Here is a 49,121-nt window from a genome sequence, read left to right on the forward strand (position 1 = left end):
GAGCAGGGTCAGTTCCTCGATGAGGTCGTCGAGGCCGGCGTCCACCCAGCCGGCGTCCCAGTCGTGCAGGAGGCCGGTGATGCTGCCGGTGAAGGCGGCGGCGGCGATGCGGTAGTCGCGGTCGGCGATCTCGCCGCGTGCGGCGGCGGCGGCCGCCTCGGCGCAGATGAAGTCGAGCCAGCGGGCGCGGCGGGCGAGGCGCTGCCGCTCGATCCGGGGGCCGGCGCCGACGACCTCGACGAACGCGATGCGGATGCGGGCGCGGTCGGCGGTGATGCTGGCGGCGTAGGCGCGGAAGAGGTGGGCGGTGCGCTCGGCGAGGGGGCGGCCCTCCACCTCCGGCAGGGCGGCGAGGACGGCGCGCTCGGCGGTGTCGTTGACCTCCAGGTGGAGTTCGGCGAGGAGGTCTTCGAGGCCGGCGAACTCCTCGTAGAACTGGCGGGTGGACAGCCCGGCCGCCTCGCTGAGGGCCGCGACGGTGGTGCCGCGGTAGCCGGGGCCGCGGCCGAAAAGCTCCAGGCCCGCGTCGAGAAGTCTGCGGCGGCGCTCGGCGCGCCGCTCGGCGGCCGATCTGCCGCCGTACCTGCCGGTCGGCGTCGCGCGCCTGCCTGCCACTGCCACTCCCTCCGCGTCCCCGTCCGCATTTTGCCGTGAATGGGTCTTGTGGTGGGCGGGGTGTTGGCTTACCGTCCAGTAGCCAAGTCGGAATACGGCCGTTTTCAGACTGGAGACAACCCCCCACCCAGGAGTCACCCATGCCCTCCCTCAGTCTCCGGAGACCGACCGCGCTGCTCGTGTGCGCCCTGCTGGCGGTGGTGACGGCGCTCGCCGGCGCCGGGCCCCGGGCGGAGGCGGTGCAGCTGCGGGACGTGATGGCCGTCGGCAACGGCCAGGGCGGCACCGTCAGCTTCATCGACACCGCCACCTACGAGAACCTCGGCTCCCTCAACCTCGTTCCCGACCTGCAGGAACGCATCAACGCGATGAACCCGGTCGAGCGCGTCGGGTACGAGGTCGTCAACAACATCCAGGGCTACCGCAAGCTGGTGGACGACATCGCGGTGTCCCCGGACGGCACCACCATCTACGTGTCGCGGGGCGCGCTGTCGGACGCCGTCGCGTTCGACATCGCGAGCAAGCGGATGCTGTGGCGGCGCAAGACCGAGGGCTTCAAGGCCGACCACGCCGCGCTCTCCCCGGACGGGACGCGGTTCGTCGTCAGCGCCACCACGGCGAGCAAGTCCGAGGTCATCGACACCGCGACCGGGCGGCTGGTGACGACGTTCGCCACCGGCACCTACCCGCACGCCAACGACTACTCGCCCGACGGGACGATCCTCTACAACTCCAGCATCGGCATCACCTCGCTGCCGAAGCTCCTCAACGGGCTGAAGGGGTCGCGGTCGGTCACCGCCGTGGACGCGAACACGTACCGGCACCTGCGCACGTACGAGTTCGAGTACGGCATCCGCCCCGCGGTCTTCACGCGCGACAACAAGACGATGTACGCGCAGCTGTCCTACCTGAACGGGTTCGTCGAGTACGACCTGGCCGCCGGGAAGATCACCCGGACGGTGGAGATGCCGTTCAGCGAGCGGGGCGCGGCGATGAAGCCCGACGACTACCCGCAGAACTCCGCGCACCACGGCATGGCCATGAACGCGGACGAGAGCAAGCTGTGCATGGCGGGGACGATCGACGACTACGTCTCCATCGTGTCGCGGCCGGGCCTGACCACGGACGGGACCGTCCACTACGAGCCGGGTGCGCTGCCGTACTGGACGCAGACCTCCCCGAACGGGCACGACTGCTACGTGTCGCTGTCGGAGAAGAACCAGATCTCGGTGATCGACTACCGGACGGCCCGCGAGGTCGCCCGGATCGACGTCGGCCACTACCCGCAGCGGGAGCGGGGCGCGAAGCTCACCGCGGAGGCCGTCGCCTCGCTGGACCCGTCCAACGGCTGACCCTCCTCCGGCCACCGCGAGCCCCGGCCACCGCGAGCCCCCCGGTCCGGCGGGCTCGCGGTGGCCTTCGCGTGCCCGGGGATTCGGCGCGCGGTTCGCGGGAACCGTCCTGCGGTGCGATTCGGGGATCTTCGACGTCATCTGATGCCCTTCGCCGGCCGGCGGTACTGGGAGGAGCACACCAAGCTGACGGTGAAGGCCGTCGTCGCGGCCGTCGTGGCGTGGCTGACCGCCAAGCACCTGGTGGGTCATCCCGACCCGTACTTCGCGCCGCTGGCCGCGCTGCTGGGCGTCTATCCGACGGTCGTGCGGTCGGTCCAGGAGAGCCTCCGGTACGGCGCGAAGTTCGTGCTCGGCGCGGCGCTCGCGATTCCGGTCGGGCTGCTGATCGGGCCGACGACGCTCGGGATCGCCGTGGTCCTCCTCGTCTCGATGATGGTCGCGGGCTGGCGCAGGCTCGGCGACCAGTCGTCCCAGGCCGCGTTCACCGCCCTGTTCGCGCTGCTGTTCGGCGGCCACCAGGTCGTCGCCTACGTCCTGCCGCGCCTCGGCGACGTCGCGCTCGGCCTCCTGGTCGGCCTGGTGGTGAACGCCACGGTCTTCCCCCCGCTGTACCTGCGGCGGGGCGAGGACGCCGTCGGGGAGATGCGCGACGCGCTCGCCGACGCGATCGACGCGCTCGCCGAGGACGTCGTCGACCCCCTCGAATGGGACCCGGTGTGGGAGCAGCGCGAGTCGCGGCTGGTGAACGTCCACGGGCAGGCGCGGTACGCGGTCGAGCAGGGCGAGTCCAGCATGCTCGCCAACCCGCGGGCGCGGTGGTGGGGCTACCCGGTGCGGCGGCGGGACGTCCCGGACAAGTGGGCGGCGGCCCGCCGGCTCAACTCGCTTGAGAACGTCATGTCGTACACGCGCTCGATCGCCGCGACGCTGCGTCTGACCATGGGCGGGGACGAGGGCGGCGAGGGGGACGGCCTGCCCGCCGACACGGCGTTCCGGCACGGCTACTCGGCCCTCCTGCAGAAGCTCGCCGATCTCGTGCGGAACCTGTCCGACCCGCTGGACGAGGACAGGTTCGCCGAGGCCGAGCGGATGCAGGAGGAGCTGGAGCGGCCCCACCTCGCCCCGGGGACGGACGTCGCGGGCCTGCTGGACCCGGTGAAGGAGATGCTGCGGCTCAGCCGCCTCCTGCTCGACCAGGTCGGCGCCGCCCGGCGCTAGTGTCTCCAGGATTGTTGACAATTTGGGTTACAAGGATCAGAGTGTGATGCCATGACCGATACCGCCACGTCCAGCCCCCTGCTCGTGATCAGTGCGCACGCCGGTGACTTCGTGTGGCGCGCCGCGGGCGCCATCGCCCTGGCAGCCGAGCGCGGCGACCGCGCGAAGGTGGTCTGCCTGAGCTACGGCGAGCGCGGCGAGTCCGCGAAGGCGTGGCGCGCCGGGAAGGGCCTGGCGGAGATCAAGGAGATCCGCCGGGGCGAGGCGGAGGCCGCGGCGGCGGAGCTCGGCGCGGAGATCGAGTTCCTCGACGCCGGGGACTACCCGCTGATCGAGTCGCCGGAGCTGGTGGACCGGCTCGTCCGCGTGTACCGCGAGGTCGAGCCCGCGGTGGTGCTCACCCACCCCCTCGCCGACCCCTACAACGGTGACCACCCGGCGGCGGCGCGGATGGCGCTGCAGGCGCGGGTGCTCGCGCAGGCCATCGGGTACGACGCGCCCGGTGAGCCGCTCGGCGCGCCCCCGGTGTTCTTCTTCGAGCCGCACCAGCCGGAGCAGTGCGACTTCAAGCCGAACGTGCTGCTCGACATCACCCCCGTCTTCGAGCGCAAGCGGCGGGCCATGGAGTGCCTGCCCGCGCAGCAGCACATGTGGGACTACTACACCGACCTCGCCAAGCGCCGGGGCGTGCAGCTCAAGCGGAACGCGGGCCCGAACCTGGGGCTGCCGCACGACACGATGGCCGAGGCGTACGTCCGTCTGTACCCGCAGACCACGGGGGTCCTGGCGTGAGGACGGTCGTCGTCACGAACCCGCCGCGCGCCGACGCCGCGGCGGTGGACGCGCTCGCCGGGTTCGGGGTAGCGACCGTCCACGAGGCGATGGGGCGGACCGGGTACCTCGGGCCGTCGATCCGCCCCGTGCACCTCGGGTCCCGCATCGGCGGGACGGCGGTGACCGTGCTGTCGTGGCCGGGCGACAACCTGATGATCCACGTCGCGGTCGAGCAGTGCCGGCCCGGCGACGTGCTGGTGGTGACGACCACGTCGCCGTCCACCGACGGGATGTTCGGCGAGCTGTTCGCGACCGCGCTCATGCACAGGGGCGTGCGCGGTCTCGTCATCGACGCCGGTGTCCGGGACGTGGCGGAGCTGCACGCGATGGGCTTCCCGGTGTGGTCGGCGGCGGTGAGCGCGCAGGGCACGGTGAAGGCGACGCCCGGCGCGGTGAACGTGCCGGTGACGATCGGCGGGCAGGTCGTCCGGCCCGGCGACGCGGTCCTCGCCGACGACGACGGGGTGCTGTGCGTCCCGCGCCGCGAGGCCGCGGACGCGGTCGCCGCCGCACGGGCCCGGGAGGAGAAGGAGCAGGCGACGCGCGAGGCGTTCCGGCGCGGCGAACTGGGCCTCGACCGGTACGGGCTGCGCGACCGGCTGCCCGGGATGGGCATCGAGTACGTCGAGTACGCCCAGTACGCCGAGTACGCCGAAACCGAGGAGCGGTGAGCGCCGGGGTCCGCTGCATGCTGATGCGCGGCGGGACGTCCAAGGGCGCCTACTTCCTGGCGGCGGACCTGCCGGCCGGCCCGGCGGAGCGCGACGACCTGCTGCTGCGCGCCATGGGCACCCCCGACCCCCGGCAGATCGACGGGATCGGCGGCGCCCACCCGCTCACCAGCAAGGTCGCGGTGGTGTCCCGCGCGGCCGGCCCGGACGCCGACGTCGACTACCTGTTCCTGCAGCTCGGCGTGGCGGAGCCGACGGTGTCCGACCGGCAGAACTGCGGGAACCTGCTCGCCGGGGTCGGGCCGTTCGCCGTCGAGCGCGGGCTGGTCGCGGCGGGCGCCGAGCGGACGAGCGTGCGCATCCGGATGGTGAACTCCGGCAGCATCGCGACCGCGACGTTCCCGACCCCCGGCGGTGCCGTCGACTACGACGGGGACACCGCGATCTCCGGGGTGCCCGGCACCGCCGCCCCGGTCGTCCTGGACTTCGCGGAGACGGAAGGGTCGTCCTGCGGCGCGCTGCTTCCCACCGGCCGTCTCCGCGATCTGATCGACGGCGTGGAGGTGACCTGCGTCGACAACGGGATGCCGGTGGTCGTCGCCGCCGCGGCCGACCTCGGCGCCACCGGCTACGAGAGCCCCGACGAGCTGGCCGCGCTGGGCGACCGCGTCCAGGAGCTGCGGCTCCGGGCCGGGGAGCTGATGGGGCTCGGCGACGTCACCGCGGCGTCGGTGCCGAAGACCACCCTCGTCGCGCCGCCCCGCGCCGGCGGGACGGTCTGCACCCGCACGTTCATCCCGGTGCGGGTGCACACCTCGATCGGGGTGCTCGGCGCCGTCAGCGTCGCCACCGCCGTGCTGCTCGACGGCGCGGTCGGCCACGACCTCGCCGACCTCCCGCCGCCGGGCGCGCCCCTGAGCATCGAGCACCCCACCGGGCGCCTGGACGTCGAGGTGGAGCTGGACGGCACGGCCGTCCGGCGCGCCGGCGTCGTCCGGACGGCCCGCAGGCTTTTCGACGGAACAGTCTTCCCCCGGAGCAGACCATGACCATCAAGCACGAGATCGCGCACGTCGGCCACGTCGAGCTGCTGACGCCCGAGCCGGAGAAGAGCCTGTGGTTCTTCACCCGCGTCATGGGCCTGACCGAGAACGGCACCGACGGCGACTCGGTGTACCTGCGCACGTGGGACGACTACGAGCACCACACGCTGAAGCTCACCGCGCACAGCACGTCCGGCATCCGGCGGACCGGGCTGCGCACGTCGTCGCGGGAGGCGCTCGACCGGCGCGTCAAGGCGATCGAGGACGCGGGCCTCGGCATCGGCTGGCGCGACGGCGACCCCGGCATCGGCCCGACGTACGTGTTCCGCGACCCGGACGGCCACGAGCTGGAGATCTACTGGGAGTCGGAGTGGTACGAGGCGCCGCCGGAGCTGGCGCCGTCGCTGAAGAACCAGGCGCAGGCGTACCCGGCGATGGGCGTGTGCGTCCGCCGCCTCGACCACGTCAACTTCCTGGCCGCCGAGGTCGAGCCGAGCACCGAGTTCCTGCGGGACGTGCTGGGCGGCCACCCCACCGAGCAGATCCGACTGAATGACGGCACGATCGCCGGACGCTGGGTCACGTTCACCAACAAGTCCTACGACCTCGTCTACACGCGCGACAGGACCGGCAGCCACGGCCGCCTGCACCACATCGCGTTCGCGACCGACACCCGCGAGGACATCCTCCGCGCCGCCGACATCTTCCTCGACAACGGCGTCTTCATCGAGACGGGCCCGCACAAGCACGCCATCCAGCAGACGTTCTTCCTCTACGTCTACGAGCCGGGCGGCAACCGCGTGGAGCTGTGCAACCCGGGTGCCCGCCTGGTGCTGGCCCCCGACTGGAAGACCATCACCTGGACGGAGGCGGAACGCGCGAAGGGCCAGGCGTGGGGCCTGCAGACCATCGAGTCCTTCCACACCCACGGCACACCCCCCGTCCCCTGACCGTTGACTTGCGGCGTGTTGTTGTTATGAAGCGCTCCATAACAACAACACGCCGCAAGTCAACGGGAGAGGCGCCGCAGGAGGTCGTGGGCGGCGGTGGCCATTGTGGGCGGGATGTCCAGATCGTCCAGCATGGCCGCGGCGGCCTCCATCTCGGCGGCCCGGCGGACGGCGTGCCGGTGGGTGCCGGTGACGAGGCGCTCCACGGTGGTGTGGTCGGCGGCCGTCAGCTCGGCCACGATGTTCTCCCGGAGCCAGTCCTCGCAGCCCGCCGCGCGGGCCGCCTCCAGCGCCTCGACGACCGACGCGGCGAGGCCCTTGAAGAAGACGCTGCGGAGCAGCTTGCGGCCCGCCGCCGTCCCGGCCTCGGCGTCCATCACCTCGACGGACGCGCCGAGCGGCCCGAGCAGGCGGCGGACGTCGGCGGCCCCGGCACCGCAGGCCAGCATCGGGGTGCGCAGGCCGCGCCTCGGGACCGGCGCCATGATCGCGACATCGGCGAACCGGACCTCGGCCGCCGTCGCGGCGGCATCGAGTTCGCGCTTCAAACCCGGCGACGCGGTGTTCAGGTCGGCCCAGACGGCCCCGGGACCGGCCGCGCCGATGCCCGCCTTCAGCGCCGCGACGGCGTCGTGCGCGCTGTTGACGCTCAGCACCAGCTCGGCCCCGGCGACGGCCTCGGCCTCGCTCCCGGCAGGCACCATCCCCTCCGGCGCCGGCACCGCCGGGTCGTAGCCCCGCACCACCGCCCCGGCCGCGACGAGATCGCCGCCGATCGCCTCGCCCGCCTCGCCGAGACCCAGCACCGCGATGGTCGGCATCGTCCGCCCCCCTCGAAATCACCCGTGCTGGGATACCTTAGATCAGCGACAAAATTGGCGACAATCTCGGAGCGGCTGTGGGCGATGTGGCGGCGGGGATCCGCGAGGCGATCCTCAGCGGCGAGTTCGTGCCGAACCAGCGGCTGATCGAGGCCGACCTGTCCGAGCAGTTCGGCGCCGGCCGCGCCGCCGTCCGCGCGGCGCTGCTCGCGCTGGCCAACGAGGGGCTGATCGAGCGCGTCCAGAACCGCGGCGCCCGCGTCCGCGCGGTCTCCCTCGCCGAGGCCGTGGAGATCACCGAGGTCCGCATGGTCGTCGAGGGCCTGTGCGCCGCGAAGGCCGCCGAGCGGGCCACCGACGCCGACATCACCGCCCTCCGCGCCATCGGCGCCGACATGCGCGCCGCCGTCGCGGCCGGCGACGTGCTCGGCTACTCGCGGCTGAACGAGCGGCTGCACGGCCGCATCCGCGAGATCAGCGGCCAGCGGACGGCCGCCGGGGTCCTGGAGCGGCTGCGCGCCCAGAACGTCCGCCACCAGTTCCGCCTCGCCATGCACCCGGGCCGCCCGCAAGAGTCCCTGCCCCAGCACCTAGACATCATCGAAGCGATCGTCGCCCGCGACGCCCACGCCGCCGAACAGGCCGCCCGAGCACACCTGCGCAGCGTCATCGACACCCTCACCCAGATCGACCGCCACCGCACCGAAACTCGTTGACTTGCGGCGTGTCGCCCTTATGGAGCGCTCCATAAGGGCGACACGCCGCAAGTCGACGCGCCCGGTCAGCTCCAGATGGTCACGTAGACCGGGGGGCGGAAGCGGGACGGGGGGACGCCCGAGCCGGGGGCCCGCATGATGTGCAGGGCGTCGGCGGTGGCGAGGAAGCGGCGGAACGCGCCCGCCAGGGGCGGGCGGCGGTCCGGAGCCAGGGTCGTGGCGTGCCAGCGGATCTCCACGGGGGTCGCGGGGGTCGCGATGACGCGCAGTTCGCCGCGCTGGACGCGGGGCGCGACCAGGTGCGCGAGCGCGACGGCGAGGCCGTCGCCGTCGGCGGCGGCCGCCCACGCGGCCGTCTGGTTCGGGTAGACGCGGATCCGGTCCTCGGGCACCTTCAGGCGGCGCAGCAGCCGGGACGTCTCGCTGCCCGGGTCGGTGCCGGACGGGTCCACCAGCCAGCGCGGCCGCGGCGCGGCGCGGACGCCGACGGCGACGAGGCTCGCGCGGAACACCGGCTCGCTGACGAGGCCCGGGTCGTCGGCGAGGTGCGGGCCGAGCGCCACGTCCGCGAGGCGGTTGTGCAGCAGGACCGGCATCTCCTTCCCGGCCACCACGCCCGCGCTGCCCTCGACCTCGTGGGGGGAGCGGGCGGTGAACGCGTCCAGGAGAGGTGTCGCGACGAACTCGGCGAGCGCGGGGACGGCGGCGACCCGCAGCGCCTCCGGGGCGCCGCGGGCGGCCCGGACGGCGCCCTCGGCCTCCGCGCCGAGCACCACCATCTGCGACGCGATCGGCAGCAGGCGGGCGCCGCCCTCGGTCAGCGCCATGCCTCCGCGGCCGTGCACGAGGAGCGGGTCGTCCAGGTGCCGGCGCAGCGCGGCGAGGGCCTGCGACACCGCGGGCTCGCTCACGTTCAGCGCCCGCGCCGCCTCCTTCACCGAGCCGAGCCGGGCGACGAGGACGAAGGCGCCGAGCTGCGTGAGGGTCATACCGCCCAGTCTCGCCCGCGGGGCGCCGCCCGTTAACCCTTCGCTTATCCGGGTGTTGGCGCAGCGTACGGCGGGAGTGAGAATTCGGTCACATCCCACTCCGAGGGGGCGTCGTGCAAGTACCGGCCAACTTCGAGTACGCGAAGGCGACCACCGTCGAGGAGACCCTCGCGCTGCTCGCGCGCCACGGCGACGAGGCGCGGGTGGTGGCGGGCGGCCACAGCCTGCTGCCCATGATGAAGCTGCGGCTGGCGCAGCCCGAGGCGCTCATCGACATCAACGGCGTGACCGAGCTGTCCCGCATCCGGATCGAGGGCGGCATGCTGTGCGTGGGCGCGCTCGTCCGGCACGCGGAGCTGCTCGACTCGCCGGTCGCGGGCGAGCACTTCCCGATCCTGCACGACGCCGAGCGGGTGATCGCCGACCCGGTGGTCCGCAACCGCGGCACGGTCGGCGGCTCGCTGTGCCAGGCCGACCCGTCGGAGGACCTGTCGGCGGCGTTCGGCGCGCTGAAGGCGTCCGCGGTGATCCGCGGGCCGGACGGCGAGCGGACCGTCTCCCTCCGCGAGTTCCACACCGGCCCCTACGAGACGGTCGTGGAGCCGGGCGAGCTGCTCATCGAGCTGCGCGTGCCGATCAGGCCGGGCGGGTCGAGCGCCTACGAGAAGGTCGAGCGGCGGGTGGGGGACTGGCCGCTCGCCGCCGCCGGCGCCGCCCTCTGGCTGGACGGCGGCCGGATCACCGACGCCGGCATCGGCCTCACCGCCGTACGGGCCGAGCACTTCGTCGCCCCCGAGGCGGAGGACGTGCTGCGCGGGGCCGTCCCGTCCGAGGAGCTGTTCGCCGAGGCCGGGCGGGTCGCCGCCGAGCACTGCGACCCCGGCTCCGACCAGCGGGGACCGGCCGACTACAAGCGGCACCTGGCCGGAGAGCTGACCACACGCGCGCTGCGCCGCGCCTACGGAAGGTCGCAGGCATGAACATCACCGTGACGGTCAACGGGCAGCCCTACACGCGCGACGTGGAGCCGCGCCTGCTGCTCGTCCACTTCCTCCGCGACGACCTGGACCTCACCGGGACGCACTGGGGGTGCGACACGTCCAACTGCGGGGCCTGCGTCGTCTCGCTGGACGACGTGCCGGTGAAGTCGTGCACGGTCCTGGCGGTGATGGCGTCCGGCAGGGAGGTCCGCACCGTGGAGGGCCTGGAGCGGGACGGCGAGCTCGACCCGGTCCAGAAGGGCTTCACCGAGTGCCACGGCCTCCAGTGCGGGTTCTGCACCCCCGGGATGATGATGACGTCGCGGTGGCTGCTCGACCGCGACCCCGACCCGAGCGAGGCGGACATCCGCGAGGCGCTGTCGGGGCAGATCTGCCGGTGCACCGGCTACGAGAACATCGTCCGGTCCGTCCGCTGGGCCGCCGAGCACCCCGCCGAGAAGCCCGAGGAAGTGACCCCATGAGCGGCAACGGTCAGCACCAGAACGGGCAGCACCAACACGGGCAGCACCACAGCGGGCACAACGGGCAGAACGGGCACCACGGGTTCGGGCGGGTGCCGCGCAAGGAGGACGCGCGCTTCATCCGCGGCCAGGGCAACTACGTGGACGACATCAAGCTGCCGGGGATGCTGTACGGGGCGATCCTGCGCAGCCCCCACGCCCACGCGAGGCTCCTGTCGGTCGACACCACGGCCGCAGAGGCGCACCCGCAGGTCAGGGCGGTCATCACCGGGGAGACCCTCGCGGGCCTGAACCTCGCGTGGATGCCGACGCTCTCCAACGACGTCCAGGCCGTCCTCGCAACCGACAAGGTGCGGTACCAGGGGCAGGAGGTCGCGTTCGTCGTCGCGGAGACCCACTACGCCGCACGGGACGCGCTGGAGCTCATCGACGTCGACTACGAGGCGCTGCCCCCGGTCATCGACGCCCGCACCGCGCTGGACGACGGCGCCCCCCTCATCCGCGACGACGTGGAGGGACGCACCGACAACCGCATCTTCGACTGGGAGGCCGGGGACGCCGCGCAGACCGACCGGGTCTTCGACGACGCCGAGGTCGTCATCGCGCAGGACATGCTCTACCCGCGGGTGCATCCCGCCCCGCTGGAGACCTGCGGGATCGTCGCCGACATGGACAAGGTGACCGGCAAGCTCACCGTCCACACCACCACCCAGGCGCCGCACGCGCACCGCACCGTGTACGCGCTGGTCGCGGGCCTGCCCGAGCACAGGATCCGGGTGATCTCGCCCGACATCGGCGGCGGCTTCGGCAACAAGGTCGGCATCTACCCCGGCTACGTCTGCGCGATCGTCGGCTCGATCGTCACCGGCCGCCCGGTCAAGTGGATGGAGGACCGGTCGGAGAACCTGATGACCACGTCCTTCGCCCGCGACTACCACATGCGGGGGGAGATCGCCGCGACCCGCGACGGCCGCATCCGCGGGCTGCGGGTGACGGTCCTCGCCGACCACGGCGCGTTCAACGGCACCGCGCAGCCGACGAAGTTCCCCGCCGGGTTCTTCCACGTGTTCACCGGCTCGTACGACATCGAGGCCGCGCACTGCGCCGTCACCGGCGTCTACACCAACAAGGCGCCCGGCGGCGTCGCCTACGCCTGCTCGTTCCGCATCACCGAGGCCGCCTACCTGGTCGAGCGCATGATCGACCTGCTGGCCGCCGAGCTGGGCACCGACCCCGCCGAGCTGCGGCTGCGCAACCTGCTGCGCGCCGAGCAGTTCCCGTACTCGACGCCGACCGGCTGGGAGTACGACTCCGGCGACTACCACCGCACCCTGCGCACCGCCCTGGACATGGCCGGGTACGACCGGCTCCGCGCCGAGCAGGCCGACCGCCGGGAGAGGGGGGACGGCCCCCTCATGGGCATCGGCATCAGCTTCTTCACCGAGGCCGTCGGCGCCGGGCCGCGCAAGCACATGGACATCCTCGGGCTCGGCATGGCGGACGGCGCCGAACTCCGCGTCCACCCGACCGGCAAGGCGGTGCTGCGCATCTCGGTCCAGACGCAGGGGCAGGGCCACGAGACGACGTTCGCGCAGATCGTCGCGCACGAGCTCGGCATCCCGGTGGACGACGTGGACGTCGTCCACGGCGACACCGACCAGACGCCGTTCGGGCTCGGCACCTACGGATCGCGGTCCACGCCGGTGTCGGGCGCGGCCACGGCGGTCGTCGCGCGGAAGGTGCGCGAACGCGCCCGGATCGTCGCGGGCGCCATGCTGGAGGCCGACCCCGAGGACCTCGAATGGACGCCGGGACGCTGGATCGTCCGCGGCGACCCGTCGTCCGGCGCGACGCTGCAGGAGATCGCGATGGCCGCGCACGGCAGCCTCGAACTGCCGGACGGCGTCGAAGGCCACCTCGACGCGACCACCGTCTACAACCCGCCCAACCTCACCTATCCGTTCGGCGCCTACATCGCGGTCGTGGACGTCGACCCCGGCACCGGCAAGGTCACCGTCCGGCGGTTCATCGCGGTGGACGACTGCGGCGTCCGGATCAACCCGATGATCGTCGAAGGCCAGGTGCACGGCGGCCTCGCCGACGGGGTCGGGATGGCGCTCATGCAGGTCATGGCGTTCGACGAGGACGGCAACCACCTCGGCGCGTCGTTCATGGACTACCTGCTCCCGACGACGATGGAGTGCCCGTCGTGGGAGCTGGGGGAGACCGTCACCCCGTCGCCGCACCACCCGCTCGGCGCGAAGGGCGTCGGCGAATCCGCCACGGTCGGGTCGCCCGCCGCGATCGTCAACGCCGTCGTGGACGCGCTCCAGCCCTACGGCGTCCGGCACGCCGACATGCCGCTGACCCCGGCGAACGTCTGGCGCGTCATCCAGGGCCGCCCCTTCCGCACGGACCTGGCGATCCCGTGAACGACAGGACGGACTCGTGAACGACAGGACGCAGACGCTGCGCAGCCGCCGGACCCCCTACGTGCTGGCCACCGTCGTCCGCGCGGAGCGCCCGACGAGCGCGAAGACCGGCGACCGGGCGCTCGTGCTGCCCGACGGGACGATGGAGGGGTTCGTCGGCGGCGAGTGCGCCGAGTCGGCGGTGCGCGACCAGGCGCTCCGGCTGCTCGAATCCGGCGAGTCGACGCTGCTGCGCATCACCCCGGGCGCCGACGCGTCGCCGCTGGAGGGCCTCGTCACGGTGACCAACCCGTGCCTGTCCGGCGGGACGCTCGACGTGTTCCTCGAAACGGTCATCCCGCCCGCCCTCGTGACCGTGTACGGGGACGGGCCGGTCGCCCGCGCGCTGGTCGAGGTCGGGCGCGCCGCCGGGTTCGACGCGCGGCCGGCCGGGACCGCCGACCCGCCCGGCCCCGACGCCGCGGCCGTCGTCGTCGCCACGCACGGGCGGGACGAGGAGGCCCTCCTCACCGCGGCGCTGCGCGCGGGCGTCCCCTACATCGGGCTGATCGCCAGCCGCAAGCGCGGCGCGGCGGTCACCGCGTCCCTGGACGGCGGCGACCGGGTGAGCACCCCGGCGGGCCTGGACATCGGCGCCCGCACCGCCCCCGAGATCGCGCTGTCGGTGCTCGCGGAGATCATGTCTCGGCGCCCGGCTCCGGACCGGGCGCCGGCACGACCCGCGGCCGGACCGGCCGAAGGGGGCGGTCACTGCTGCGGCTGAGCGGGCGTCCCCGCTAGTCTTCGGGTGCGTCGGGGCGCCGGCCCCGCCGGTCCGCGAGGGGGGTGCGCAGGTGTTCGAGTCCGTGCTCGTCGCGAACCGCGGCGAGATCGCCGGCCGGATCATCCACACGGCGCGCGCGATGGGCGTCAAGGCGATCGCGGTGTACTCCGACGCCGACGCCGGCCTGCCGTTCGTGGCGGAGGCGGACGAGGCCGTCCTGATCGGTCCCGCCGACCCCGCCCGCAGCTACCTCAACGTCCCCGCGGTCCTGGAGGCCGCGCGCCGGACGAACGCGCAGGCCGTCCACCCGGGCTACGGGTTCCTCGCCGAGAGCGCCGCGTTCGCCCGCGCCGTCGGCGAGCACGGCCGCGTCTGGGTCGGGCCGCCGCCGCTCGTCATCGCCCGGATGAGCGACAAGATCAACGCGCGGAACCTGATGAAGGAGGCGGGCGTGCCGGTCGCGCCCGGCGTGTGGGAGCCCGTCCCGGACGCCGGCACGGCCGTCGAGGAGGCCGAGCGCATCGGCTACCCGGTGATGGTCAAGCCCGCCGCGGGCGCCGGCGGCGCCGGCATGGGCGCCGCCCGCGACGCGGCGGAGCTGCGCGCGGCGTTCGAGACGGCCCGCACCGCCGGGGCCCGCCTGTTCGGGCAGGACGACGTCCTCCTCGAACGCCTCGTGGACGGTGCCCGGCACGTCGAGGTGCAGATCGTCGGCTTCGGCGACGGCACCGTCGTGACGCTCGGCGACCGGGACTGCTCCGTCCAGCGCCGCTACCAGAAGGTCGTGGAGGAGGCCCCCTCGCCCGGCGTCGACCCGGCGCTGCGCGAGCGGATGCTGGCCGCGGCCGTCCGCGCCGGCGAGGCGGTCGGCTACCGCGGCGTGGGCACCGTCGAGTTCCTTCTGGACCCGGCGACGCAGGAGTTCTTCTTCCTGGAACTGAGCACCCGCCTCCAGGTGGAGCACGCCGTCACCGAGATGGTCACCGGCATCGACCTGGTCGAATGGCAGTTCCGCCTCGCCGCGGGCGACCCCGTCCCGGCGCCCGTCCCCGAGCCGCGCGGCCACGCCGTCGAGTTCCGCGTCTACGCCGAGGACCCGCAGAGCCTCCTCCCCGTGCCCGGCGAGATCAAGGTGTGGGAGGAGCCCGTCGGCGACGGCATCCGCATCGACGCCGGCTACGTCGAGGGCGACACGGTCACGCCCCACTACGCGATGCTGCTCGCCAAGCTGTGCGTCCACGGGGACGACCGCGCCCACGCGCTGGAGCGGGCCAGGGCCGCCCTGGACGCGTTCCGCATCGACGGGCTGCCGACCAACCTGCCCTTCCTGCGGGAACTGCTCGACCATCCTGAGTTCGCGGGCGGCGCCTACGACACCGGGCTCGTCGACCGGATGCGGGGCGCCCGCCGGTGAACGGCGTCCACTGCGACAGATGCGGCGAGCCGGCCGCCGGCGGCGACCACGCCGCGTGCCGCGAGGCCCGCCGGATGGAGCCGCCGCGCTACTGCCCGCAGTGCCGCCGCCGCCTGGTCGTCCAGGTCACCCCGCTGGGCTGGACGGCGCGCTGCTCCCGGCACGGCCCGCTGGAACCCGGTCCCTAGAACGCGAGAGCGTAGGTCAGCAGCGGCTTCATGCCGGGCACGGGGATCCAGTCGCGTCCGGGGGTGCGGACGAAGCCCAGCCGCTCGTACATGCGCTGCGCCGCGACCATGTTCGCCTGCGTCGACAGGACCAGCCCCGCCAGCCCGGACGCGCGGGCACGGTCGATGCACGCCCGCACCATCGCGGTGCCCGCGCCCTCGCCGCGCGCCTTCTCCCGGACGGCGAGCATGCGGAACTCGGCCTCGTCCGGCCCCGCGACCTCCGCGTACGGGCTGCCGGGGCCGCAGTAGGCGACCGCGCCGACGAGCTCGCCCGCGATCTCGGCCACGAGCAGATCGGACTTGGCGGCGCGGTCGGCGGCGTCCCGGAGCGTCACGACGTACGAGGACGTGGGCGACACCAGGCCGCCGTCCACGTAGACCTCCACGGTCAGGTCGCCGACCTGCCCGTACTCGTCGGGGCGGGCCAGGCGGACGACGACCGGCTCAGACACCGGTCGTCTTGCGGGGGTAGGAGATGCCAGGGTCGGTCGCGACGTTCACCAGGTACGGGACGCCCGAGTCGAACGCGCGGCGCAGTGCCGGCCCGATCTCGTCCGGGCGGGTGACGAGCTCCCCGGCGCCGCCGAGCGCCTTGACGACCTCGTCGTAGCGGCGGTGCGGCCCCAGCTCGGCGGCCACGTCGTAGCCGTACAGCATGCGCATCGGGTGCTTCTCCAGACCCCAGGAGCCGTTGTTGCCCACGACCATCACGACCGGCAGGCCGTGCCGCACCAGGGTATCGGCGTCCATCAGCGACAGCCCTGCGGCGCCGTCGCCGAGCAGCAGGACCACCTGCGCGGCGGGATGGGCGAGGCGCGCGGCGATCGCGTAGCCGAGCCCCGTGCCGAGGCACCCGTACGGGCCGGGGTCGAGCCACCGGCCGGGCCGCCGCGGCTCGACGTACTTGCCCGCGTAGGAGACGAAGTCGCCGCCGTCCCCGATCAGCACGGCGTCGTCGTCGAGGACCTTCGACAGCTCCCCGTAGATCCGCAGCGGATGGATCGGGTCGGCGCCGGACGCGAGCAGGTCGATGTCCCCGGCGATGGCCGCGTAGGTGGCGTCGCGCAGGGTCTCCCGCCAGTCCCCGTACGTCCCCGGCGCCACCCCCGCCTTCACGCAGGCGGCGGTGAGGTCGGTGAACAGCAGGGACAGGTCCCCGGCCGCGGAGCCCGCCGGGCGCAGGTGCGGCACGAGCTGCGAGGGCGCGTCCGCGAGGTGGACGACCTTCGCGGTCCCGTCGCCGAACGCGCCGTAGCCCAGCCGGAAGTCGAGCGGCGTGCCCGCGACGATGACGAGGTCGGCCTGCCCGAACGCGGCGCCCCTGGCGCGGGTGACGAGCAGCTCGTGCCCGGCGGGCAGGATGCCGCGCCCCTGCCCGTTGGCGACCACGGGCAGCCGCAGCTCCTCGGCGAACGCGCGGGCGGCCTCCTCGGCGCCGTCCATCCACACGTCCGAGCCGAGCACGAGGACGGGCCGCCGCGCCGCCTTCAGCAGCCCGGCGACGCGGGCGAGCCGCTCCGGGTCGGCGGGCCGCTCCGGCGGGTCGGGGAGCGCCCCGGTGCGGGCCGGCCCGGCGGGGCCGAACAGGTGGTCCATGTGGACGTCGAGGAACACCGGGCCGCGGTGCGGGGCGGCGGCGGTGGCGAAGGCGCGGGCGATGTCGGCGGCCAGCGTGTCCGGCCCGCCGGCGGTCATCGCCAGCTTGGTGACGGGTGCCAGCAGCGGCGGCTGGTCGAGCTCCTGGAGCGCGCCCGCGCCCCACCGGCCGAGCGGGGCGCGCCCGCCGAGCACGACGACCGGCGACCCGTTGAAATGCGCGGTCGTGACGCCGCTGATGCCGTTGGTGACGCCCGGACCGGCCGTCAGCACCGCCAGGCCCGTCCGGCGGGTGAGCCGCGCCGTGGCCTCCGCCGCGAACACGGCGGTCTGCTCGTGCCGGACGTCGAGGATGCGGGGGCACGCGTCCGTCCCGGGGACGGTGCCGGTCCGGCCGCCGGTCGCGCCGATCGCGCCGTCATAGAGCGGGAACACGTGTCCGCCGGACAGCGTGAACATCGTTTCGACGCCGTGCCTGCGGATCTCCGCGATCGCCGTGTCGCCACCGTGCCGAGCCGTCATGCACGCACCGTAACAAGCGCACGCTTGCTCGCCCAGTAGTAGTTAGGGGCTTGACGACGTACAAGCGGACGCTGTTGATTGGCGGGAACCGACCCCCGGAGGTGCCCGATGCCGGTCCCGCGCTCGATCCTCACCAGGCAGGACGTCACCGACCTGGACCTGGCCGTCGTCGCCGGACAGTGGCCGGACGACGTCCGCGGGCACTTCGTCGTCAGCACCTCCGACCAGCGCACCCGCCCGCTGCACGCGTTCTTCGGCGACGGGATCATGGCCCGGCTGGCGCTGCGGCCCGGCACCGACGGCGCGCCCGCCGGCCGGTTCGCCTGGCGCGCCCGCGTCCTCGACACCCCCTCGGTCCGGCTGCGCCGCAAGCGCCCCGACCTGTTCACCGCCGGGCCGGTCGGCACCGGCTCCCCGTGGGGCTTCGTCAACGCCGCCAACACCGCGCCGCTGCCGTGGGGCGACCGGCTCTTCGCGACCTGGGACGCCGGCCGCCCGGTCGAGGTCGACCCGGTGACCCTGCGGTTCATCGCCGAGGTCGGGCACCGCGACGACTGGAAACCCGCCATGGACCAGGCCGTCCTGCCGCTCGTGTCCACCACCGCCCACCCCGTCGTCGACCCGGAGCGCGGCTGCCTGTGGAGCATCAGCCGGGACGTGCTGACCGGTGCCGTCTCCGTCATCGCCTACGACGGGACGGGCGCGCACGTCCGGCGCTGGGACGTCGAGGACGCGGTGCTGCCGCAGGCCACGCACACCATCACCCAGACCCGCGACTGGCTCGTGCTCGCCGACACCGCCTACAAGATCGACCCCGCGGAGGTCTTCGGCGGGGAGCGGACCGTCCCGAACAACCCCGACGGTCCCGTGCTGCTCATCCGCAAGGACGACCTCACCCCGGAGCGTAAAAGCGTTCCCTGCAAGCAGTTCCGCATCGCCCCCGAGGTCAACCACTTCTACGCCCGCTACGACGACTCCGACGGCGTCCAGGTCGTGATGGAGCACAGCGAAGGCGTGGACATCGGGATGTACCTCCGCGAGGACGACATCGACGTCTACGGGCGCCCGGTCGACCCCGCCCTGCGCGGCATGTACTGCCACGGCATGACGCCCGCGCTCACGACCGTCCTGCAGTTCGACCCGGAGACGGGCCAGGTGCGCGAACGCGCGCGTGCCAGTGACCCGGAGCGGTGGTGGCAGGCCGAGCTGTCCGCCATCGACTGGAGCATCGAGGGCCAGACCGACCCGACCCGGCACCACCTCATCTACCTCGGCTTCCACCCCGAGGCCGTCAACCAGCGGGCCATGCGCAACTACGAGGGCCGCATCGACCCCTCGCTGTTCCCGGCGGAGGAGACCCCGGCCGTCCTCGTCACCCACGACCGCGGAGACCTCAAGGCCCTGTCCGAATGGACGTTCGCCCTGGACGACTACCCGACGTCACCGTCCTTCGTCCCGCGCGGCCAGGGCGGCAGCCGCTACGCGGGCACGAATCCCGGCGGGCACGAGGGATACCTGGTCGTGGCCGTCCACAACGACGACCGCTTCCGGATCGAGCTGTTCGACGCCTCCGACGTGGGACGCGGCCCCATCGCCGTCCTGGCCCCGCCCAACGGCACGACGATGCCGTTCCTGATCCACTCGGCGTGGATGCCCGAGGCCCGCCCGGCCCCGGACGTGGAACGCCACCACTTCGCCGACGACCTGGACGCCCGCCTGGACCAGCTCCCCCCCGACCTGGCCGCCACGGCCCACGAGGTAGCCGCCGAACTACCCCCTCGTTGACTTGCGGCGTGTTGTTGTTATCCGGCCTCCCATAACAACAACACGCCGCAAGTCAACGAAGTCGGTGGGCCTGGTGGTCGGTGGGCCTGGTGGTCATCGCGCTAGGCGAGGTCCTCGCAGGAGCGTTCGGCTGGGAGGAGTGGGCGCAGCCGTACCGAGTACGTCTCGCCCTCGCTGCTCCACTTGGTCGCCGGGCGGGTCTCGGGGAGCTTCGCGGAGGGGGCCAGCGTGCAGATGCCGCCCGCCGCGCGGACGCCGTCGCCGAGGGGGCCGAGCGGCCACGGCCGGGCGGTCCCGCCCTGGGTGAGCTCGCCCGCGAGGACCGCCGTCCGCTCCGGCGTGTACGGCCGCGGCGGGGCGGCCTGGTCGTCCGCGGGCCAGCCCTCCGGGTCGAGGCGCTTGAGGAACATCCCCTCACCGCTGCCCGGCCATCCCGGCTCGATGATCCTGGTCGTCGCGTCGCCCATCGTGACGACGGTGACGACGGCGTCCGCGATCTGGTCGGAGCCGACCGTGTGGGAGCGGTCGAAACCGGCCGCGCGGGCCCCGTCCAGGAGACGCCGCAGAGCCTGCGGCTTCAGGCGGTACTCCGTCAGCTCCTTGTCCGGGGGCGTGCCGCCCGGCTGCTCGGCGGCGAAGATCGCGCGTCCCGAGGAGTACAGCGAGAACTCCGGCACGCTTCCCGGGCCGCCGATGCCCGCGATGCCGCCCGTCTTGCGCCACCGCAGGGCGAGGCGCTCACCGGAGGGGTCTGTCGGCGCGGACCGGGACGCGGTCGGCGACGGAGAGGGCGGCGGGGGCCCGGACGTCTCCGAGTTGCCGCACGCGGTCAGGGCCGTGCAGGACACCACGGCCGCGCAGGCGAGCGAGAGGACCCGCCGGGTGTACGGACCGGCCATGGGACTTGGACGGGCCGCCGCCGCACGGGGTTCCCGGCGCCGGCGCTACAAAGAACAGGCGCCGAAGACTGTGGGATCCGGTTGCGTGCCGCGCCGCGGCGCCGCGCTAGTGTGCCGCCTTGTGAGTGTCCTCGTGGTCACCGGAACGTGTACGGGCGTGGGCAAGACCGTCGTCACCGCGGCGCTCGCCGCGGTCGCCGCCACGCGCGGCACGTCCGTCGCCGCGGTCAAACCCGGGCAGACCGGCGTCCGGGACGGCGAGCCCGGCGACCTCGACGAGGTCCGGCGCCTCGCGGGCCTCGACGACGTCCACGAGTTCGCCCGCTTCCCCGACCCGCTGTCGCCCGCCGCCGCGGCCCGCCGCGCCGGCGTCCCGCCCGTACGGCTGCCGGAGGTGGCCGAGCGCGTCCGGGAGCTGTCCGACGACCGCCGGCTGGTGCTGATCGAGGGCGCGGGGGGCCTGCTCGTCCGCTACGACGACGAGGGCAACACGATCGCGGACCTCGCCCGCTGGCTGGGCGCCGCCGCCGTCGTCGTGACCCGCCCCGACCTCGGCACCCTCAACCACACCGCCCTGACGCTGGAGGCGATGGCGCACCGCGGCGTCCAGCTCGCCGGCGTCGTCATCGGCGCGTGGCCGGCCGACCCGGACCTCCCGATGCGCAGCAACATCCGCGACCTGGAGACCATCGCGGCCCGGCCGCTGGCGGGCGCGCTGCCCGCCGGCGCCGGCGCGCTGGACCCGGCGGAGTTCCTCCTGGCCGCGCACCGCGGCCTGGCCCCCTCGTTCGGCGGCGGCTTCGACGCCGCCGCCTTCCGCGACACCTTCGGCCTCGACAAGGAGTAGTACGTGACGGACATCCTCGACGTAGCCCGCCGCCAGGTGCTGGACGAGGGCAGGGGCCTCGACGCCGGCCAGGTCCTCGACTGCCTGACCCTCCCCGACGACCGGCTGGCGGAGCTGCTCGCCCTCGCCCACGACGTCCGGATGCGCTGGTGCGGGCCGGAGGTCGAGGTCGAGGGGATCGTGTCGCTGAAGACCGGCGGCTGCCCCGAGGACTGCCACTTCTGCTCCCAGTCCGGCAAGTTCGAGTCGCCCGTCCGCGCGGTGTGGCTGAACATCCCCGAGCTGGTCGAGGCGGCGAAGGAGACCGCGAAGACCGGCGCGACCGAGTTCTGCATCGTCGCGGCCGTCCGCGGCCCCGACGAGCGCCTCATGGGACAGGTCCGCGACGGCATCAAGGCCATCAACGACGCCGTCGAGATCAACATCGCGTGCTCGCTCGGGATGCTCACCCAGGAGCAGGTGGACGAGCTGGCCGCGATGGGCGTCCACCGCTACAACCACAACCTGGAGACGGCCCGCTCCCACTTCCCGAACGTCGTCACCACCCACTCGTGGGAGGAGCGTTGGGAGACCCTCCGCATGGTCAAGGAGGCCGGGATGGAGGTGTGCTGCGGCGGCATCGTCGGCATGGGCGAGACCATCGAGCAGCGCGCCGAGTTCGCCGGCCAGCTCGCCGAACTGGAACCCGACGAGGTCCCGCTGAACTTCCTGGCGCCCCGCCCCGGCACCCCGTTCGCCGACCTCCCGCTGGTCGAGGGCCCCGAGGCGCTGAAGACGATCGCCGCGTTCCGCCTCGCCCTGCCCCGCACCATCCTCCGCTACGCCGGCGGCCGCGAACTCACCCTCGGCGACCTCGGCACCCGCGAGGGAATGCTCGGCGGCATCAACGCCATCATCGTCGGCAACTACCTGACCACCCTCGGCCGCCCCGCCGAAAAGGACCTGGAACTCCTCACCGACCTACGAATGCCCATCAAGGCCCTAAGCCAGACCCTGTGAGGACGGCTATTCGTTTTCCTCCGCCTCCAGTGTGACTTCGCTGTTGCCGTTCTCCCACTGTTCGCAGTACGCCTTCTGCAGTTCCCTCATTTCTTCCATGGCTTGCCGAAGCGTGCGGGGCTTGGCGCGAGGCGAGTCCGGTATCGGGGGACGAGGTGCACCTTCAATGGAGATCACATTGTTGTAGACCTCGACCTTGGCCCCTTCCTCAGCATTGATGTAGTCCCAGAGTTCGAGGGACCGGGCGAGATTGTACGGCGTGTCCGGGAGGTCAATGCAGTAGAACTGATGGACCACGTAGTAGCGCGTTCTCACTCGTCCCAAGGCTTCCACTCCCTGGTTTCGATCTCAATGTCGAATGGATCGGGGAGGTGGATCGTCTCGCCGAACGCCCAGGACTCCTGGTGCAGGTAGGCGCCCAGAGCCTGATCGGGGATGGAGTACAGGATGGACCGGGCGACCTTAGGGGAGCGGTCGACCAGCAGGTAATAGGGGATTTCGGCGGCGGCATATCCGTTCCACTTGTTGCGAGCCGACCTCCGCCCGGCGGGTTCCCGGTCGTTCTTTGCGTTGCTGTAAGAGGTGACCTCTACGACGAGTTCTACCTGGTCGGGAACCAGCCTCTTGATCCCAGACCGCCACGCGGCCAGGAACACCTCCTCATCCAGGACCATCAGATCCGGAACGAAACCCTCCCCGACCCCCACGAGGGACAGTCCGCTCCCGCTGTCGGTCTTCCAGGTGAAGCCCTCTCGAAGTACACGGGCGCGGATGACAGCGCAGTTGATCTCCCCGGCGATGGCGTTGTGGGAGAACTCGGGGGGCGGGGACACAACGACTTCTCCTCCGATGATCTCGATCCGGGATCCTTCGGGGGCGTCGACGTAGTCGTCGAGTTCGCCGCGTACCCACAGGTTGTAGGGCGTGTCCGGCAACTGCGACAATTCTTCTTGCGACAAGCCTTTCACGTTACGTGACTCCTCCCTCACGATCTGCTCCCGGTCATCGTAGAGAAGGGGTGCACCCAGCGTAGCCAGATCATTCGAACTTGTGGTCGAGATTTCGGCGGACGCCCGGCGACCGGCGGAGGGAGGTCAGCGGCGGAGGCGGGTGATGAACTTGTAGCGGTCGCCTCGGTAGAGGGACTGGGCCCATTCGACGGGCTGGCCGGTGGTGTCGAAGGCGTGGCGGGAGAGCAGGAGCATGGGGAGGCCGACGTCCACGCCGAGGAGCTGCGCGTCGTGGGGGGTGGCGAGGACGGTCTCGATGGTCTCCTCGGCCTCGGTCAGGTGGACGTCGTAGGCCGTGGCGAGCGTCTCGTACAGGGAGCGGTGTCGGGGGAGCTCGCGGCGCAGGCCCGGGAAGCGGCGGGCCGGGAGGTGGGAGGTGTCGATCGACATGGGTTCGCCGTCGGCGAGGCGGAGCCGGTGGACGCGCAGGACCCGGCCGCCGGGGCGGATGCACAGGAGCGTCGCGAGGCGCTCGTCGGCGCTGACGTAGCCGGCCTCCAGGATGCGGGTCTCGGGGTGCAGCCCGTGGTGCCGCATGTCCTCGGTGTAGCTGACGAGCTGGAGTTCCTGCGACACCTTCGGTTTGGCGACGAACGTGCCCTTGCCCTGGATGCGCTGCAGGCGGCCCTCCACGACGAGCTCGGCGAGGGCCTGGCGGACGGTGGTGCGGGACGTCTCGTACTTCTCCGCCAGGGTCCGTTCGGGAGGCAGCGGGCTGCCCGGCGGAAGCGACTGGATCAGCTCCACCAGCAGCTCTTTGAGCTTGTAGTACTTCGGTATTCGGGGGGCCTGGTTCGGGTGGCGCTTACCGATGCCGCCGAGGGAGACCCGGTCGAACCCGTGCTCGAATCCGCCCCCGTGCCGGGGCCCGCCCCTGACCTCCGTCACGGCATCTCCTCACGTTCATCACCGGTTCTCCCCGATGTTATGCGTGAAGACTACGGGCGGTAGAAGACGCCACCTCCGCCAGGGCCGTCCCGAGGCGTGTGAGGTCGGCCTCGCCCAGCGTGGCGCGTGTGGTGAGCCGCAGGCAGGCGCGGCCCTTGGGCACCGACGGCGGACGGAAGCAGCCGACGCGAAGCCCGTGCTCGGCGCAGGTCCCGGCCGCGCGGACGGCGGCGTGCGGCTCGCCGAGGTACACCGGGACGACGGCCGCGGCGGGGTCGGCGGTCTCCAGGCCGGAACCGGCCGCGAGCGCGGCGATGCGCCGGGCGCGGTCGCGGGCGCGGGCCGGCAGGCCGGGGTCGGCTTCGAGGACGTCGAGCGCGGCGAGCGCGGCGCCGGCGGCGGGCGGATTCAGCCCGGTGTCGAAGATGAACGACCGGCCGGTGTCGACGAGGGTGTCGATGACCTCGGGCGCGCCGAGGACCGCGCCGCCCTGCGCCGCCAGCGACTTCGACAGCGTGAGCGTGAGGACCACGTCCGGTTCGCCCGCCAGGCCGGCGGCGTGCGCGGCGCCCCGGCCGCCGTCGCCGACGACGCCGAGCGCGTGCGCCTCGTCGATGACGAGCAGCGCGCCGTGCGCCCGGACGGCGCGGTGCAGGGCGGCCAGCGGGGCGAGGTCGCCGTCCACGGAGAACACGGCGTCGGTGACGACGACGGCGTCGTCCTCGTCGCGTCCGGCCAGCGCCCGCTCGACGGCGGCGGCGTCCCGGTGCGGGACGATCACGACGCGCGACCGCGACAGCCGGCACGCGTCCACGATGGAGGCGTGGTTGACCTGGTCGGACACCACCAGCGTGCCCGGCCCGGCGAGGGCGGTGACGGCGCCGAGGTTGGCGAGGAAGCCGGAGGAGAACACGAGCCCGGCGGCGCTGCCGGTGAACGCGGCGAGCCGCCGGTCGAGCTCGGCGTGCAGCTCGGTGGTGCCGGTGACGAGGCGCGACCCGGTGGAGCCCGTGCCCCACGCGCGGGCCGCGGCGACGGCCCCCTCGATGAGCCGCGGGTCGTCGGCGAGCCCGAGGTAGTCGTTGGACGCGAGGTCGGCGGGACCGTCCGGGCCGCCGGGGCGGGGCCGCAGCGTCCGGCGCAGCCCGGCCTCGGCGCGCCGCTCGGCCGCGTCCCGGAACCGGGCCAGGGGGTCTCGTCCAGCGGTCATGCGGGAATCCTGCCAGGCCCCGCGCGGAGCGGGGGAGCGGCCCCGCACCAAGGACGATCGGCGATGATGGTGGCGTGCCTACCTTGACCGATCTCGTCCGCGACCACAGTGACCTCACCGAGGCCGACCGGGAGTGGCTGCACGCGCTGGTGTCGGACTGGCAGCTCCTCGCCGACCTGTCCTTCGCCGACCTGCTGCTCTGGGTGCCGCTGCGGTCGTCGGCCGCGCTGCCCGCGGAGGCGGCGTCCCGCGGCGGGCGCGGCCAGCGCGGCGGCGCGCCGGACACGGGCGCGGCCGTGCCGGGCTGGGTGGCGATCGCGCAGATGCGCCCGACGACCGGCCCGACCGCCTACCCGGAGGATCTCGTCGGCAAGGTCGTCCGGACGGGCCGCCGCGGCCTGATCGACGTGGCGTGGCGGGAGCGGCGCATCGTCCGGGAGGGCGACCCCGAGTGGGGCAGCGGCATCCCCGTCCGGGAGGAGTCGATCCCGGTGCGGCGCGGCGCCAAGATCCTCGGCGTGATCCAGCGCAGCACCAACCTCAGCTCGGCCCGCACCCCGAGCCGGCTGGAGCTGACCTACCTGCAGAGCGCCAGCGACCTCGCGACGATGATCTCCGAGGGGCGGTTCCCGGTGCCGGGGGAGGAGCCGAACATGGTCCGCTCGCCGCGCGTCGGCGACGGGCTGATGCGGCTGGACCGCTCGGGCCGGGTCACCTACGCCAGCCCGAACGCGCAGTCGGCCTACCGGCGGCTCGGCTACCCGGCGGATCTGGTCGGCGAGTCGCTCGGCCAGATCACCGCGGACCTGTGCGACACCGGCGAGCCGATGGAGGAGGCGCTGAGCGTCGTGCTGTCGGGCCGGGCGCCCCGCGAGGTGGAGGTCGAGTCCCGCGGTTCGATCATGCAGCTGCGGACGATCCCGCTGGTCGTCGGCGGGACGCGGATCGGCGCGGTCGTCCTCTGCCGGGACGTGACCGAGCTGCGCTGGCGCGACCGGGAGCTGCTGACCAAGGACGCCACCATCCGGGAGATCCACCACCGGGTGAAGAACAACCTGCAGACGGTCGCGGCCCTCCTGCGCCTCCAGGCCCGCCGGCTGCAGATCCCGGAGGGACGCGCCGCACTGGACGAGGCCGTCCGCCGGGTCGGATCCATAGCGATCGTGCACGAGACGCTGTCGCACACCCCCGACGAACTCATCGACTTCGACGACATCGCCGACCGGGTGATCACGATGGCGGCGGAGGTGTCCACCCCCGAGACCAGGGTGGCGCCCAAGCGGACGGGCAGCTTCGGCGTCCTGCCCGCCGAGGTCGCCACCCCGCTGGCGATGGCGCTCACCGAACTCCTGCAGAACGCCCTGGAGCACGGCCTGGTGAACCGCTTCGGCACGCTGGAGGTCATCGCCAGCCGCTACGGCGAGGGCGAGGAGCGCGACCGGGGCGGGGTGGAGGTGTGGGGCGAGTGGCCGGAGGCCGGCGACCACGAGTCCCGCGAGGCGCCCGCCGCGGAACCCGCCGGACGCCGCCTGGTCACCAAGATCACCGATGACGGCGTCGGCCTGCCCGCCGACTTCGACGTGGAGGGCACCGACAGCCTCGGCCTGCAGATCGTCCGCACCCTGATCGTCGGCGAACTCGGCGGCCGCCTCGACTTCACCCCCCGCGAGGGCGGCGGCACAGAGGTGACGGTGGACATCCCCCTAGACCACACCCACCGCCGCGCGTAACCCGCACAATGACCCGGCGCGCGCTCGCGGACAGGTATGCACCCACATCAGCCACCGGCCGCAACCACGCAACAACCTCAACGCCTGCGATCGCGTCCGAAGGCAGGTTTCGAGCGAAGCAAGAAACCTGATCGCGCAGCGAGCCCCCAGGGCGAGTCGGAGCGATGCAGCGATCGCGCGCAGAGCCCGCCGAAGGAAGGCGCTCTAGCGCCTGACGCCAAGGGCTCTGCTAGAGACACGCCGGCGCTTGAGGGCGCGGCGTTCGTCTTCGCCCATGCCGCCCCAGACGCCGGAGTCCTGGCCGGACTCAAGGGCCCAGCGGAGGCAGGCGTCGGTGACGTCGCAGCGTCGGCATACCTGCTTGGCCTCTTCGATCTGCAGGATCGCGGGCCCGGTGTTGCCGATCGGGAAGAACAGCTCGGGGTCCACGTCACGGCAGGCTGCGCGGTGGCGCCAGTCCATGCGGTCCACTCCTTCGTCAGGTCGTGGAGGTGATTCCACGGTTGTGAACGGTTTCACATGTCGCGAACGCCCAGGTGGCGAGGGCCAGGTCCGGGGATGAATGTTCGGCGGCGCTGCGAGCGGGAGGCCGGCGACGTTGGGGCCCCTGTCTCGGATACGCACTTTGAGCGTGTCAGGGGGGCGCGGGCAGGCGCAAGACCTTTGAGAAAGGATTCTCAAAGTATGGGTGTCGCATGTGTCACATCCGGAAGACGACCGTGTTACTTGGCTCTCAGCTGAGCCGCCATGAGACCGCACATTTGCGGGCGCCGTTCAGATGACGACGCGCAGTGCCTTCGGAACGGACCGGAACGTCACGCTGTGCTGTTCGCCAAGGTAGTCGCCGTCCAACTGGAAGGCCACGGGGCGCTCCGCGCGCAGCGTGACCTCCGAGGCGTCGTGCAGGTTGACCACGTGCCGGCCCTGCAGCGGACGGCTACGCGCCGTGAGCATTTGCGCCACCGCGCCGAGCGTCGGGGCGATTTCCAGGGAGCGCATTCCGAACACGTCGAGTCCCCGCGAGAAGTGCGCCTTGGGACTCGGATTCACCGGGAGGCGGTTCATGTACGTCCACGGAGACGTGTTGGAAATGAAGGCGAGGAACAGTCCCCGTTTCGGCGGGCGGCCCGGCTGCTCAAGGGTGAGCGCGGGCTGCCGCCGGTCGGTGCCGGCGAAGAAATGCCGGATCGCCGTCCGCACGTACAGGGACGTGTAGGCGGTGGCGCCCGCGGCGCGGCGGCGCTCCACTTCCCGGACGACCTCGGCGTCCAGCCCGATGCCCGCGCAGAACGTGAAGTAGCGTTCGGCGCCGCCCGGGTGGCGGGCGGTGCCGAGGCCGACCGTGCGGTACCGGCCCGCGCGCAGCGCCTCCAGCACCGACTTCGTCGCGCCGACCGGGTCGGCGGGCAGGCCGAGGGTCTTGGCGAAGACGTTCGCGCTGCCGGACGGCAGCACCGCCAGCGCCGGGAGCTCGGGGGACGGCCCGTCGGCGAGCAGCCCGTTGACGGCCTCGTTCACCGTCCCGTCGCCGCCGAGCGCGATCACGACGTCGTAGCCGTTCACGGCGGCCTGGCGGGCCAGCTCGGTCGCGTGGCCGCGGTGGCCCGTCTCGGCGAGGACGAGGTCGAGATCGCCGGAGAAGGCCCGCATCAGGATGTCGCGGGCCCGCCGGGAGGTGGAGGTCGCCTTGGGGTTGGCGATGAGCATGGCGCGCACGGCGTCAGCGTATCGACCGTTCCGCAGTCGTTCGCCCGGCGTTCGCCTCGCGACCGGGTGGGAACCGGGCCGCTTCCGGGCGGGAGTAGGGTTTCGGGTTGTGTCGAAGCGTCGTCCCATCACCGTGCAGGCAGCCGCCGCCCTGGAGGCCGCGGAGGGCCTGGCCGCCCTCGGAATCGGCGTCGTCACCGGCGTGGAGACCGCCACCGGCGCCGCGGTCGACCCGGCCAGCGCGATCGGCGTGACCGTGCTCGCGCTCGCCGGCGGCCTCGGCATGCTCGCCTGCGCCCGGGGGCTCGTCCGCGCCGAGCAGTGGAGCCGCGCGCCCACGGTGCTGACGCAGTTCTTCGCGATCCCGGTCGCGTGGTCGCTGTGGCAGAGCGATCAGCTGGTGTTCGCCGTGCCGCTGGGGCTGGCCGCCGTCCTCACGCTGATCACGGTCCTCAGCCCGCCCAGCACCGCCTGGCTCTTCGACGAGGACGAGGGCGAGGGCGACGACGAGGACGAGGGCGAGGGCGACGACGAGGCCGCCCCCGCTGCGAAGGAGCCCGCGGCGGTGCGGGAGTCGCCGGGAGAGCCGCGCTCGCTGGGGCGGCGCCTCATGGACCGGCTGAAAGAGCAGCCCACCAGGAAATGAGCCGGCGCCGAGGCCCGGGATCACCCGGGGCGCCCGGCGCCGTATCTCCGCGTCACTCGTCGGCGGTGAGGCCCTCCCGCAACTGGGCGAGCGTGCGGGCCAGCAGCCGCGACACGTGCATCTGCGAGATCCCCAGCTCGGCGGCGATCTGCGACTGGGTCATGTTCCCGAAGAACCGCAGCAGCAGGATCTTCTTCTCGCGGGCGGGCAGCTTCTCCAGCAGCGGCTTGAGGGACTCGCGGTACTCCACGCCCTCCAGCGACTCGTCGACCATGCCGAGCGAGTCGGCCACCGCCGGGGCGTCCTCGTCGCCGGAGTCGGGGGCGTCCAGGGACACGGTGGAGTAGGCGTTCGCCGACTCCAGGCCCTCCAGCACCTCCTCCTCGCTCATCTGCAGGTGCGCCGCCAGCTCGCTGACGGTCGGCGCCCGGCCCTCGCGCTGCGCGAGGTCGCTGATCGCCTTGGTCAGCGACAGCTTGAGCTCCTGCAGCCGGCGCGGGACGCGCACGGCCCAGCCCTTGTCGCGGAAGTGCCGCTTGATCTCACCGACGATCGTGGGGGTCGCGTAGGTGGAGAACTCGACGCCGCGCTCCAGGTCGAACCGGTCGATCGACTTGATCAGGCCGATCGTGGCGACCTGGATGAGGTCGTCCAGCCACTCGCCGCGGTTGCGGAAGCGGCGGGCGAGGTACTCCACCAGCGGCAGGTGCAGCTCCACGAGCTGGTCGCGGATGCGCTGGCGCTCCGGGTCGCCCTCGGGGAGCTGGGAGAGCCGCTCGAACAGGGCGCGTGCCCGCGCCCGGTCGGGAACCGCGCTGTCGGTGCGCTCGACGCTCACCTCGGCGGCGGCCGGCTCGGCCGGCTGCCCCGTGGCCGTCTGCTCCGTGGTCTTCTCCGTCACGGCGCCCCCGCCGTGCCGCGCCGCTTCTGCAGCGTCACGGTGACCCGGTCGTCGGCGCCCACCCGGGCGTCGACCTCACCCGCCAGCGACGACAGGACGGTCCATGCGAAGGTGTCGCGGCTGGGCACCGCGCCGTCGACGGTGAGCACGGCGACGGAGATGCGCATGGCCTCCCCGGTCAGTTCGAATTCGCAGACGAGGTCGGTCCCGGGGACCGCCTGGGCGAGCAGCATCGCGCACGCCTCGTCGACGGCGATGCGCAGGTCTTCTATCTCGTCCAGCGTGAAGTCGAGCCGGGCCGCGAGGCCCGCGGTGGCCGTCCGCAGGACGGACAGGTAGGCGCTCGCGGCGGGCAGCCGCACCGTCACCACGTCGCGGACGGACAACTTCGTACTGGTCGGCATTGCAGCGGTTTCCTCGGTCACGTCACTCCCTCGCAGGATGGTCCCGCTGGTACCGAAACTACCGCCTGCGGAGCCCACTCGGAGACTTCGCCGCGCGTGGCTTTCTTACCGATGTCCGCGCCGACGTCGCCGAACGCGTCCGAAACCCCGGCGGGGCGAGGCGTGCATCACGGTCCGGAGGGGCGGATAGCCTGCTCGGGTGATCCGATCCGCGACTCCGGACGACGTACCCGACATCCTGCGCCTGATCCGCGACCTGGCCGAGTACGAGCGCGCCCTCCACGAGGTGAAGGCCACGGAGGAGCAGCTGCGCGGCAGCCTCTTCCGCGACGATCCCAAGGTCTTCGCGCACGTCGCCGAGCACGACGGCAGGATCGTGGGGTTCGCGCTGTGGTTCCTCACGTTCTCCACCTGGAACGGCACGCACGGCATCTACCTGGAGGACCTGTTCGTCGAGCCGGACGCCCGCGGCCACGGGTACGGCAAGGCGCTCCTCCTCGAACTGGCCCGCATCGCCGACGAACGCGGCTACGGCCGCGTGGAATGGGCCGTCCTCAACTGGAACCGGCCGGCGATCGACTTCTACGAGGCCCTCGGCGCCCGTCCCCAGGACGAGTGGACGGTCTACCGCCTCACCGGCGACACCCTCACCAGGGCCGCGCGCTCCTAGCCGCCTCCGGACATGGCGGAGGCCCGGCCGGTGACCGGCCGGGCCTCCAGCTCCGGGCGCGTCAGCCCTGCTTGGTCTCCCAGAAGATCTTGTCGATCTCGCTGATCTTCGCGAGCAGGTCGTCGGCGACCTTGGTGTCCATGGTGGCCTTGGTGCCGCCGCCACCGCCGGCGAGCTTGGTCGCCTCGTTGAACAGCTGGTGGAGCTGCGGGTACTTCTCGAAGTGCGGCGGCTTGAAGTAGTCGGTCCAGAGCACCCACAGGTGGTGCTTGACCAGCTCCGAGCGCTGCTCCTTGATCAGGATCGCCCGTGCGCGGAACTCGGGGTCCTCGTTGGCCGCGTACTTCTCAGTGATCGCCTTGACCGACTCGGCCTCGATCCGGGCCTGCGCCGGGTCGTAGACGCCACACGGCAGGTCGCAGTGCGCGGAGACCTTCGTCTTCGGGCGCAGAAGCTTGAGCAACACCTGCTCATCCCTTCCCTCGTTGCGGATCATGCTCAGGTCACCGACATTACCCTTGTGCCACCGGCCACGTCCGGCCAGGGCGCTCGGTAATTCGGCCTAAGACCCGGACCGCGGCGCGGCCCGGAACCCTTCCGGGAGTGTTGATGCCCCTGACCGGCGTTCTATGCGGGCGGGACGAGGAGGACCATGCGGATGCGCCCGGTGCTGTGCGGGCTGGCCGGCGCGGCGGTGCCCGTGCTCGTGCCCGTGCTCGTGCTCGCGGGACGGCGGCGGCTGCGGGCCGTCGAGGTCGCCGGCGAGTCGATGCTGCCGGGGCTGCGGCCGGGCGACTGGCTGCTGGTGCGCGCCGGGGCGCGTCCCGTGCCCGGGGACGTCGTCGTCGCGCGGCACCCGGAGCGGCCGGAGCTCTTGATCGTCAAACGCGCCGTCCGCGAGGAGGACGGCGGGTGGTGGCTGGAGAGCGACAACCAGGCGGCGGCGGGCCGCCGCGACAGCTGGGACTTCGGCGCCGTGCCGGACGCGCTCGTCGTGGGCCGGGTCGTCGCCCGCTACTGGCCCCTCTCGCGCGCCGGGACGGTCACGCGCGGCTCGGCCGGGCTGCACGCGGCGGTCACGCCGGCCCGCCCGGTGCAGCGCTCGGAGCAGTAGCGGCGCGAGCGGTTCGCGGTGGTGTCGAGGAACACCCGGTCGCAGCCCTCGGCCTTGCAGAGCCCGAACCGGCCGGTGCCGTGCGCGGCGATCTCCGCGGCGAGGCCCATGGCGGTCCGCGCGGCATAACGGTCCGGTATGGAGCCGGACTCGTTGAAGTGCAGCTGCCACCCCTGGCCCTCGTGCCGCGCGAGCTGCGGGTGGACGGGATGGTGGATGAGCAGGGTGTTGAGGCGCTCGACGGCGTCGTCCGCGTCGCCGCGGGCGGCCGCGACGATGATCGCGCGGAGCTGCTCGCGCAGGGCGCGCATGGCGTCGAGCTCGCGGTGCGCGATCCGCCCGCCGAGGTGCGGCCGGTCCGACAGCAGGGCCCGCAGCCCGTCGAGGTCGCGCAGGTCGTCCTGCTCGTCGCGCCGCGTGTTCACGAGATCGACCGCCAGGTCTGCGTAGGACGCGAGGTTCACGGGCCCCTCCTGACGCGCTCGCCCGGATTGGCCAGGAGTTATTCCCACGTGGCGGAGAACATACGTGCCCGTGGCGAAAAAGTGCGCGTGGCGGGCGGCCGCCCGGCCCGCGCGCCGCGTGGCTGCGGGCGCGGGCGGCCGTCCGGAGGGATCACGGGGGGACCGGATCAGATCCGGTTGACGCCGTCCTTGCGGGCCTGCTCGGCCACGGCCGCGGTGACGGCCGGGGCCACGCGGTCGTCGAACGGGCCGGGGATGACGTAGTCGGGCTTGAGGTCGTCCCCGACGATGCCGGCGAGCGCGTTGGCCGCCGCGAGCTTCATGCCCTCGGTGATGGCGGACGCGCGGACGTCCAGCGCGCCGCGGAAGATGCCCGGGAACGCCAGCACGTTGTTGATCTGGTTCGGGTAGTCGCTGCGGCCGGTCGCGACGACCTTGGCGTGCCGGAGCGCGACGTCCGGGTGCACCTCGGGGGTCGGGTTGGACAGCGCGAACACGATCGCGTTCTCCGACATCGTGGCGACGCACGACTCGTGGACGGTGCCGCCGGACAGCCCGATGAACACGTCGGCGCCGCGGAGCGCCTCCTCGGTGGAGCCCTTGAGGCACGACCGGTTGGTGATCTCCGCGATCTTCGTCTTGATCGGGTTGAGGCCGTCCCGCCCCTTGTAGATGAGGCCCTTGCTGTCCGAGAGCGCTATGTCGCCGATGCCGCCCTCGATCAGCATCTTGGACACGGCGATGCCGGACGCGCCCGCGCCGGCCACGACGGCGCGCAGCTCCGACAGCGGCTTGCCGACCAGGCGGGCCGCGTTCTTGAGCGCGGCGAGCGCGACGATGGCGGTGCCGTGCTGGTCGTCGTGGAAGACCGGGATGTCGAGCGCGGCGCGGAGCCGGTCCTCGATCTCGAAGCAGCGCGGTGCGCTGATGTCCTCCAGGTTGATGCCGCCGAAGCTCGGCGCCATCCGGATCACGGTGTCGACGATCTCGTCCACGTCCGTGGTGTTCAGCGCGATGGGCACCGAGTCGACGTCGGCGAACTCCTTGAACAGCAGGGACTTGCCCTCCATGACCGGCATGGAGGCGGCCGGGCCGATGTCGCCGAGCCCGAGCACGGCGGTGCCGTCGGTCACGACGGCGACGACCCGGGAGGTCCAGGTGTAGTCGTAGGCCAGTTCGGGGTGGTCGGCGATCGCGGTGCACACCCGGGCGACGCCCGGCGTGTAGGCCAGCGAAAGATCGTCTTTGTTGCGCACCGGAATGGTGGAGCGCATCTCCAGCTTGCCGCCGCGGTGCAGCGGGAACGCCGGATCGTCGTCGTAGGAGGACGGTTCGTTGGGATTGGGCTCAGCAGCCACAGCGACCCCTGTCAGTGAAAGTTGGCTTTCTTGCGATGCCGCCGCGGTGGGTGCGGCGTGGTGGCCGGTCACCTGGAGGTCATCTCGCGACGTACGGGGGTCACCCGTTGTCCGATTCTCTCATACCGGGTTCCGTGCGCTCCGGGAGCGGGGTGGTGGCAACCGTCACGTGACGGTCACCACAAAGTCATCCGCTACACCCGAACGGAGCCGTTGCGTGATTGTTTCGGACCCTTTATCCAGATCAGAACGGTTCTGCGCCAAAATATGCACCTAACCTGTGGACCTGACCGGTCCACCGCAACCCACCTGGAGGGGGACCATGATCATCGGGTCTCTGCGCCGCCGCGCCGTCGCGGCGAGCGCGCTCGTGCTGACGGGCGCCCTCGCCCTGTCGGCATGTGGCGACAACGGCGACGACACCGAGTCCTCGGGGGGTGCCGCGAACACGAGCGCGGACGCCGAGCTGAGCGCCATGGTCCCGGACGCGATCAAGAGCGACGGCAAGATCGTCGTCGGGGTGGACGCGTCCTACCCGCCGAACGAGTCGGTCGACCCCGGCACGCAGAAGATCGTCGGCTGGGACATCGAGCTCTTCGACGCCGTCGCCGCCAAGCTCGGCCTGAAGACCGAGTACCACAACGCGGGCTTCGACACGATCATCCCGGGCGTCCAGTCCGGCAAGTACGAGATCGGCGTCTCCTCGTTCACCGACAACAAGGAGCGCGAGAAGGTCGTCGACTTCGTCACCTACTACACGGCCGGGACGTCCTGGGCCGCGCTCACCGGCAACCCGAAGGGCGTGAACCCCGACGACGCCTGCGGCAAGAGCATCGGCGTCCAGCAGGGCACCGTGCAGGTCGAGGACCTCACCGCCAAGAGCAAGGAGTGCACCGACGCGGGCAAGCCGGCGATCAAGCAGGTCGTCCGCAAGCAGCAGACCGAGGTGAACAACGACCTCGTCGCGGGCAAGATCGACGCGATGGCGGCCGACTCGCCGATCATCGGTGACGCGATCAAGAAGACCGGCAAGCTGGAGCTCATCGGCGAGGTCTACGACACCGCGCCGTACGGCTACGCGCTCGGCAAGAACGCCGGCCAGTTCAAGGACGCCCTGCTCGGCGCGGTCAAGGCGCTGATCGCCGACGGGACCTACACGAAGATCCTGACGGAGAACGGCGTGGAGAGCGGCGCGATCACCGAGCCGAAGATCAACGCCGCCGAGAGCTGATCGGATGACGGTCGACGACGACGTCGAGAAGGGACGGCCCGAAGCGATCCGGGCCGTCCCCGTCCGGCATCCCGGCCGCTGGATCGCGGCGGCGGTCGTGCTGGTGCTCATCGCGATGTTCGTCAACTTCCTGTTGACGAGCGACGCGCTGAACTGGGCCGAGCAGCGCAAGTACATCTTCTCCGTCGCGGTGCTCAAGGGCGTCCGCAACACCATCCTGCTGACCATCGCCGCGATGGTCGGCGGGATCGCGCTCGGCACCGTTCTCGCGCTCATGCGGCTGTCCCCGAACCCGCTGCTGAGCGGCGCGGCCTGGTTCTACCTGTGGTTCTTCCGCGGCACGCCGCTCTACACGCAGCTGCTGATCTGGGGCGCCATCGGGTCGCTGCTGCCCACCATCGGGGTCGGCATCCCGTTCGGGCCGGAGTTCCACACCTGGCAGACCCAGGCCCTGGTGACGGCCATGATCGCCGCGGGGCTCGGGCTGATCCTCAACGAGGCCGCCTACATGGCGGAGATCGTCCGGGCCGGGATCCTGTCGGTGGACGAGGGCCAGCAGGAGGCGGCGAGCGCGCTCGGCATGTCGCGGATGCAGACCATGCGCCGCATCGTGCTGCCGCAGGCGATGCGGGTGATCATCCCGCCGACCGGCAACGAGGCGCTCTCGACGATGAAGAACACCTCGCTGGTCGCGGCCATCCCGTTCAGCGAGCTGACGTTCACCGCGCAGACCATCTACGCCAACACGTACCAGATCGTCCCGATGCTGATCATGGCGTGCCTGTGGTACCTGTTCCTGTCCTCGCTGATGATGATCGGCCAGCACTACCTGGAACGCCACTACAGCCGCGGGGTCGGCCGGGGCACGACGCCGCGCGAGCCGCGGATCCGCCTCCGGGGCGGAGGCGGCGGCCAATGAGCGGAGGTGACGGCGTGACCGACCCCCTCGCCAATACCCCGGCGCCGGAGAGCGGCGGGCTGATGGTGAAGGCCGAGCGGGTGCACAAGTCGTTCGGCCGACTGGAGGTGCTCAAGGGCGTCGACCTGGAGGTGCGGCAGGGCGAGGTGATGTGCGTCGTCGGGCCGTCCGGGTCCGGGAAGTCGACGTTCCTGCGCTGCATCAACCACCTGGAGAAGATCAACGCCGGCCGGCTGTGGGTGAACGGCCACCTGGTCGGCTACCGGGAGCAGGGCGGCAAGCTCTACGAGCTGCGCGACCGGGAGGTCTCCGCGCAGCGCCGCGAGATCGGCATGGTGTTCCAGCGGTTCAACCTCTTCCCCCACATGACGGCGCTGGAGAACGTCATGGGGGCGCCGGTCTGGGTCAAGCGGCAGCCGAAGGACCAGGTCAAGAAGCAGGCCCTCACCCTGCTGGAGCGCGTCGGGCTGGCCAGCAAGGCGAACGTCTATCCAGGGCAGCTGTCCGGCGGGCAGCAGCAGCGGGTGGCGATCGCGCGGGCGCTCGCCATGGAGCCCGCGCTGATGCTGTTCGACGAGCCGACCTCCGCGCTGGACCCCGAGCTCGTCGGGGAGGTCCTGGACGTCATGAAGCAGCTCGCGCTCAGCGGCATGACCATGGTCGTGGTCACCCACGAGATGGGCTTCGCCCGCGAGGTCGGCGACTCGCTGGTCTTCATGGACGACGGCGTCGTGGTCGAGGAGGGCACGCCCCGCGAGGTGCTCGCCAACCCGCGGCACCAGCGCACCCAGGACTTCCTGTCCAAGGTCCTCTGACCGGTTCGCGTGAGCGGCCCGCCCCCGGCCGGGGGCGGGCCGCCCGCGGTTCCGGCCGGGCCGTTAGTGTGCGTTCATGTTCGCTGTCACCGCTACGCAGATCGACGCAGACAATCCGCTGGACGGGCTGGCCGTGGGGGAGGCGCCCGAGCCCGAGGCACCGGACGGCTGGACGACCGTCACGGTCAAGGCCGCGGCGCTCAACCACCACGACCTGTGGTCGCTCAAGGGCGTCGGCCTGTCCGCCGACAGGCTCCCGATGATCCTCGGCTGCGACGCGGCCGGGGTGGACGAGGACGGCAACGAGGTCATCGTCCACTCGGTGATCGGCGACCCGGCGCGGGGCGGCGGCGACGAGACCCTCGACCCGAAGCGGTCGCTGCTGTCGGAGACCCACCCGGGGACGCTGGCCGAACGGGTCGCGGTGCCGCGCCGCAACCTCGTCCCGAAGCCCGCCGAGCTGTCGTTCGAGGAGGCGGCCTGCCTGCCGACGGCGTGGCTCACCGCCTACCGGATGCTGTTCGACAAGGCCGGTCTGCAGCCCGGCTCGTCGGTCCTGGTGCAGGGCGCGGGCGGCGGCGTCGCGACCGCCGCGATCGCGCTGGCCTCGGCCGCCGGCTACCGCGTCTACGCGACGAGCCGCAGCGAGGACAAGCGCGCGCGGGCGCTGGAGCTCGGGGCGGACGCCGCCCTGGAGACGGGCGCGCGGCTCCCCGAGCGGGTCGACGCCGTCATCGAGACGGTCGGGCAGGCGACGTGGTCGCACTCGCTGAAGTCGCTGCGGCCGGGCGGCCGGATCGTGGTGTCGGGCGCCACCAGCGGCCAGGTGCCGCCCGCCGAGCTGAACCGGGTGTTCTTCCTGCAGCTGCAGGTGATCGGCTCGACGATGGGGACGCGCGACCAGCTGGAGCGGCTCGCGCGGTTCCTGGTCAAGACGGGGACCCGGCCGCTGATCGACCGGACGCTGCCGCTGAGCCGGGCCCGGGAGGGCTTCGCCGCGATGGAGGCCGGCGACCTCTTCGGGAAGATCATCTTCACGCCCTGACCTCGTGCCGCCGTGGCCGGGGCGTCCCGGTCACGGCGTGCCGCAGCCCGGGTCCCCGCCTCCCGCGGCCTTGCCGTCGGGGTCGCGGTGAAGGACCTCGTCCTTCAGGCGGGCGCACGTCTCGTCGAGGATCGCCTGGACGGCGGCGAGGCCGTCCTCGTCCAGCCGGGACCTCGTCGCCGACTTGCGGACGTCCTCGACGAACGTGCGGAGCAGCCGCTCCAGCTTGAGGCGGGCGACGTCCTCGCGGGTGCCGGTGGCGGTCTTCCAGGCGTCGTCCCAGTTCTGCCGCCACTCCTCCTTCCACGCCTGCTTCTGCTCGCGCCAGAACTCCTTCTGCCGCCGCCACTCGTCCTTCTGCCGGTCGGTGGTCTCCTTCCACGCCTCCTTGGACGTGGCCTTGCCCTGGTCGCGCATCGTGCGGGCGGCCTGGGTGAGCTCCTCGCGCAGCGTCCGGACGGTCTGCCGGACGTCCTCCTGCACCCCGCGCGCGAACTCCTGCGCGGACGCGGAGATCTCCTCCTCCAGGTCCGCCAGCTCGTCCATCCGGCGCTCCAGCTCCTCGCGGCCCTTGGCGGTCAGCGAGTACACCTTCTTGCCCTTGATCACCTCGTGGGTGACCAGGCCCTCCGCCTCCAGCCGGGCCAGCCGCGGGTAGATCGTGCCGGGGGAGGGGGAGTAGACCCCGAGGAAGCGGTCCTGCAGGTGCCGGATCACCTCGTAGCCGTGCCGCGGGCTCTCCTCCAGCAGCTTCAGCAGGTACAGCCGCAGGCGACCGTGGCCGAAAACGGGGCTCACGCGGTCCTCACTTCTCCATCCGGGGGGCGGTGGTGCCGGGCGCGTCGTCGCGGCCGAGGAGGGTGACCGGGCCGGACACCGTGTTGACGGTGAGCCGTCCCGTGCCGTCGCCGAGCTTCCCGGTGACGCTGCGGGCCACGGGCCGCTCCTGGCGGCCGAGCTCGGCGAAGGTCGTGTCGATCGCCCCGGCGGCCGAGTTCAGCGTGACCTGCGCGTCCGCGGACTCGGGGATGCGCAGCGCGACCGCGCCGGAGACGGTGTTGACGTCCACGCGGCCGTCGCGGGCCAGGTCGACGTCGGCGGCGATGCGGCCGCTGACGGCCCGCGCCGCGAGCCGGCCGAGCGAGCCGCCGGCCAGCGACAGGTCGCCGGACACGGACGTGAACGACACCGTCCCGTCCAGGCCCTGCGCCTCGACCGCGCCGGAGACGGTGTTGGCGTCGATCGCGCCCGCGACCTCGTCGAGTGTCACGTCGCCGGAGGCGCTCTTGATGGACGTGCGGGCCGTCATGCCCGTCACGACGGCGTCCGCGGACACCAGGTTGAGGGTGACGGGGCAGTCGTGCGGGACGGTCACCGTGATGGACGCGCGGCACTTCTGGGTGCGCAGCCAGTGCAGCACGCCCTCCCACAGGTTCTCGTGGGTGATCGTCAGCATCCCCGCCTCATGGGTGATCACCAGCGGCGGGCCCTCGACGTCGCCGACGATGACGGACGGGCGCTCGTCCGAGGCGAGCACGGAGACGTCTCCGGTGATCAGCGTGGCGCGCAGCGCGACGACGCCGTCGAAGTCGAGGGTGGTCGGTTCGTCGATCGTCCAGCGCGACATCGGGTGCTGCCCCTTCGTCCGAGCGTCCTGTGATCAGTAAACACGATATGTCTCGTTCGCCGGAAGTCAAGATGTATCGCGTCACCGGCCGGGGGTCGGCGCCGCGCCGCCCCGCCCCCGGGGGGATCACTCGTCGTCGTCCTCGTCGTCCAGCCGCGCCAGCCACGTGGCGAGCCGCTCGACGGGCGTCTCGAACTCGGGGTTGAGGTCCACGAACTCGCGGAGCCGCTCCGCCAGCCACGTGAGACTGACCTCCTCCTCCCCGCGCCGGTCCGTCAGCTCCTCGATGCCCCGATCGGTGAAGTACATGGCCTGTTCCACTTCCTACGACGCCGCTTCACGACACCGAGGGCTCCGGTGCGGCGCACCGGAGCCCTCGGATCTCCCGTCACTCCAGCCGGGGAGCCCCCGGCGGACCCGCTACTTCTGCTCGCCGAACACCCGGGCGATGAGGGCCTCCTGCTCCGCCTGGTGCAGCATCGCCGACCCCACCGCCGGCGACGACGACGCCGGCCGCGACACCCGCGACATCCGCAGGCCCTCGATGTGGTGCGGCAGCTTCAGCGCCATGAACGGCCAGGCGCCCATGTTCGCCGGCTCGTCCTGCACCCACACGACCTCGGCGTCCGCCGGGTACTTGGCCAGCTCCGCCTTGATCTCGTCGACCGGCGGCGGGTACAGCCGCTCGACCCGGACCATCGCGGTGTCGGTCGCGCCCGCGCTCTGCCGCGCCTTCACCAGGTCGTAGTAGATCTTGCCGGTGGTGAGCAGCACCCGCCGCACGCCCTTCGGCTCGATCGCCGGGTCGCTCTCCGGGATCACCGGCTGGAACGCGCTGCCGGTGATCTCCGAGACCGGGGACGTGGCCGCCTTCAGCCGCAGCAGCGACTTCGGCGTGAACACGACCAGCGGCTTGTGCCGGCCCGCCAGCACCTGCCAGCGCAGCAGGTGGAAGTAGTTCGCCGGGGTCGTCGGGTACACCACGGTCATGTTGTCCTGCGCGCACAGCTGCAGGAAGCGCTCGATGCGCCCCGACGAGTGGTCCGGCCCCTGGCCCTCGTAGCCGTGCGGCAGCAGCAGCACCACGCCGGAGTGCTGGCCCCACTTCTGCTCGCCCGACGAGATGTACTCGTCCACGACGGTCTGGGCGCCGTTGGCGAAGTCGCCGAACTGGGCCTCCCAGCAGACCAGCGCGTCCGGGCGGGTCATCGAGTAGCCGTACTCGAAGCCCATCGCCGCGTACTCGCTGAGCAGCGAGTCGTGCACGTAGAACTTCGACACGCCCTGCCCGAACTGCTTGAGCGGGGTGTACTCCTCGCCGGTCTTGCGGTCGACGAGGACCGCGTGCCGCTGGCCGAACGTCCCGCGCCGGGTGTCCTGGCCGACGAGCCGCACCGGGTGGCCGTCGATCAGCAGCGAGCCCATCGCCAGCAGCTCGCCGGTCGCCCAGTCGATCGCGTCGTCCTCGATCATCTGCGCACGGCGCTGCAGGATCGGCTGCAGCCGCGGGTGCGGCGTGAAGCCCTCCGGCAGGCTGACCTGCGACTCGATGAGCCGCTTCACGGTCTCCTGCGAGATCGCCGTCGGCGCCTTGCCGTGGTCGATCGGGATGCGCTCCTCGACGTCCGGCTTCACCACCGAGCCCGGCTCCTGCGGCCGCTTCGCCGCCTCGCGGGTCTCGGTGAAGGCGCGCTCCAGCTGCTCCTGGTAGTCGCGCAGCGCCTGCTCGGCCTCCTCGACCGTGATGTCGCCGCGGCCGATCAGCGCCTCGGTGTACAGCTTGCGCACCGACCGCTTCGCGTCGATCAGGTCGTACATCAGCGGCTGGGTGAACGAGGGGTTCTCGCCCTCGTTGTGGCCCCGGCGCCGGTAGCAGACCATGTCGATGACGACGTCCTTCTTGAACGTCTGCCGGTACTCGAACGCCAGCCGCGCGACCCGCGCGCACGCCTCCGGGTCGTCGCCGTTGACGTGGAAGATCGGCGCCTGGATCATCCGGGCCACGTCGGTGGAGTACACGCTGGAGCGCGAGTACTCGGGCGCGGTGGTGAACCCCACCTGGTTGTTGATCACGACGTGCACGGTGCCGCCGGTGCGGTAGCCGCGCAGCTGCGACAGGTTCAGCGTCTCGGCGACCACGCCCTGCCCCGCGAACGCGGCGTCGCCGTGCAGCAGCACGGGCAGCACGCTGAAGCCGGCCTCGCCGACGTCCAGCACGTCCTGCTTGGCGCGGACGACGCCCTCCAGGACCGGGTCGACCGTCTCCAGGTGCGACGGGTTCGCCACCAGCTCGCAGTGGATCTTGGAGCCGTCGTCGGCGACGAAGTCCCCGGACGCGCCGAGGTGGTACTTCACGTCGCCCGAGCCCTGCGCGCTGCGCGGGTCGAGGTTGCCCTCGAACTCGCCGAAGATCTGCCCGTAGGACTTGCCGACGATGTTCGCGAGGACGTTCAGCCGGCCGCGGTGCGCCATGCCGATGACGACCTCGTCCAGGCTGGCCTTCGCCGCCGCCGAGATCACCGAGTCCAGCAGCGGGATGACGGACTCGCCGCCCTCCAGCGAGAACCGCTTCTGCCCGACGAACTTCGTCTGCAGGAACGTCTCGAACGCCTCGGCGCTGTTCAGCCTGCGCAGGACGTGCAGCTGCTCCTCGCGCGACGGCTTCTCGTGCGGGACCTCCACGCGCTCCTGGATCCAGGCGCGCTCCTCGGGGTCCTGGATGTGCATGTACTCGATGCCGACGGTGCGGCAGTACGCCATCCGGAGCACGCCGAGGATGTCGCGCAGCTTCATCGTGGCCTTGCCGCCGAACCCGCCGGTCGCGAACTCGCGCTCCAGGTCCCACAGCGTCAGGCCGTGCTGGAGGATGTCGAGGTCGGGGTGGCGGCGCTGCTTGTACTCCAGCGGGTCGGTGTCGGCCATCAGGTGGCCGCGCACCCGGTAGGCGTGGATCAGCTCGTGGACGCGGGCGACCTTGGCGACGTCGTCCTCGTGCGAGGCGGAGATGTCCTTGACCCAGCGCACCGGCTCGTACGGGATGCGCAGCGCCTCGAAGATCTCGTCGTAGAAGCCGTCCGCGCCGAGCAGCAGCTCGTGGATGCGGCGCAGGAAGTCGCCGGACTGCGCGCCCTGGATGATCCGGTGGTCGTAGGTGGAGGTCAGCGTCATCGTCTTGCTGATCCCCATGCGCGACAGCGTGTCGCTGGACGCGCCCGCGAACTCCGCCGGGTACTCCATCGACCCCACGCCGATGATCGTCCCCTGGCCGGCCATCAGCCGCGGCACCGAGTGCACCGTCCCGATCGTGCCCGGGTTCGTCAGGCTGATCGTGGTGCCCTGGAAGTCCTCGATGGTGAGCTTGTTGTTGCGCGCCTTGCGGACGATCTCCTCGTAGGCGGCCCAGAACTGGCGGAAGTCCAGCGTCTCGGCGGCCTTGATGCTCGGCACCACCAGCTGCCGCGACCCGTCGCTCTTCTGCAGGTCGATCGCCAGCCCGAAGTTCACGTTCTCCGGCCGGATCATGACCGGCTTGCCGTCCACCTCGGTGTAGGCGGCGTTCATCTCCGGCATCGCGGCGAGCGCCTTGACCGTCGCGTACCCGATCAGGTGGGTGAACGACACCTTGCCGCCGCGGCCGCGCTTCAGGTGGTTGTTGATGACGATCCGGTTGTCGATCAGCAACTTGGCCGGGATGGTGCGCACGCTCGTCGCGGTCGGCACCGCCAGGCTCGTCTCCATGTTGGAGGCGGTCCGGGCGGCGGCGCCGCGCAGCCGCACCTCTTCGGCGCCCTCGGGCACCGGCGGGGGCGCGGGCTTGGCGGGCTTGGCTGCCTTGGGCGCGGCCTTCGCCTTGCCCTTCGCCGGGGCCTTGGGGGGCTCGACCGGCCGCGCCGGTGTCGGCGGGGCGGCCGCGGCACCGTTCGGAGACTTCGGGGCCGCGCCCGCGGCGGGGGCCTGGGGCGCCTCGGGGGACGCGGACTTCTTCGGTCCGGGCCGGCTGTCCGGCTGGTAGTCCGAGAAGAAGCTCCACCAAGCCTCATCAACCGAGGTCGGGTCCTCGAGGTACTTCTGGTACAGCTCGTCGACCAGCCATTCGTTGGCACCGAAGTCGGTCATCGTTGGGTCGGCACTTGATTGCGACGACTCTGTCGACACGGCGGAGATCGCCCTCTTCCGCAGCTCGCAGGTAATTTCTTAGACCCGTCAAGGCTACTCGCTCCAGACCTTGTCCGCGCGTGCAGTGCGTCCTGCGCTCAGGTTCCGCGGGCTTCGCCGGCGGGCGCGACCGATCAGCGACCACCGAGACCACGCGACGACCTGAACCGTCGCGATCGCGTCCGAAGGCAGGTTTCGAGCGAAGCAAGAAACCTGATCGCGCAGCGAGCCCCCAGGGCGAGTCGAAGCGATGCAGCGATCGCACGCATTGCCCGTTGAAGGAAAGGCGCTCCAGCGCCTGACCGCCAAGGGCAATGCCATGAGCTCAGTGCGTGTGGGGGGCTACGGTCGGGCCTTCGCTGGCCTGGACGAGGACGAAGCCCTGGCCCTGGAAGGCGAGCTGCATGGCCTCGCCGCTGCCGCGTCCGATCAGGGCGCCGGCCTTGAAGGTGCGGTTGACGCCGACCTGGAGGCCGGTGCTCCACGCGACGGCGGACTGGCCGTCCACGAAGGTGGGGGCGCGGCCGCAGTCGAGCATGACGGGGGTGCCGTGGGTGGTCAGCGCGACCCAGCCGGTGCCGGTGAGCGTGGTGTTGAACAGGCCGCCCGCGGCGATGCCCGCGCCCTGGACGCGCTGGATGTCCGACTGCAGGTGCGCGTCGTAGGCGAGGATGTTGGCGCCGTTGACGGTCAGGCCCTCGTTCTCCAGGTAGAACAGGTGGATGTCGTCGGCGTCGTTGGCGACGAACAGCAGGCCCTGGCCCTTGACGCGCATCGTCGGGACGCCCTCGCCGGTGAGGGCCTTCTTCATGAACTTGCCGATGCCGCCGGAGCCCTCGTAGTCGAACTCCATCTGGCCCTGGAAGGCCACCATGGAGCCCTGGCGCGCCAGGACGTCGCCGTTGAGGTGGATCCGGAGCATCTTGGAGTTCTGGAGGGCGAAATGACCGGGGAGCTGCTGCCCCTGGTCCATGTTTCCGAAGAACTGGCTGCGCATGGTCGGGTTCGTGCCTCTCGTATGGATTGCTGCGGTTCGTCAGCATAACGAGATGCCGAGGTCAGCGAGCCCGATCGTGCGGAGCGGTCCAGTCGATGAAGGGGCCCTTCGGGACGACCCCGGACGGGTTGATGTTCCGCTGCGTCACGTAGTAGTGGCGCTTGATGTGGTCGAAGTTCGTGGTCTCGCCGAACGCGGGGACCGAGTACAGGTCGCGGGCGTAGCCCCACAGGTTCGGGTACTCCGCCAGGTGGCGCACGTTGCACTTGAAGTGCGAGTAGTAGACGGCGTCGAACCGCGCGAGCGTGGGGTAGAGGCGGACGTCGGCCTCGGTGATCCGGTCGCCGAAGAGGTACCGCCGGTCGGACAGGCGCTCCTCCAACTGGTCGAGGGTGCCGAAGAGCGCGTCGACCGCGTCCTCGTAGGCGTCCTGGGCGGTGGCGAATCCGCACTTGTAGGCCCCGTTGTTGACGGTCCGGTAGACGAGGTCGTTCAGCTCGTCGATCTCCGCGCGCAGCGCCTCCGGGTACAGGTCGGGCGCGTCCGCCCGGTGCTGCGCGGTGAACTCCGTCTCCATCATCGTGGTGATGTTCGGGAAGTCGTTCGTCACCAGCCGCCCGGTCTCGGTGTCCCAGATGCAGGGGACGGTGTAGCGGCCCTCGAACGAGGGGTCGGTGCCGAGGTACAGCTCCGACAGGAACTCCGCCCCGGTGACCGGGTCGCGCTCCGGCAGCCGCCAGCCGCGCTCGTCGCGGATCGGGTCCACGACGGCGACGCTGATCGCGTCCTCCAGGCCCAGCAGGCGCCGGACGATCAGGGTGCGCTGCGCCCACGGGCACGCGTACGAGACGAACAGCCGGTACCGGCCGGCCTCCGCGGGGTACCCGCTCGATCCGTCGGCGGTGATCCGCTCGGTGAAGCGGTTCGCCTGCCGGACGAACCGGCCCCCCTCGACCTCTTGGACGCTCATGCCGTGCTCCTCCCGTCGGCGGGCTCCGCCGCCCACGATAGCCGCCGCGCTCAGAGCCGCATCCGGCCGCCGATCATCGGCAGGTCGAGGTGGGTGCGGATGCCCGGCTCGGCGGCGCACACGGCCGGGACGGCGTTCAGCGCGTGCGACGCGGCGGCGGAGATCGGGTCGGACACCCATTCCGTGTCGGCCGCCAGCGTGAGGGAGGGCTCGCCGTCCACGCGGATCGAGTACCCGGGGCGGCCCCACTCGTCGCACATCCCGCCGGCGTCGGCCTTGTGCACGACCTCGATGGTGATCACCGGGCGCCCGCCGGCCAGGCCGCTGAACGTCCAGCGGGCGGCGGCGACCGTCCCGCGGGGGATCGGCCCGGCGGCGGTGGTGAGGTCGCCGCGGGCGAGCCGGTGCTCCACGTCGACGTCGATCTCGTCCAGGTCGATCCCGAGCCCGGCCGCGACCAGGTGCAGGCTCTCGGAGAACAAGGCCCGCATCGCAGTGCGGGCGGGCCGCAGCGCACGCCGGTAGGCGTCCTCGTCCTTGCCGAAGCCGAGCATGTGGTGGACCATCCGCCAGGACGGGTGCAGGGCGAAGTCGGAGACCTCCCGGGCGTAGACGTGGGTGATCCGCCGGGACAGCCGCGTCAGCATCAGCGGCATGGCGTCGGCCATGAACCCGTTGCTGATCCCGCTGCCGTGCACCGAGGCGCGGCCCCGCTTGCACGCCTGCTCCAGTTCACCGGCGTAGTGCGGGCCGTGGGCCCGCGGGTAGAGGAAGCCGCTCAGGGAGACGACGTTCTTGCCCGACGCCAGCAGCGCGCACACGAGATCGAGTTCGGCGGCCCGGTCGGGCGTCGGGCCCGGCGCGTAGACGACGCAGTCGGCGTCGATGCCGAGGATGTCGTCGAGGTCGCCGGTCGCGGTGACCCCCACGGGGTCGCGTCCGGCGAGGACTCCGGCGTCGATTCCGGCCTTGGCGGGCGTGTGGACCCAGGCACCGGCCAGTTCCATGTCGTCCCGGGCGAGGACGCCCCTGATCACGCTCCGGCCCACCGCGCCCGTCGCCCACTGCACGATGCGGTAGCGGCGGGGGCCGGGCGGGAACGCGTCGGCTGTGCTCATCGAGACGGAACCTCCGTTGTTCCTCGCGGCGTCGATGAGGGGACCCGTACACCGAGAAGGGTACGGCGAAAACGGCATTCGCCGCATCTTGCTCTTGGGTCCCATGGCGCACAGGACTGGCCGCCCGCCAGGGTGGGAAGAAAAGACCGGGGGCCGCAGCCGAGCGGGATTCGGTTTAGTGGTACCACTTGGTAACCCCCGGATGATTACCTGGGGGCCGTAGTCGGTGCGATGTGAGGAGACAGGGATGTCGGAACTGCGCTACGACGGCCGCGTGGCGGTCGTGACCGGGGCCGGGCACGGCCTCGGCCGCCAGCACGCGCTGGAGCTCGCCGCGCGCGGCGCCAAGGTCGTCGTGAACGACCTCGGCGGCGACCGGTCCGGTGTCGGCGCCTCCGCCGGCCCCGCCCAGGAGGTCGTGGACGAGATCAAGAAGAACGGCGGCGAGGCCGTCGCCAACCCCGACAACGTCGCGACCCCCGAGGGTGCGCAGGCGATCATCAAGACCGCGCTGGACGAGTTCGGCAAGGTCGACATCGTCGTCAACAACGCGGGCATCCTGCGCGACAAGTCGTTCAAGAACATGGCGCCGGAGGAGTTCGACGCGGTCATCGCCGTCCACCTGCGGGGCTCGTTCCTCGTCTCCAGCGCCGCCTGGGCGCACCTGCGCGAGCAGGGCTACGGCCGGATCGTCAACACGTCCTCGCCCGCGGGCCTGTTCGGCAACTTCGGGCAGGCGAACTACGCCACGGCCAAGATGGGCCTGGTCGGCTTCACCAAGACCCTCGCGCAGGAGGGCGCCAAGTACAACATCAAGGCCAACGCGATCGCCCCGGTCGCCTGGACCCGGATGACCGAGGACCTCCTGCCCGCCGACTTCGCCGACAAGCTCGGCGTCGAGCAGGTCACGCCGCTGGTCGCCTACCTCGTCCACGAGAGCAACGAGGACTCCGGCGAGGTCTACACCGTCGGCGGCGGCCGCATCGCGAAGATCTTCGTGGCGGAGGGCCCCGGCTACGGCCAGAAGGAGACGCTGAGCGTGGAGGACGTCCGCGACAACTGGGCGGCCATCAACGCGGGCGAGCCGCTGACCGTCTTCAAGAACGTGGGCGAGCAGATGGGCCCCCTCATCCAGCAGCTCACCTCCTGACTTGGGCGGCATCAAGCTCGACCGGCGGGACGGGGTCCTCACGATCACCCTGTCCCGCCCGGAGCGTCTGAACGCCGTCGACGGCGCACTGACCGAGGAGATGCTCGACGTCCTCAACGAGCTGGCGCGCGATCCCGACACCCAGGTGGTCGTGCTGACCGGCGAGGGCCGCGGCTTCTGCTCGGGCATGGACATCCAGGGCGGCGACCCGGGTCAGGAGAGCTCGGAGGGGCGCGTCCAGCGCCTCTACCGGGGCATCGCCCGCGGCGGCGAGGTCACCGCGCGGCTGCGGGAGATCCCGCAGCCGGTGATCGCGGCGCTGCGCGGCCCGGTCGCCGGCATGGGCGTGTCCTGGGCGCTGGCCTGCGACATGCGGGTCGCCGACCCGACGACCCGGTTCGTCGTGCCGTTCACCAACCTCGGCCTGTCGGCCGGCGACTGCGGCCTCTCCTGGCTGCTGCCCCGCCTGGTCGGCCCGGCGAGGGCCGCGGAGATCTTCTATCGCGCCCAGCGGCTGGACGTGTCCCGCGCCGAGGCCCTGGGCCTGGTCACCGAGATCAGCGCCGAGGGCGCGGACCTGGAGGCCGCGCACGCCCTGGCCGACGAACTGCTGGCGAAGTCCCCGTACGGCCTCCGCCGCACGAAGGAACTCCTCAACATGGCGCTGGACGCCCCGGGCCTGCGAGCCCAGCTCCAGGCCGAAACCGCGGTCCAGACCCTGGCCTTCTTCACCGAAGACCTCCCGGAGGGCATGACCGCGACCATGGAGAAACGCCCCCCGAAGTTCAACAACCGCTGACGGGCCGTGCGGCCGCCCACCCCCGGCCGCAC

At 72.1% G+C, this 49,121-nt stretch carries 50 protein-coding genes; 26 read left to right on the top strand and 24 right to left on the bottom strand.

Annotated features, from left to right (window positions below):
* The coding region (locus tag E1200_RS03255) for a TetR/AcrR family transcriptional regulator (RefSeq protein ID WP_131950265.1) at positions 1 to 615 on the bottom strand (615 nt) is incomplete at its 3' end.
* 140 nt (positions 616 to 755) lie between these two features.
* Between E1200_RS03255 and E1200_RS03260 the strand changes: the two genes are divergently transcribed.
* The 6 genes from E1200_RS03260 (at position 756) to E1200_RS03285 (ending at position 6,686) form a co-directional block, all read left to right on the top strand.
* Complete coding sequence (locus E1200_RS03260; protein ID WP_131950266.1) at positions 756 to 1,967, top strand: YncE family protein; 1,212 nt, start codon at positions 756 to 758, stop codon at positions 1,965 to 1,967.
* Positions 1,968 to 2,111: 144 nt separating this feature from the next.
* A complete protein-coding gene (locus E1200_RS03265) occupies positions 2,112 to 3,188 on the top strand; it encodes an aromatic acid exporter family protein (protein ID WP_131950267.1) in 1,077 nt (358 codons plus the stop codon).
* 51 nt (positions 3,189 to 3,239) lie between these two features.
* On the top strand, positions 3,240 to 3,980 hold the full coding sequence (locus tag E1200_RS03270) for a PIG-L deacetylase family protein (RefSeq protein ID WP_131950268.1): 741 nt from the start codon (positions 3,240 to 3,242) through the stop codon (positions 3,978 to 3,980).
* Positions 3,977 to 4,693 (top strand): 4-carboxy-4-hydroxy-2-oxoadipate aldolase/oxaloacetate decarboxylase, encoded by a 717-nt coding sequence (locus E1200_RS03275; protein WP_131950269.1) that lies wholly within the window; start codon positions 3,977 to 3,979, stop codon positions 4,691 to 4,693. The genes E1200_RS03270 and E1200_RS03275 overlap by 4 nt, the downstream gene beginning before the upstream one ends.
* The gene (locus tag E1200_RS03280; protein WP_243708315.1) at positions 4,690 to 5,742 is read left to right on the top strand and encodes a 4-oxalomesaconate tautomerase; all 1,053 of its coding nucleotides are present in this window, start codon (positions 4,690 to 4,692) and stop codon (positions 5,740 to 5,742) included. Before E1200_RS03275 ends, E1200_RS03280 begins: the two co-directional genes overlap by 4 nt.
* Positions 5,739 to 6,686 carry a catechol 2,3-dioxygenase gene (locus E1200_RS03285; RefSeq protein WP_131950270.1) on the top strand — a complete coding sequence of 316 codons (948 nt, stop codon included), beginning with the start codon at positions 5,739 to 5,741 and terminating at the stop codon, positions 6,684 to 6,686. The genes E1200_RS03280 and E1200_RS03285 overlap by 4 nt, the downstream gene beginning before the upstream one ends.
* 59 nt (positions 6,687 to 6,745) lie before the next feature.
* Here the strand turns inward: E1200_RS03285 and E1200_RS03290 are convergent, their stop codons facing one another.
* On the bottom strand, positions 6,746 to 7,507 hold the full coding sequence (locus E1200_RS03290) for a DUF1932 domain-containing protein (protein ID WP_131950271.1): 762 nt from the start codon (positions 7,505 to 7,507) through the stop codon (positions 6,746 to 6,748).
* A gap of 77 nt (positions 7,508 to 7,584) precedes the next feature.
* Between E1200_RS03290 and E1200_RS03295 the strand changes: the two genes are divergently transcribed.
* Positions 7,585 to 8,223, top strand: a complete 639-nt coding sequence (locus E1200_RS03295; protein WP_207933129.1) for a GntR family transcriptional regulator — start codon at positions 7,585 to 7,587, stop codon at positions 8,221 to 8,223.
* Positions 8,224 to 8,288: 65 nt separating this feature from the next.
* Here E1200_RS03295 and E1200_RS03300 read toward each other — a convergent pair whose 3' ends face one another.
* Positions 8,289 to 9,212 (bottom strand): LysR family transcriptional regulator, encoded by a 924-nt coding sequence (locus tag E1200_RS03300; RefSeq protein ID WP_131950272.1) that lies wholly within the window; start codon positions 9,210 to 9,212, stop codon positions 8,289 to 8,291.
* A 113-nt stretch (positions 9,213 to 9,325) separates the two neighbouring features.
* Between E1200_RS03300 and E1200_RS03305 the strand changes: the two genes are divergently transcribed.
* From E1200_RS03305 to E1200_RS03330, 6 genes are all read left to right on the top strand, one after another.
* The gene (locus E1200_RS03305; protein ID WP_131950273.1) at positions 9,326 to 10,192 is read left to right on the top strand and encodes a xanthine dehydrogenase family protein subunit M; all 867 of its coding nucleotides are present in this window, start codon (positions 9,326 to 9,328) and stop codon (positions 10,190 to 10,192) included.
* Positions 10,189 to 10,674 (top strand): (2Fe-2S)-binding protein, encoded by a 486-nt coding sequence (locus tag E1200_RS03310; protein ID WP_131950274.1) that lies wholly within the window; start codon positions 10,189 to 10,191, stop codon positions 10,672 to 10,674. Before E1200_RS03305 ends, E1200_RS03310 begins: the two co-directional genes overlap by 4 nt.
* Entirely contained in the window at positions 10,671 to 13,106 is a 2,436-nt protein-coding gene (locus E1200_RS03315) for an aerobic carbon-monoxide dehydrogenase large subunit (RefSeq protein WP_131950275.1), read from the top strand. The genes E1200_RS03310 and E1200_RS03315 overlap by 4 nt, the downstream gene beginning before the upstream one ends.
* A gap of 16 nt (positions 13,107 to 13,122) precedes the next feature.
* On the top strand, positions 13,123 to 13,869 hold the full coding sequence (locus tag E1200_RS03320; RefSeq protein WP_131950276.1) for an XdhC family protein: 747 nt from the start codon (positions 13,123 to 13,125) through the stop codon (positions 13,867 to 13,869).
* Between the two features lie 70 nt (positions 13,870 to 13,939).
* Complete coding sequence (locus tag E1200_RS03325) at positions 13,940 to 15,283, top strand: biotin carboxylase N-terminal domain-containing protein (RefSeq protein WP_131950277.1); 1,344 nt, start codon at positions 13,940 to 13,942, stop codon at positions 15,281 to 15,283.
* Positions 15,280 to 15,471 carry a hypothetical protein gene (locus tag E1200_RS03330; RefSeq protein ID WP_131950278.1) on the top strand — a complete coding sequence of 64 codons (192 nt, stop codon included), beginning with the start codon at positions 15,280 to 15,282 and terminating at the stop codon, positions 15,469 to 15,471. Before E1200_RS03325 ends, E1200_RS03330 begins: the two co-directional genes overlap by 4 nt.
* On the opposite strand, the gene E1200_RS03335 is transcribed toward E1200_RS03330, so the two are convergent.
* Together E1200_RS03335 and E1200_RS03340 are read right to left on the bottom strand one after the other, a co-directional pair.
* Positions 15,468 to 15,965 carry a GNAT family N-acetyltransferase gene (locus E1200_RS03335; protein ID WP_131950279.1) on the bottom strand — a complete coding sequence of 166 codons (498 nt, stop codon included), beginning with the start codon at positions 15,963 to 15,965 and terminating at the stop codon, positions 15,468 to 15,470. The two genes, E1200_RS03330 and E1200_RS03335, sit on opposite strands and share 4 nt — an antisense overlap.
* Positions 15,958 to 17,631, bottom strand: a complete 1,674-nt coding sequence (locus E1200_RS03340; protein WP_131950280.1) for an acetolactate synthase — start codon at positions 17,629 to 17,631, stop codon at positions 15,958 to 15,960. The genes E1200_RS03335 and E1200_RS03340 overlap by 8 nt, the downstream gene beginning before the upstream one ends.
* A gap of 108 nt (positions 17,632 to 17,739) precedes the next feature.
* Here E1200_RS03340 and E1200_RS03345 point away from each other — a divergent pair, with 108 nt between their 5' ends.
* Positions 17,740 to 19,416 (top strand): carotenoid oxygenase family protein, encoded by a 1,677-nt coding sequence (locus tag E1200_RS03345; protein ID WP_131950281.1) that lies wholly within the window; start codon positions 17,740 to 17,742, stop codon positions 19,414 to 19,416.
* 101 nt (positions 19,417 to 19,517) lie between these two features.
* Here the strand turns inward: E1200_RS03345 and E1200_RS03350 are convergent, their stop codons facing one another.
* Positions 19,518 to 20,315 carry a hypothetical protein gene (locus tag E1200_RS03350; protein WP_131950282.1) on the bottom strand — a complete coding sequence of 266 codons (798 nt, stop codon included), beginning with the start codon at positions 20,313 to 20,315 and terminating at the stop codon, positions 19,518 to 19,520.
* A gap of 121 nt (positions 20,316 to 20,436) precedes the next feature.
* On the opposite strand from E1200_RS03350, the gene bioD reads away from it, so the two are divergent.
* Together bioD and bioB are read left to right on the top strand one after the other, a co-directional pair.
* Positions 20,437 to 21,162 carry a dethiobiotin synthase gene (bioD, locus tag E1200_RS03355; protein WP_165950181.1) on the top strand — a complete coding sequence of 242 codons (726 nt, stop codon included), beginning with the start codon at positions 20,437 to 20,439 and terminating at the stop codon, positions 21,160 to 21,162.
* Positions 21,163 to 21,165: 3 nt separating this feature from the next.
* Positions 21,166 to 22,161: a biotin synthase BioB gene (bioB, locus tag E1200_RS03360; protein ID WP_131950284.1), complete on the top strand. Its 996-nt coding sequence runs from the start codon at positions 21,166 to 21,168 to the stop codon at positions 22,159 to 22,161.
* Positions 22,162 to 22,167: 6 nt separating this feature from the next.
* Here the strand turns inward: bioB and E1200_RS03365 are convergent, their stop codons facing one another.
* The 4 genes from E1200_RS03365 to E1200_RS03380 all read right to left on the bottom strand — a co-directional run bounded on the left by E1200_RS03365 (position 22,168) and on the right by E1200_RS03380 (position 25,269).
* Positions 22,168 to 22,476: a hypothetical protein gene (locus E1200_RS03365; RefSeq protein ID WP_131950285.1), complete on the bottom strand. Its 309-nt coding sequence runs from the start codon at positions 22,474 to 22,476 to the stop codon at positions 22,168 to 22,170.
* Positions 22,473 to 23,150, bottom strand: a complete 678-nt coding sequence (locus E1200_RS03370) for a Uma2 family endonuclease (protein WP_165950182.1) — start codon at positions 23,148 to 23,150, stop codon at positions 22,473 to 22,475. Before E1200_RS03370 ends, E1200_RS03365 begins: the two co-directional genes overlap by 4 nt.
* A 105-nt stretch (positions 23,151 to 23,255) precedes the next feature.
* Positions 23,256 to 24,059 (bottom strand): GntR family transcriptional regulator, encoded by an 804-nt coding sequence (locus E1200_RS03375; protein WP_243708316.1) that lies wholly within the window; start codon positions 24,057 to 24,059, stop codon positions 23,256 to 23,258.
* A 37-nt stretch (positions 24,060 to 24,096) separates the two neighbouring features.
* Positions 24,097 to 25,269 (bottom strand): 8-amino-7-oxononanoate synthase, encoded by a 1,173-nt coding sequence (locus E1200_RS03380; protein WP_131950287.1) that lies wholly within the window; start codon positions 25,267 to 25,269, stop codon positions 24,097 to 24,099.
* A gap of 74 nt (positions 25,270 to 25,343) precedes the next feature.
* Here E1200_RS03380 and E1200_RS03385 point away from each other — a divergent pair, with 74 nt between their 5' ends.
* Positions 25,344 to 26,999 (top strand): PAS domain-containing sensor histidine kinase, encoded by a 1,656-nt coding sequence (locus E1200_RS03385; protein ID WP_131950288.1) that lies wholly within the window; start codon positions 25,344 to 25,346, stop codon positions 26,997 to 26,999.
* Between the two features lie 204 nt (positions 27,000 to 27,203).
* Here the strand turns inward: E1200_RS03385 and E1200_RS03390 are convergent, their stop codons facing one another.
* Together E1200_RS03390 and E1200_RS03395 are read right to left on the bottom strand one after the other, a co-directional pair.
* Entirely contained in the window at positions 27,204 to 27,461 is a 258-nt protein-coding gene (locus E1200_RS03390; RefSeq protein ID WP_131950289.1) for a WhiB family transcriptional regulator, read from the bottom strand.
* Between the two features lie 312 nt (positions 27,462 to 27,773).
* Positions 27,774 to 28,706, bottom strand: a complete 933-nt coding sequence (locus tag E1200_RS03395; RefSeq protein ID WP_347813198.1) for a diacylglycerol kinase family protein — start codon at positions 28,704 to 28,706, stop codon at positions 27,774 to 27,776.
* A gap of 109 nt (positions 28,707 to 28,815) precedes the next feature.
* Between E1200_RS03395 and E1200_RS03400 the strand changes: the two genes are divergently transcribed.
* Positions 28,816 to 29,352: a hypothetical protein gene (locus E1200_RS03400; RefSeq protein WP_207933131.1), complete on the top strand. Its 537-nt coding sequence runs from the start codon at positions 28,816 to 28,818 to the stop codon at positions 29,350 to 29,352.
* A gap of 52 nt (positions 29,353 to 29,404) precedes the next feature.
* On the opposite strand, the gene E1200_RS03410 is transcribed toward E1200_RS03400, so the two are convergent.
* Together E1200_RS03410 and E1200_RS03415 are read right to left on the bottom strand one after the other, a co-directional pair.
* Positions 29,405 to 30,190 (bottom strand): RNA polymerase sigma factor SigF, encoded by a 786-nt coding sequence (locus tag E1200_RS03410; RefSeq protein ID WP_131950311.1) that lies wholly within the window; start codon positions 30,188 to 30,190, stop codon positions 29,405 to 29,407.
* Positions 30,191 to 30,249: 59 nt separating this feature from the next.
* Positions 30,250 to 30,678 carry an anti-sigma factor gene (locus E1200_RS03415; protein ID WP_131950291.1) on the bottom strand — a complete coding sequence of 143 codons (429 nt, stop codon included), beginning with the start codon at positions 30,676 to 30,678 and terminating at the stop codon, positions 30,250 to 30,252.
* Between the two features lie 178 nt (positions 30,679 to 30,856).
* Between E1200_RS03415 and E1200_RS03420 the strand changes: the two genes are divergently transcribed.
* Positions 30,857 to 31,327: a GNAT family N-acetyltransferase gene (locus E1200_RS03420; protein WP_131950292.1), complete on the top strand. Its 471-nt coding sequence runs from the start codon at positions 30,857 to 30,859 to the stop codon at positions 31,325 to 31,327.
* Between the two features lie 61 nt (positions 31,328 to 31,388).
* Here E1200_RS03420 and sodN read toward each other — a convergent pair whose 3' ends face one another.
* Complete coding sequence (gene sodN / locus E1200_RS03425; protein WP_207933133.1) at positions 31,389 to 31,793, bottom strand: superoxide dismutase, Ni; 405 nt, start codon at positions 31,791 to 31,793, stop codon at positions 31,389 to 31,391.
* A 186-nt stretch (positions 31,794 to 31,979) separates the two neighbouring features.
* On the opposite strand from sodN, the gene sodX reads away from it, so the two are divergent.
* Positions 31,980 to 32,441 (top strand): nickel-type superoxide dismutase maturation protease, encoded by a 462-nt coding sequence (gene sodX, locus E1200_RS03430; protein WP_243708317.1) that lies wholly within the window; start codon positions 31,980 to 31,982, stop codon positions 32,439 to 32,441.
* On the opposite strand, the gene E1200_RS03435 is transcribed toward sodX, so the two are convergent.
* Complete coding sequence (locus E1200_RS03435; protein ID WP_131950294.1) at positions 32,342 to 32,905, bottom strand: CGNR zinc finger domain-containing protein; 564 nt, start codon at positions 32,903 to 32,905, stop codon at positions 32,342 to 32,344. The two genes, sodX and E1200_RS03435, sit on opposite strands and share 100 nt — an antisense overlap.
* A gap of 167 nt (positions 32,906 to 33,072) precedes the next feature.
* Positions 33,073 to 34,263 (bottom strand): NADP-dependent malic enzyme, encoded by a 1,191-nt coding sequence (locus tag E1200_RS03440; RefSeq protein WP_279483718.1) that lies wholly within the window; start codon positions 34,261 to 34,263, stop codon positions 33,073 to 33,075.
* 322 nt (positions 34,264 to 34,585) lie between these two features.
* On the opposite strand from E1200_RS03440, the gene E1200_RS03445 reads away from it, so the two are divergent.
* The 4 genes from E1200_RS03445 to E1200_RS03460 all read left to right on the top strand — a co-directional run bounded on the left by E1200_RS03445 (position 34,586) and on the right by E1200_RS03460 (position 38,273).
* On the top strand, positions 34,586 to 35,494 hold the full coding sequence (locus E1200_RS03445; protein ID WP_131950295.1) for an ABC transporter substrate-binding protein: 909 nt from the start codon (positions 34,586 to 34,588) through the stop codon (positions 35,492 to 35,494).
* A gap of 4 nt (positions 35,495 to 35,498) precedes the next feature.
* Positions 35,499 to 36,413 (top strand): amino acid ABC transporter permease, encoded by a 915-nt coding sequence (locus tag E1200_RS03450; RefSeq protein ID WP_131950296.1) that lies wholly within the window; start codon positions 35,499 to 35,501, stop codon positions 36,411 to 36,413.
* Between the two features lie 62 nt (positions 36,414 to 36,475).
* Entirely contained in the window at positions 36,476 to 37,228 is a 753-nt protein-coding gene (locus tag E1200_RS03455; protein WP_165950183.1) for an amino acid ABC transporter ATP-binding protein, read from the top strand.
* 76 nt (positions 37,229 to 37,304) lie between these two features.
* Positions 37,305 to 38,273 carry a zinc-binding dehydrogenase gene (locus tag E1200_RS03460; RefSeq protein ID WP_131950298.1) on the top strand — a complete coding sequence of 323 codons (969 nt, stop codon included), beginning with the start codon at positions 37,305 to 37,307 and terminating at the stop codon, positions 38,271 to 38,273.
* A gap of 30 nt (positions 38,274 to 38,303) precedes the next feature.
* Here the strand turns inward: E1200_RS03460 and E1200_RS03465 are convergent, their stop codons facing one another.
* The 7 genes from E1200_RS03465 to E1200_RS03495 form a co-directional block, all read right to left on the bottom strand.
* The gene (locus E1200_RS03465) at positions 38,304 to 39,071 is read right to left on the bottom strand and encodes a helix-turn-helix transcriptional regulator (RefSeq protein ID WP_131950299.1); all 768 of its coding nucleotides are present in this window, start codon (positions 39,069 to 39,071) and stop codon (positions 38,304 to 38,306) included.
* Positions 39,072 to 39,078: 7 nt separating this feature from the next.
* Complete coding sequence (locus tag E1200_RS03470) at positions 39,079 to 39,900, bottom strand: DUF4097 family beta strand repeat-containing protein (RefSeq protein WP_131950300.1); 822 nt, start codon at positions 39,898 to 39,900, stop codon at positions 39,079 to 39,081.
* A 126-nt stretch (positions 39,901 to 40,026) separates the two neighbouring features.
* A complete protein-coding gene (locus tag E1200_RS03475) occupies positions 40,027 to 40,209 on the bottom strand; it encodes a DUF6104 family protein (RefSeq protein ID WP_131950301.1) in 183 nt (60 codons plus the stop codon).
* 111 nt (positions 40,210 to 40,320) lie between these two features.
* The gene (locus E1200_RS03480) at positions 40,321 to 44,055 is read right to left on the bottom strand and encodes a multifunctional oxoglutarate decarboxylase/oxoglutarate dehydrogenase thiamine pyrophosphate-binding subunit/dihydrolipoyllysine-residue succinyltransferase subunit (protein WP_131950302.1); all 3,735 of its coding nucleotides are present in this window, start codon (positions 44,053 to 44,055) and stop codon (positions 40,321 to 40,323) included.
* Positions 44,056 to 44,380: 325 nt separating this feature from the next.
* Positions 44,381 to 45,052, bottom strand: coding sequence for an AIM24 family protein (locus E1200_RS03485; RefSeq protein ID WP_131950303.1), 672 nt, complete (start codon positions 45,050 to 45,052; stop codon positions 44,381 to 44,383).
* A gap of 61 nt (positions 45,053 to 45,113) precedes the next feature.
* Positions 45,114 to 46,022, bottom strand: a complete 909-nt coding sequence (locus E1200_RS03490; RefSeq protein ID WP_131950304.1) for a glutathione S-transferase family protein — start codon at positions 46,020 to 46,022, stop codon at positions 45,114 to 45,116.
* A 50-nt stretch (positions 46,023 to 46,072) separates the two neighbouring features.
* Entirely contained in the window at positions 46,073 to 47,140 is a 1,068-nt protein-coding gene (locus tag E1200_RS03495; RefSeq protein WP_131950305.1) for a dihydrodipicolinate reductase, read from the bottom strand.
* A 247-nt stretch (positions 47,141 to 47,387) separates the two neighbouring features.
* On the opposite strand from E1200_RS03495, the gene E1200_RS03500 reads away from it, so the two are divergent.
* Together E1200_RS03500 and E1200_RS03505 are read left to right on the top strand one after the other, a co-directional pair.
* Positions 47,388 to 48,290, top strand: coding sequence for an SDR family oxidoreductase (locus tag E1200_RS03500; protein ID WP_131950306.1), 903 nt, complete (start codon positions 47,388 to 47,390; stop codon positions 48,288 to 48,290).
* Between the two features lies 1 nt (position 48,291).
* On the top strand, positions 48,292 to 49,089 hold the full coding sequence (locus tag E1200_RS03505) for an enoyl-CoA hydratase-related protein (RefSeq protein WP_131950307.1): 798 nt from the start codon (positions 48,292 to 48,294) through the stop codon (positions 49,087 to 49,089).
* Positions 49,090 to 49,121: the final 32 nt, after the last annotated feature.

The sequence above is a fragment of the Actinomadura sp. GC306 genome, from assembly GCF_004348665.1.
Taxonomy (GTDB): domain Bacteria; phylum Actinomycetota; class Actinomycetes; order Streptosporangiales; family Streptosporangiaceae; genus Spirillospora.

Coding starts and splice junctions, on each gene's coding strand:
- E1200_RS03310 (WP_131950274.1), top strand. CDS start 10,189: ATGAACATCACCGTGACGGTCAACGGGCAGCCCTACACGCGCGACGTG.
- E1200_RS03300 (WP_131950272.1), bottom strand. CDS start 9,212: ATGACCCTCACGCAGCTCGGCGCCTTCGTCCTCGTCGCCCGGCTCGGC.
- E1200_RS03455 (WP_165950183.1), top strand. CDS start 36,476: ATGGTGAAGGCCGAGCGGGTGCACAAGTCGTTCGGCCGACTGGAGGTG.
- E1200_RS03270 (WP_131950268.1), top strand. CDS start 3,240: ATGACCGATACCGCCACGTCCAGCCCCCTGCTCGTGATCAGTGCGCAC.
- E1200_RS03445 (WP_131950295.1), top strand. CDS start 34,586: ATGATCATCGGGTCTCTGCGCCGCCGCGCCGTCGCGGCGAGCGCGCTC.
- E1200_RS03495 (WP_131950305.1), bottom strand. CDS start 47,140: ATGAGCACAGCCGACGCGTTCCCGCCCGGCCCCCGCCGCTACCGCATC.
- E1200_RS03285 (WP_131950270.1), top strand. CDS start 5,739: ATGACCATCAAGCACGAGATCGCGCACGTCGGCCACGTCGAGCTGCTG.
- E1200_RS03490 (WP_131950304.1), bottom strand. CDS start 46,022: ATGAGCGTCCAAGAGGTCGAGGGGGGCCGGTTCGTCCGGCAGGCGAAC.
- E1200_RS03450 (WP_131950296.1), top strand. CDS start 35,499: ATGACGGTCGACGACGACGTCGAGAAGGGACGGCCCGAAGCGATCCGG.
- E1200_RS03340 (WP_131950280.1), bottom strand. CDS start 17,631: ATGACGGCTCGGCACGGTGGCGACACGGCGATCGCGGAGATCCGCAGG.
- E1200_RS03380 (WP_131950287.1), bottom strand. CDS start 25,269: ATGACCGCTGGACGAGACCCCCTGGCCCGGTTCCGGGACGCGGCCGAG.
- E1200_RS03265 (WP_131950267.1), top strand. CDS start 2,112: ATGCCCTTCGCCGGCCGGCGGTACTGGGAGGAGCACACCAAGCTGACG.
- E1200_RS03485 (WP_131950303.1), bottom strand. CDS start 45,052: ATGCGCAGCCAGTTCTTCGGAAACATGGACCAGGGGCAGCAGCTCCCC.
- E1200_RS03290 (WP_131950271.1), bottom strand. CDS start 7,507: ATGCCGACCATCGCGGTGCTGGGTCTCGGCGAGGCGGGCGAGGCGATC.
- E1200_RS03390 (WP_131950289.1), bottom strand. CDS start 27,461: ATGGACTGGCGCCACCGCGCAGCCTGCCGTGACGTGGACCCCGAGCTG.
- E1200_RS03395 (WP_347813198.1), bottom strand. CDS start 28,706: ATGCTCATCGCCAACCCCAAGGCGACCTCCACCTCCCGGCGGGCCCGC.
- E1200_RS03470 (WP_131950300.1), bottom strand. CDS start 39,900: ATGTCGCGCTGGACGATCGACGAACCGACCACCCTCGACTTCGACGGC.
- E1200_RS03460 (WP_131950298.1), top strand. CDS start 37,305: ATGTTCGCTGTCACCGCTACGCAGATCGACGCAGACAATCCGCTGGAC.
- E1200_RS03260 (WP_131950266.1), top strand. CDS start 756: ATGCCCTCCCTCAGTCTCCGGAGACCGACCGCGCTGCTCGTGTGCGCC.
- E1200_RS03350 (WP_131950282.1), bottom strand. CDS start 20,315: ATGGCCGGTCCGTACACCCGGCGGGTCCTCTCGCTCGCCTGCGCGGCC.
- E1200_RS03315 (WP_131950275.1), top strand. CDS start 10,671: ATGAGCGGCAACGGTCAGCACCAGAACGGGCAGCACCAACACGGGCAG.
- E1200_RS03475 (WP_131950301.1), bottom strand. CDS start 40,209: ATGTACTTCACCGATCGGGGCATCGAGGAGCTGACGGACCGGCGCGGG.
- E1200_RS03345 (WP_131950281.1), top strand. CDS start 17,740: ATGCCGGTCCCGCGCTCGATCCTCACCAGGCAGGACGTCACCGACCTG.
- E1200_RS03500 (WP_131950306.1), top strand. CDS start 47,388: ATGTCGGAACTGCGCTACGACGGCCGCGTGGCGGTCGTGACCGGGGCC.
- sodX (WP_243708317.1), top strand. CDS start 31,980: ATGCGGATGCGCCCGGTGCTGTGCGGGCTGGCCGGCGCGGCGGTGCCC.